The sequence below is a fragment of the Cupriavidus sp. BIS7 genome, assembly GCF_000292345.1.
Classification (GTDB): domain Bacteria; phylum Pseudomonadota; class Gammaproteobacteria; order Burkholderiales; family Burkholderiaceae; genus Cupriavidus.
On sequence record NZ_ALOU01000032.1, the window covers coordinates 1 to 57,671 of the forward strand.

Genomic DNA, 57,671 nt, shown 5'->3' on the forward strand with positions numbered 1-57,671 from the left:
TTCATATAAGGGGAGCAAACAAGTGGTTGCCTAGACTGTCCCCGCCTTGTCCAGCCACTTCCTGAGCTGATCCGTTACCGCCGTGCTGGAAAACGAGCAGCTATCCTGCGCAAACACGGCCGACATCTCCATCCTGCGCAGCAACTCTTCCATCGCCTGACCGAACACCGGCGGCAGCGTCAGCGAAGACGCCGAAGCACGCCACTGCCCGATCAGGTCCCCCACCGGCAGGTTACCCGCCACGTGAGCATCCAGCGCCGACCGCATGGCGGCCAGCGTATCCTGATTGGCGCTCATGAACGCGCCCTCCTTTCCTTGTAAAGTTCGCGGAACGTGCGGCCGCTCGGCGCCGGCATGTCACGCGTATCGGTCCAGCCTTTGCCAGCCATCGGCAGGCTGGCGATCAGTTTGCTATGCCCGCCCATGCGTGCCAGCATGCGCGCGCCCATGCGCGTGACGAACGCGTACAGATCGGGGCGACGAGCGACGAAGCCCCAGACCTGCAGCGCCACCCGCTCCTGCCATGGACGCAGGCCCCGCTCCATCTGCTTTTCGCGCAGCTTGCGCAACAGATCGGACAGCGGAATCGACGCCGGGCAGACGCGGTTGCATTCGCCGCAAAGCGTGGCCGCCTGCGGGAGATCAACCGCGTTGGCCAAGCCGACGTAGCTGGGCGTCAGCACGCTCCCCATCGGACCGGGATACACCCAGCCGTACGCATGCCCGCCGATCTTCTGGTACACAGGGCAGTGGTTCATGCAGGCGCCGCAGCGGATGCAGCGCAGCATTTCCTGGAACTCGCCGCCTATCAGTCCGCTGCGGCCGCCGTCGACGAGCACGAAGTACATGTGCTCAGGTCCATCACGCTCGCCCTCGGCACGCGGCCCGGTCAGCAGCGAGAAATAGTTCGAGATCGCCTGGCCCGTTGCCGAACGCGGCAGCAACCGCATTACGGTGGCCAGGTCTTCCAGCGTCGGCAGAACCTTCTCGATGCCCGTCACGGCCACATGCACGCGCGGCATGATCGTGCACATGCCTTCGTTGCCTTCGTTGGTGACGACAGCCACCGATCCGGTCTCGGCGATGATGAAATTGCCGCCCGTCACGCCCATGTCGGCAGACAGGAACTCCGGGCGCAGCACCTCGCGCGCCTCGCGCGTCATCTCGGGGATGTCCGTCAGGCGCGGCTTGTTGTGGACCTTGGCGAACAGGTCGGCAATCTCGTCCTTGTCCTTGTGGATCACCGGCGCAATGATGTGCGACGGCGGCTCGGCATCGTTGATCTGCAGGATGTACTCGCCGAGGTCGGTCTCGATGCTCTGCACGCCCATCTCGCCAAGCACCTGGTTCAGGCGCATTTCCTCGGTCACCATCGACTTGCTCTTGATGACCTTCTTCACGCCGTGCTTCTGCGCGATCTCGGCCACGAGCCGCGCCGCGTCGGCGGTGGATTCGGCAAACAGCACCGTGGCGCCGCGCTTGGTCGCGTTCTCCTCGAAGGTGGCCAGCCAGACGTCGAGATTCTCGAGCGCACGGTTGCGGCGCTCCTTCAGCGCGGCGCGCGTGGCATCGAAATCGATGTCGCGGATCGCATCGGCACGCGCGGTGACGAACTTGGTCGAGAGCTTCTTGAGGTTCTGCTGCAGGCGCTGGTCGGCAAGCTTCTGCCCGGCGCGCGCCTTGAATTCCATGCTGTGGACTTGCATCGTGGGGGCTCGCAAGCAGGTGGTCAGGCGTCGCCGGCCAGCACCTGCGCGATATGCAGCACGCGAGTCTGCGTATCGCCCGAGCGGCGCAAGCGGCCTTCGATATTGAGGATGCAGCCGAGGTCGCCAAGTACCACGGCATCGGCACCGGTGTTCCTGATATTGGCGCACTTCTCATCGACAATCGCCGTGGAAATGTTGCCGTACTTGACAGAGAACGTGCCGCCAAACCCGCAGCACGCCTCGCAATCCTTCATCTCGGACAACGTGACTCCCGGCAGCTTGCCGAGCAACGCGCGCGGCTGCTGCTTGACACCGAGTTCGCGCAGGCCGGAGCAGGAGTCGTGATAGGTAACGTGGCCGGCAAAAGTGGAATCGAGCTTGTCGATCTTTGCCACGTTGACGAGGAAATCGGTCAGCTCGAACACGCGCTCGCGCAGCCGCTCGTAGCGGCCATGAAGCTCGGGGTCGTCGCGCAGCAGGTCCTGGTAGTGGTGACGGATCATGCCGCCGCATGAGCCGGAAGGCACCACCACGTAGTCGAACATTTCGAACTCGCGCAGGAATTTCTCGGCCAGGTCGCGCGACACCGTGCGCTCTCCGGAGTTGTACGCAGGCTGGCCGCAGCAGGTCTGCGCTTCGGGCACCATCACCTCGTAGCCAGCCGATTCCAGAAGCTTCAGCACGGAGAACCCGATCTCCGGACGCATGAGGTCCACCAGACAGGTGGCGAACAGTCCGATTCGCATCGCTTCCCCTTTTTCCAGACCCAGAACCCTCGCAATTATGCCCCTTCGCCTCGCCGCTGCGGGCATTGGACGCCGCAATCTCTTCAGCACGGTGCCCAAAACGGCTCATGGAGCATGTGCGGTCATCGCGCAACGCATTCGAGCGTATTCACTAACATCGCATTTCACCAGTTGAAATTTTCACGATGTGAGATAGAATCAGGCGAACGCTTAATTTGCCGCACGGCACAATTTTTCTCCATGGCAGAAGCAGACAAGTCACCCGGCAAGACCTCGATCCAGGTGATCGAACGCATGATGACGCTGCTGGACGCATTGGCCCAGCACGCAGATCCCGTCAGCCTGAAAGAGCTTTCGCAGGCCACGAGCCTGCATCCGTCCACCGCCCACCGGATTCTCAACGACATGGTGGCGTGCCGCTTTGTCGACCGTTCCGATCCTGGCAGCTATCGGCTTGGCATGCGCCTGCTCGAACTGGGCAACCTGGTCAAGGCGCGCCTGTCGGTGCGTGACGCGGCGCTGGCGCCGATGCGTGCCCTGCACCGCGTCACCGGGCAGACCGTGAACCTGTCGGTACGTCAGGGCGACGAGATCGTCTATATCGAGCGCGCCTACAGCGAGCGGTCGGGCATGCAGGTGGTGCGCGCCATCGGCGGCCGCGCCCCGTTGCACCTGACCTCGGTCGGCAAGCTGTTCCTGGCGGCGGACGAGTCCGCGCGTGTGCGCAACTACGCCACGCGTACCGGGCTGGCCGGCCATACGCGCACGTCGATCACGGAGATCGCCAAGCTCGAACGTGAACTGACCTGGGTGCGCGCCAACGGCTATGCGCGCGACAACGAGGAACTGGAGCTTGGCGTGCGCTGTATTGCGGCCGGCATCTATGACGACTCACGGCGGCTCGTCGCGGGGCTTTCGCTGTCAGCCCCTGCGGATCGGTTGCAGGATAGCTGGCTGCAGAACCTCAAGGACACCGCGCTGCAGATCTCGCGCGGCATGGGCTACGTGCCCGAGCCTACTGCCTGACCAGACCATCCAGGCAAAAAAAGAACGCGCCGCGGGCGACTAACCCGACGGCGCGTTTTCCATGCGCAACGGCACTGCTCAGGTGCCGTGCGACTGCTGCGAGACCAGGATCGCCGTGGGCGAGTTAGGGCCCTGAGTAAGATTTGGTGTCGACGGGAAAGGGCGCGGTTGCGCCTGTGTCGCCGGTTGATGTTCAAGCCAGTTACGCATACGGGTGGCATCGGCAAAGCGGGACAGCTTGCCAACCGAATCCAGGAACACCATCACCACGTTGCGGTCGTTCACACGCGTCTGCATGACCAGGCACTGGCCGGCTTCGGAGATATAGCCGGTCTTCTGCAGACCGATATCCCAGCTGCCGCCGCGCACCAGGCGGTTGGTGCTGACATAGTGCATCGGACGTCCCAGCACGGTCACTTCATGCTCGGGCTGCGTCGAGAATTCGCGGATGGTCGGATTGCGATAGGCGGCATTGACCAGGCGAGCCAGGTCCATCGCGCTCGACACGTTGCTGCTGGACAAGCCGTTCGAATCGACAAAGTGGCTGTCGTTCATGCCCAGTTCGCGTGCCTTGCGGTTCATCGCGCCGACAAAGGCGGGCAGACCGCCCGGATAGTTGCGGCCCAGCGCCGAGGCGGCGCGGTTTTCGGACGACATCAGCGCCAGCAACAGCATTTCCTGGCGCGGAAGCTGCGCGCCGAAGCGCAGGCGCGAGCCGGTGTGCTTTTCGGTATCGCGATCTTCCTCGGTCACCGTCAGCATTTCATCCATTGGCAGGTGCGCATCCATCACCACCAACGCCGTCATCAGCTTGGTGATCGATGCGATCGGCAGCACGGCCGTCGGGTTCTTCTGGAACAGCACCTCATTGGTGGCCTGATCCATCACCAGCGCTACCGACGAGCGCAGCGCAAGTGCATCCTCGGTTTCGCGCAGGCCCATCGATTCGCCCAGCGATGGCTTGGCCGGCACGAACGCCGCACGCACAGGCGCGGCGCGGCTGGCTACCACGGTGCGCTTGCCGTTGCGAACGACAATCACCTTGCGTGAAGAAGCCTCCACCTTCTCGGATGCAACCTTTTTGGTTGCTTTAGTGGATTTTGCCTGCTTTTTCGACGACGTTTTCGTCGCAGTCGACGTCGTCGCTGCGTACGAGGCCGGCGCGGCCAGCAGGGTTACCGATACGAGCGCCGAAGTGGCGATCGCGGTCAATTGGGGAAGGCCGAAGAGTCGGAACATAAAGGTCTCGGTCCGGAACATGGTCTGCACAGCGCGGCTGCGGAATGGCGCTAGTTTAGGAAATTAAGAAATTGTTAGCAAGATTAATGACTTACGGGCGCTCTTTAAAGTTTGATTGGCAAACATTTCCGCATTACGGTAAAAGCGCCTGTTGCGTCATATTCTCGTCACACCAGAAACAACATTTGGACGGCGACTGTGCTACCAGCGTGACTCCGACAACACCGCGAGCCGTCTCACTACAAATTCGTCTCAACATCCATATCGGCCGACAAAGTCAAATCTTCACGACCTCAAGGACAACTCAGGAAAGAAAACGCGCGAACTCGCTAACCGGTTCACGTTCCGTCGTCAATTGATTGGCCGTGGCATCCGGATCGGCATAGCCGAGCGACATGCCGCACACCACCATCTCCTCCTCCGTCAGGCGCAAATGCTCGGCGATGACCCTATGGAATTGAGTGAATGCCGCCTGAGGGCAAGTGTCCAGCCCTCTTGCGCGTGCGGCCACCATGATGCTTTGCAGGAACATGCCGTAGTCGAGCCAACTGCCCTGCTCCATGATCCGGTCGATCGTGAAGATCATGCCCACGGGTGCATCGAAGAAGCGGAAGTTGCGTGAGTGCTGCTCATGCATGCGTGCCTTGTCCTCGCGGCTGATCTGCAGCAGCGAGTAAAGGTCCCAGCCCACCTTGCGGCGACGTGCCAGATACGGATTGGCCCACTCGCGCGGATAGTACGGATACTCTTCGCGATACTTCAGATCGCGCTCGGGGTCGTCGTAGGCGGCCAGCACCTCGGCGCACAGCCGCGTCTTGGCGTCGCCGGACAGCACATACACCTTCCACGGCTGCGTATTGGTGCCGGAAGGCGCACGGCTGGCCACCGCCAGAATTTCCTCTACGGTTTCTCGCGATACCGGGGTATCCAGGAATGCGCGAATCGAACGGCGCGTGGTAATGGCGCGATCGACGATCGCAGCGTCACCGGGGGTCGACATGCTCTACGGTCTCCTTGTTCTTTCTCACTTATCCGACTGACCAACCACCAACGCCTCCAGCGCATCACGCAACGGCTGCGGCAGCGGCGCCGGGCGCCGCGTCTCGCGGTCGACGTACACGTGCACGAAGTGCCCCTGTGCCGCCGCCACATCCTCATCGTTGCGAAACAGCCCTACCTCGTAACGCACGCTGGAATTGCCGAGCCTGGCCACGCGCAGGCCGGCCACGACCGTATCGGGAAAGCTCAGCGACGAGAAGTAGTTGCATTGGGTCTCGATCACCAGCCCGATCGTCGCGCCCGCCTCGATATCCAGCACGCCAGCCCGGATCAGGTACGTGTTAACGACGGTATCAAAATAACTGTAGTAGACAACGTTGTTGACGTGGCCATAGACATCGTTATCCATCCAACGCGTCGTGATGGATTGAAAGTGCGCATACGCACTACGGCGATCGGGTTCGGGCTTCATCGTTATCGGATCAGGAACAGCTCGGACAATCGGCGCAGGCGGGGTACGCACAAGCTCGGTATGAGCGCACGGGCCGCCACAAGGTTCCGGGAAATTGCCAATTCTTGATTGGTTATTGGCGATTGGCTCATGACGTGCACACGCCAGCGGCGGCAAGCTGCTCGTGATACCGCGCGGCCAGCGCAACGGTCTGCGTGTGTACCGCCACGGTGTCTTCGATCTGGTTGCCATAGCCACCCGCCATCGCCACCGCGATCGGCAGCCCGCGCGTGCGCGCCGCCTCGAACACCATCGAGTCGCGCCGGGCAAGGCCCGCCATCGTGAGCTTCAGCCGGCCCAGGCGATCGCCCTCGTGCGGGTCGGCGCCGGCCAGGTAGATCAGCAGGTCGGGGGCGAAGCGCGCGAAAAGCGTGTCGAGCGCCGTAGCCAGTGCAGCCGCATAGGCATCGTCGTCGCAGCCGTCTGGCAGCCCCACATCGAGATCACTGGCCTCCTTGCGGAACGGGTAGTTCTTCTCGCCATGGAGCGACAACGTGAAAACCGTCGGATCGTCGCGCAGGATCGATGCGGTGCCGTTGCCCTGATGGACGTCGAGGTCGATCACCGCCACGCGGCGCACGCTTCCGTCACGCTGCAGCCGGCGTGCCGCGATGGCCGCATCGTTGAACACGCAGAATCCGCCGCCTTTGTCCGCGTAGGCGTGATGGGTGCCACCCGCCAGATTCACGGCAACCCCCTGCTCCAGCGCCGCCCTGCACGCGGCGATCGTCGCGCCGGCAGAGCGCCTTGAGCGCTCCACCATTTCATGTGACCAGGGAAAGCCGATCTCGCGCTGGCGGGTCGCGTCGAGCTGGCCGGCCGAGACTTCGGCGATATAGGCGGCCGTGTGGGCCAGCGCCAGGGTGTCGTCATCGGCACGAGGCGCCTCGTGCAGCGTCAGCCCACGCACATCGCGCATCACGGCGTCACGCAGCATGCTGTACTTGCACATCGGAAAACGATGGCCAGGCGGCAGCGGAAGGACGAAGTGATCGGCGTAGAAGGCAAGCATCGGGGCGGGTTACGAATCGGGAAGTGCTGAAATAGCATCATTCTCCGACCGGGCAGTCAGCGATGGTAGCACCCCGGTCCCGCCCCGGCACCCCCATCGTTGAAAGGTGCGTGAATCAGCCGGATTTCTCGCGTTGCATCAAGCCGCCGGATCAGGACAAACCCTTACTCCATGCGGCATAGGTCGACTCGCCTGCTCTTTCCGGCCGGGATTTCAAACATTTATTTGTGCGACGCACAAAATCCGCTTGACACCAATCGTTGTTCTCTTAAAATTGGAATTGTTGCGGCGCACCAAAGGTTTTTAGCAGCGCCACGATACAAGACACATCGCTCGGGCTAGCCAGGACATCAAAGTCATGGCTCTGACATCTGGGCGGCTTATTTTCCCTTTTGCTTGACCTTGAAGTTCACCACTGGAGACCAGCAATGATCCTGACCCCGGAACAAGTTGCAGCCGCGCAAAAAGCCAACCTCGAAACCCTGTTTGGCCTGACCTCGAAGGCTTTCGAAGGCGTCGAGAAGCTCGTTGAGCTGAACCTGCAAGTGGTCAAGGCGACGTTCGCCGAGAACGTCGACAGCGCAAAGAAGGCCCTGTCCGCCAAGGACGCCCAGGAACTGATGGCCATTCAGGCCTCCCTGGTGCAGCCGGTTGCCGAAAAGACCCTTGCCTACACCCGTCACCTGTACGAAATCGCTTCGGAAACGCAAAGCGAATTCACGAAGGTGGCTGAAGCCCAACTGGCCGAAGGCACGAAGAACGTGCAAGCCCTGGTCGAAAACTTCGCCAAGAACGCTCCGGCTGGTTCGGAGTCGACCGTGGCGATCGTGAAGTCGGCGATCTCGGCTGCCAACAACGCCTACGAGTCGGTTCAGAAGGCGACGAAGCAAGCCGTGGAAATGGCTGAGACCAACTTCCAGGCCGCTGCCACCGCCGCGACCAAGGCTGCTCAGCAAGCCAGCGCCTCGGCCCGCACCGCTGCCAAGAAGTCGACCGCTGCTGCCTAAGCAACGGTAGTAATACCAGCGTACCGGCTTCGGCCGGTCCGTTGGCCAAGCGCCCCGCCACCCGGGACGTTTCGCCAACGGCGGCGATTTCCCGATCGCCTCGTACCGATGTCTCCTCGGTACCCGATTCCAAAAGGTATCGTTCAAGCCCGGCCCCTGCATACAGGGGCCGGGCTTTTTTTCGCGCTGTTTGCCTCCCCGCTCCCACACACGATGCCGGAGAGCCAAACAAAAAAAACCCGCCAGATTCTGGCGGGTTCTTCTCACTGCGGGTTCAGCAATCAGCGCTTGCGCGGCGGCGGAACGTCCGTGCAGACACCTTCATAGATCTCGGCAGCCATGCCGATCGACTCGCCGAGCGTGGGGTGCGGGTGGATCGTCTTGCCGATATCCACGGCATCGGCGCCCATCTCTACCGCCAGGCAGATCTCGCTGATCAGGTCGCCCGCATGGGTGCCGACGATGCCGCCGCCGATGATGCGGTGGGTTTCCTCATCGAAGATCAGTTTCGTGAAGCCCTCGTCACGGCCGTTCGCAATTGCGCGGCCCGAGGCTGCCCACGGGAATACGCCCTTGCTGTACTTGATGCCTTCCGCCTTGCACTGGTCTTCGGTCACGCCGGCCCAGGCCACTTCCGGATCGGTGAACGCTACCGACGGAATCTGCTTGGCATCGAAGTAAGCCTTCTCGCCGTGCGCGGCTTCGGCCGCCACGTGCGCCTCATGGACGGCCTTGTGGGCAAGCATCGGCTGGCCGACGATATCGCCGATCGCGAAGATATGCGGCACGTTGGTACGCAACTGCTTGTCGACGTTGATAAAGCCGCGCTCGGTCACAGCCACGCCGGCCTTCTCGGCGCCAATCTTCTTACCGTTCGGCGAACGGCCGACCGACACCAGCACAGCGTCGTAGCGCACGGGCTCCGCCGGCGCGGCCTCGCCTTCGAACTTCACGTAGATGCCGTCCGGCTTGGCTTCCACACCCACGGTCTTGGTCTTCAGCATCACATTGTCAAAGCGATGCTTGTTCATCTTGTCCCAGACCTTGACCAGGTCGCGGTCGGCGCCTTGCATCAGGCCGTCGAGCATTTCCACCACGTCGATACGCGCGCCGAGCGTGCTGTACACAGTGGCCATTTCCAGGCCAATAATGCCGCCGCCGACCACGAGCATCTTGTTCGGGATGTCGCGCAGTTCCAGCGCACCGGTCGAATCGAAGATACGCGGGTCTTCGGGGATGAACGGCAGCTTCACGGCCTGGCTGCCGGCCGCGATGATCGCCTTTTCAAAGCGGATCACGGTCTTCTTGCCGTTAGTGGCCTTGCCGTCGCCTTCCGTTTCCTGCACTTCCAGGTGATGCGGGTCCAGGAACGTGCCGACGCCGCGCACCACCTGCACCTTGCGGGCCTTCGCCATGCCAGCCAGGCCACCGGTCAGCTTGCCGACCACACTTTCCTTGTAGTGGCGCAGGCCATCCAGATCGATCTTGGCTTCGCCGAAAAGGATGCCGTGCGCGGCCAGCGCCTTGGCTTCGTCGATCACGGCTGCGTTGTGCAGCAGCGCCTTCGACGGAATGCAGCCGACATTCAGGCACACGCCGCCGAGCGTGCCGTAGCGCTCCACCAGCACGGTGTTCATGCCGAGGTCGGCCGAACGGAACGCCGCCGAGTAGCCGCCAGGGCCTGCGCCCAGCACAAGCATTTCGCACTGGATATCGGCGCCGCCGGCATGCGTGGCGGCAGCCGGAGCTGCCACCGGAGCCGATGCAGGCGCTGCGGGCGCTGCAGCAGCCTTCGGCGCCGCAGCAGGAGCCGGTGCGGCCGCCGCTGCGCCAGCTTCGACCGTGCAGATCAGCGTGCCCTTGGCCACCTTGTCACCAACCTTGACCTTCACGTCGACAACCTTGCCGGCAGCCGACGACGGTACTTCCATGCTGGCCTTGTCGGACTCCAGCACGATCAGCGACTGCTCTTCCTCGACCGTGTCGCCAGCCTTGACCAGCACTTCGATCACTTCCACCGCGTCGAAATCGCCGATATCCGGCACCTTGACTTCGATCACACTCATGCTTTTCCTCCTGGGATGCGCGCCCTGCCCGCCTCGGGCTCAGGCCGCGCCGTCGTTGTTGGTTGCCACCTGCAGCCGTACGGTATGCACGTCGATCGGTCCTGCCGAACTCTTGTCGAACTCGATGCCTGCGTCCACGCCGATCCGCGCGATCGCCCCGGCATCGAGGTCAGGGCGGTCATAGACCGAGTGCATGGCGCCGAGCGCGTAGTTGCGGCCCGAGCCGATGCCCCAGAAACGATCGAACGAAAACACCTCGCGGTACGAATAGACGCCAAAGATGCCGCCCGCATTGGCAATCAGGCAGACGATCTGCGATGACTCATAGGGGTCGTCCTCGTCTTCCTTGGTGTTGATGAAGTACTCGTTCTTGAGTCTTTCATGCACCTTGAGGAAGGTCCGGAACACGTCGTCGCGGGTATGCAGGCGGCAATCCTCGCCCATCCCCGCCAGCAGACTGCGCATGACCGGGAAATGCGCTGTGGTGCCCGCCAGGCCGACAAAGCTGTCGCCCACGGGAATCACCTTCTGGTTGCGCTCATAGGCACGCGAAAGCCGCGTGTCGCCGAACGTCACCAGCGCATCGGCCGCGATCGCCACCTCGTCACCTTTCCTGACGACAACGCAGGTAGTCATGGCATACCTCTACTTGTCACCCTGCAGTTCGCACACCGGCAAAGCCGGTGTGCGTTGCGGTTGCTTCAAGATGAAGCAAAGCGGTTCTGGCTAGGCGCGCGGCCGCAGACAGTACAAGTGGTACGGCAAGGCCGCGCAACGACGCCAGAATCATCTTTAAGCGACCGCTTACAGCAGAATGCGGCGGAAATCCGCCAGAAGCGCCGCGAAGTACGTGTTGAAGCGCGCGGCCTCGGCGCCGTCGATCACACGGTGATCCCACGACAGCGACAGCGGCAGCGTCAGGCGCGGGGCGAACTGCTTGCCGTCCCACACCGGCTTCATGTACGACTTGCACACGCCCATGATGGCAACTTCCGGCGCGTTGATGATCGGCGTGAAGTACGTGCCGCCGATGCCGCCCAGCGACGAGATCGAGAAGCAGCCGCCCTGCATCTGGTCCGGCTTGAGCTTGCCGTCGCGTGCCAGCTTGGCCAGCTCGCCCATTTCCTGGCTGATCTGGAACACGCCCTTCTTGTCGGCGTCCTTGATTACCGGGACCACCAGGCCGTTCGGGGTGTCGGCCGCGAAACCGATGTTGAAGTACTTCTTCAGCACCAGGTTGTCGCCGTCCAGCGAGGCATTGAAGTTCGGGAACTTCTTGAGCGCCGCCACGGTGGCCTTGATCATGAATGCGAGCATCGTGACCTTGATGCCGGCCTTCTCGTTTTCCTTGTTCAGCTGCACGCGGAATGCCTCGAGGTCGGTGATATCCGCTTCGTCGCAGTTCGTGACGTGCGGGATCATGACCCAGTTGCGGTGCAGGTTGGCACCCGAGATCTTCTTGATGCGCGACAGCGGCTTCGACTCCACCTCGCCAAAGCGCGTGAAATCGACCTTCGGCCAAGGCAGCAGGTCCAGGCCCACACCAGTGCCGGCAGCGGCAGCCGGTGCGGACGGCGCGGCGGTCTGGCCGCTCATGACGCCCTTGACGTAGTTCTGCACGTCTTCCTGCGTGATGCGGCCCTTGGGACCGGTGCCGGGCACGCGCGCCACGTCGACGCCCAGTTCGCGCGCGAACTTGCGCACCGACGGGCTTGCGTGGGCGGCCTTGCCGGACACGCCCTGGACTGCCGGTGCGGCAGCCGGAGCGGCGACGGGGGCCGGGGCGGCAGCTACAGGAGCCGGCGCTGCGGCAGCGGTCGCCGGAGCGGCCGGAGCCGCAGCCGGAGCCGCCACCGCAGCGGCAGCACCACCAGCAGCTTCCAGGATCAGGATCAGCGTGCCTTCGGCCACGTTGTCACCGACCTTGACCTTGATTTCCTTGACGGTACCGGCCTGCGGCGACGGCACGTCCATGGTGGCCTTGTCGGATTCCAGCGTGACCAGCGCGTCTTCGGCGTTGATCTGGTCGCCCACCTTCACGTGGATTTCGATGACGGGCACGGCGTCGTAGTCGCCGATGTCCGGCACCTTGACCTCGACCGTGCCACCACCGGCGGGGGCCGCAGCCGGGGCAGCCGGAGCGGGTGCCGGGGCTGCCGGCGCGGGTGCGGCGGCGGCCGGGGGCGGGGCAGCGGCTGCGGCCGGAGCGGGCGCGGCAGCAGCAGCGCCAGCGGGCTCGAGCATTACCAGCACCGAGCCTTCGGAAACGTTGTCGCCCACCTTGATGCGGACTTCCTTGACCGTGCCGGCCTGCGGCGACGGCACGTCCATGGTGGCCTTGTCGGATTCCAGCGTCACCAGCGCGTCTTCCGCGTTGATAGTGTCGCCCGGCTTCACGTGCACTTCGATGACGGGAACGGCGTCGTAGTCGCCGATATCCGGCACCTTGATTTCAATCGCTTGACTCATTCAGTGTCTCTCCTGGGCAGCCGGCACCTGGTCAGATACGACAATCGCGACAAACGCAATCGGCGAGGTTACTCTCGCCGCACGCATCTGTCACGCTGCCGCGCATCACCGTCGCCGCGGGGCGCCGCCGGACCAGCCGGGGGCGCCCCGCGGCGCGGCGGGTGCCGCACTGCGGGGGTTCAGTCGTGCAAGTCCGGGGGTCAGACCGACATCGGGTTCGGCTTGTTCGGGTCGAGGTTGTACTTCTTGATGGCTTCAGCCACCTTCTCGCGACCGATCGCACCTTCGTCGGCCAGCGCCTTCAGTGCAGCCAGCGTGACCCAGTGACGGTCCACTTCGAAGAAGTGGCGCAGCTTCTCGCGGGTATCCGAGCGGCCGAAACCGTCGGTGCCCAGCACCACGTAGCGGCGCGGCACGAACGGACGGATCTGTTCGGCGAACGCGCGAATGTAGTCGGTGGAGGCAATGACCGGACCACGCACGCCCTTGAGCTTCTGCGCGACGAACGATTCGCGCGGCGCCTCGGTCGGGTGCAGCAGGTTGTGCCGGTCGGCCTCGTGGCCTTCGCGGGCCAGCTCGGTAAAGCTCGGGCAGCTCCACAGGTCCGACTCCACGCCCCAGTCCTTCTTGAGCAGGTCGGCGGCGGCGATCACCTCGCGGAAGATCGTGCCCGAACCGAGCAGCTGCACGCGCGGTGCGTTGCTGTTCTCAACGCCCTTGCGGAACTGGTACATGCCCTTGATGATGTCCGACGCCGAGCCGGCCGGCATTTCCGGATGCTCGTAGTTCTCGTTCATCACCGTCAGGTAGTAGTACACGTCTTCCTGTTCGACGTACATGCGGCGCAGACCGTCCTGCATGATCACGGCCAGCTCGAACTGGAACGTCGGATCGTACGAAATGCAGTTCGGGATCGTGGCGTGGAACACGTGCGAGTGGCCGTCCTCGTGCTGCAGGCCTTCGCCGTTCAGCGTCGTGCGGCCGGCCGTGCCGCCCAGCAGGAAGCCGCGCGAACGCATGTCGGCAGCGGCCCAGCACAGGTCGCCGATACGCTGGATGCCGAACATCGAGTAGTAGATGTAGAACGGGATCATCTGCACGCCGTGCGTCGAGTACGACGTGGCGGCGGCGATCCAGTCGCACATGGCGCCGGCTTCGTTGATGCCTTCCTGCAGCACCTGACCCGTCTGCGATTCCTTGTAGAACATCAGCTGGTCATGGTCTTCCGGCACGTACTTCTGGCCTTCCTGGTTCCAGATGCCTACCTGGCGGAACAGGCCTTCCATGCCGAACGTGCGCGACTCGTCCGGGACGATGGGCACCACATGCTTGCCGACCTGCTTGTCCTTGAGCAGCGTGTTCAGGATACGCACGAAGGCCATCGTGGTGGACACTTCGCGGCCTTCGCCGGTGGCCTTGAGCAGTGCGTCGAACGCCGACAGCTCGGGCACCTTCAGCGCCTCGGCCTTCATGCGGCGGGCCGGCAGGTAGCCGCCCAGGTCCATGCGTGCCTTGCGCATGTACTCCAGTTCCTTCGAACCTTCCGGAAACGTCAGGTACGGGACTTCCTCGAGCTTGTCGTCCGGCACCGGGATGTTGAACTGGTCACGGAACGCGCGGATCGCGTCCACCGGCATCTTCTTCTGCTGGTGGGCCACGTTCATGGCCTGGCCGGCATCGCCCATGCCATAGCCCTTGATGGTCTTGGCCAGGATCAGCGTCGGCTGGCCCTTGTGGTCGCTGGCCGCCTTGTAGGCCGCGTAGACCTTGTGCGGATCATGACCGCCACGGTTCAGGCGCCAGATGTCGTCGTCGGACCAGTCGGCCACCATGGCCTTCAGTTCCGGCGTGTTGAAGAAGTGTTCGCGCACGTAGGCGCCGTCCTTGGACTTGAACGTCTGGTACTCGCCGTCCACGCACTCCATCATGCGCTTCATCAGCAGGCCCTTGGCGTCGCGTTGCAGCAGCTGGTCCCAGCGGCTGCCCCACACCACCTTGATCACGTTCCAGCCCGAACCGCGGAATTCCGATTCCAGTTCCTGGATGATCTTGCCGTTGCCGCGCACCGGACCGTCCAGGCGCTGCAGGTTGCAGTTGATCACGAAGACCAGGTTGTCCAGACGTTCGCGGCCGGCCATGCCGATCGCACCGAGCGATTCCGGCTCGTCGGTCTCGCCGTCGCCCAGGAAGGCCCAGACCTTGCGGCCCTCGGTGTTGACCAGGCCGCGGCTCTGCAGGTACTTCATGAAGCGGGCCTGATAGATCGCCATGATCGGGCCCAGGCCCATCGAGACGGTCGGGAACTGCCAGAAGTCCGGCATCAGCCACGGGTGCGGGTACGACGAAATGCCCTTGCCATCCACTTCCTGGCGGAAGTTGTCGAGCTGTTCAGGGGTCAGGCGGCCCAGCAGGAACGCGCGCGAATACACGCCCGGCGCCGAGTGGCCCTGCACGAAGACGAGGTCGCCGCCGCTCTGCTCGGACGGCGCGCGCCAGAAGTGGTTGTAGCCGACGTCATAGAGCGTGGCCGCCGAAGCGAACGACGAGATGTGGCCGCCGACGTTGGTGTGCTTGTTGGCGCGCAGCACCATGGCCATGGCATTCCAGCGCGTGTACGAGCGGATGCGGTGCTCGATGTCCTGGTCGCCCGGAATGCGAGCCTGCTGCTCCACCGGAATGGTGTTGATGTACGGCGTTTCGGCGTGGAACGGCTGGGTGACGCCGTTCACGCGGGCGTATTCGATCTGCTTATCGATCAGGAACGCGGCGCGCTCGGCGCCTTCCGCGTTGAGGACGCCCTGCAGGGCATCCAGCCATTCATGCGTTTCCTGGGGATCTGCGTCGTTGGCGCTGCTTGCGCCGAGGATCTGCTCTGGTACAGCGGACATGACTGTCTCCTGGTGAATTCCTGCCCGGCGCCCATGCCCATACGGTAGACGGGACTCCAACGGCCGGACTGACGATTTTTGACGTCGCGGCGAAGCGCCGAGTCTTGCCCTGGCATCGGTAGTGGCCAGAGCCGGATCCTCCCAGGGGCCATGTCTCGCGCATCGCCCGGATCCTGTACTCGGCAAGCGCATGGCGCCCGCCCGCATTGTTCGGTCGAAGCGATTCTATGGAAGCACAGCAACCGATGACAAGCGAAATTTTCAGATTACGAAGTCATTTCTCATAATGCGGAATATTGCCGCAGTGCATCAGAAATCTCCCGCCACGCCCCTAAAGGGCCCCGCGCCCGTGCCGAAAATCCTTTGTCGTCTAGGCGCTTTCCCCAAGCGACGCACCGCAATAAAGCCGATACACTGGTCGGTCAGCCGTCAATCCCTATGCAGTTTCTCGAACGAATCCTATCTGGCCTACGTACGGCCATTCTGCCGCCGAACCCCGCCGGCGCCGTGAACGATCCCCCCCATGGCGTGGCCGCCGGCGCGGCGCATGCCGTCCACGAAGATCCGCATAACGACCATCAAGGCGAGGCCCATGTGAGCCCCGATGGCGTGGGCGGAGGCGTTCCGCTGCCCGCCGCCCCGCGACGTCTCTGGCTCATGCGCTGGCGCAATCTCGTCGCCACCAGTTGGTTCATGTTCATCCCGCTCGTGGCCATTGTCCTGTTCACGGTGGCGATGGGCGTCATCCTGTGGTCGCTGCACGAAACCGAACGCCAGCAGCAGCGCGACGCGCTGTACCGGGATGCCGCCTGGGCGCAGCAGCGCGTACGGCTGTCACTGCTCAGCAATCAGGACCAGCTTGCCTCGCTGGCGCGCGATATCGCCGCAGCCCAGTTGGACCAGGGCGCCTACCGGACTGCCGCCCAGGAAATCCTGCGCGAAAACCCCGAGATCGTCTTCATTAACTGGCTGGACGCCACGCGGCGCGGCCGCTGGTCGCTGCCGTCGACGTCGGAATTCGCCCCCCGCCTGCGTGAATCGGCCGACCAGCCGCTTGAACCCGAGGTACTGGACACATTCGACGCCGCGCGCGAAACCCAGCGCGTGGTCTATTCGCGCCCGCTCACCAATGACCGCGGCGACAGCTTCATGCTGATGGAAGTGCCGATCGTGCGGGACAACGAGTTCCTGGGCACACTGGGTGCGCTGTATTCGATCAACGGCATCCTGACCCACCTGTTGCCGCCCGAACTGACCGAGCGCTATCGTTTTTCGCTGATAGACAAGAACAACCTGACCCGCGCCAGCACCTCGGTGCGCCCGGTGCCGGGGAATGCGTTGTCCTACGAAGTGCTGCTGGACCCGCCCGGCCACTCGCTGTCGCTGCGCGCGGATGCCTACCCGCCGCCATCGAACCTGCCCAACAATATGCTGCTGTGGCTGGTGGTGGGGCTTTCCTGCTTCCTGCTGTGGAGCCTGTGGAGCATGTGGCGCCACACGAGCCGCCGATCCGAGGCGCAGCGCGCGCTGCTGGCCGAGACCTCATTCCGCCGCGCGATGGAAAACTCGATGCTGATCGGGCTGCGGGCGCTGGACCTGAACGGCCGCATCACCTACGTGAACCCGGCGTTCTGCCGCATGACGGGATGGGCGGAGACCGAACTGCTGGGCCGCGTGCCGCCGTTCCCCTACTGGCCGCCCAACGACCAGCAGGAGATGCAGAAGCAGATCGATCTGACACTGCAGGGTAAGTCGCCGCCCACCGGCTATGAAATGCGCGTGATGCGCCGCGACGGCAGCAGCTTCTTCGCGCGCATGTATGTCTCGCCGCTGGTGGACAGCCGTGGCCGCCATACGGGCTGGATGAGCTCGATGACGGACATCACCGAGCCGAAGCGCGCGCGCGAGGAGCTAGCCGCCGCGCATGACCGCTTCACCACGGTGCTGGAAAGTCTCGACGCGGCCGTGTCGGTGCTGGCCACGGACAAGGCCGAACTGCTGTTCGCCAATCGCTATTACCGGCAGTTGTTCGGCTGGGAAGCCGAAGGCCACCTGAAACTGGCTGGCGACGAGGTGGACAAGGAGCAGATGTCGAGCGACAACACCGACTTCGTCGATGCCTACGCCGGCCTGCCCGCGTCCGAACTGATGCCGTACGCGTCCGATGCGCGCGAAGTGTTCGTGCCGGACATGCAGAAATGGTTCGAAGTGCGCCGCCGCTACATCCAGTGGGTGGACGGCCATCTCGCGCAGATGCAAATCGCCACCGACATCACGGTGCGCAAGGCCGCCGAGGAAATGGCGCGCCAGCACGAGGAACGGCTGCAGTTCACGAGCCGCCTGACCACGATGGGCGAAATGGCGTCGTCGCTGGCGCACGAACTGAACCAGCCGCTGGCGGCCATCAACAATTACTGCATGGGCGCCGTGGCGCGCCTGCACTCGGGCCGCAGCACCCCGGAAGACCTGATTCCCGTGCTGGAGAAGACCTCGGCGCAGGCCGTGCGCGCGGGCACGATCATCAGCCGCATCCGCGGTTTCGTGAAACGCAGCCAGCCGCAGCGGCGCGAGGCCGCGCTGCACGATATCGTTGCCGACGCCGTGGGCCTGGCCGACCTGGAGGCCACGCGCCGCCGCGTGACCATCCTGACCCGCCTGCCAGCCCCACCGCTGATGCTCTTCGTGGACCCGGTGCTGATCGAACAGGTGCTGGTCAACCTGCTCAAGAACGCCGTGGAAGCGATGGCTGGCCTGCCGGCCCTGCGCGCCGCGGGCGTGGTGCGCCTGCATGCCCGCGTGGAGAATGCCGAGTTCGGCCAGATCGTCTGCATCGACGTGATCGACCAGGGCCCGGGCGTGGACGAAGCCACCAAGGAGCGCCTGTTCGAACCGTTCTTCAGCACGAAATCGGACGGCATGGGCATGGGCCTGAATATCTGCCGCTCGATCATCGAATCCCACCAGGGACGTCTCTGGGTGGAAAACAATGTGGACGGTATCGGTTGTACGTTTAAAATCACGCTGCCGCTGCAGCCAGCGCTACCCGAACAGTAACGGGGGCGCCCTCGGGCGAAACGGACAACCCTCTGCCGCGGGGCATCGGGAGGTCGTCCGGGTCGTTTGCCTGGGGGTGTCGCGCACTGCCGCTGGCGGTTACACTTCGTTGCAAACGACTTTGCCCCAGGAGACTTCATGACCGCAACGCCCAGCCCCACGCCTCATCGTGGCGAGACCGTATTCATCGTCGATGACGATGAAGCCATGCGTGACTCGCTGACCTGGCTGCTCGAGGGCAACGGCTACCAGGTGCGCAGCTTCAACAGCGCCGAGCAGTTCCTGTCCGCGTACGACGCCAGCCAGGTTTCGTGCCTGATCCTTGACGTGCGCATGCCCGGCATGAGCGGCCCGGAGTTGCAGGAGCGCATGATCGCCGAGAACATCGACATCCCCATCGTCTTCATCACCGGCCATGGCGACGTGCCGATGGCGGTTTCGACGATGAAGCGCGGTGCGATCGACTTCATCGAGAAGCCATTCGACGAATCCGAGCTGCGTGCACTGGTGGAACGGATGCTGCAGAAGGCCCGCACCGATCATTCGGCCGCGCGCGAGCAGCGTGCCGCCAAGGACCTGCTGAGCAAGCTGACCACGCGCGAACAGCAGGTGCTCGAGCGCATCGTGGCTGGCCGCCTGAACAAGCAGATCGCCGATGACCTGGGCATTTCCATCAAGACCGTGGAGGCGCACCGCGCCAACATCATGGAAAAGCTCAACGTCAACACCGTGGCGGACCTGCTGCGCCTGGCGCTCTCGCGCAACAGCTGACCGGCCGACCTGCCGACCAGACCTGCCCGACGGGCTTCGCGGCCAGCCGCGAAGCCCTTCCCGCCTGTTTCCCTCTATTTCCCCTATTTCCCCTATTTCCCCTTCAGATATTCCTCGTCGGTGAACGTCAGCACCCATTGCGGGCGATAGACGACGAAAATCGCCACCAGCATCCCCGTCAGGAACGCCTCGCCAAATGCGATGATCACGGCACCGGTCAGGCCGTCGCCGATCGTCAGCCCGGCATGGGGCAGCCCCATATGGAATTGCCACAGCGTGCGCAGGCCACCGGCAACGATTGCCGCCACCAGCGCGGCAAAGTACCCGTGCCCGAGGATGAAGATGAATGGGTGGCGCGGCAGCCGGCGCCGCATCAGGGCTTGCAGCCCGGCCGTCACCAGCCCCGGCACCACGGCCATCCAGATATAGCGCGGCGCCAGCGATATCCAGGCAATATCCTGCCAGCCCTGCCCCGACAGGTAGGCCAGACCCAGCAGCGACACCAGGTTAACCACGGCCAGCGTCAGCATCGCCAGCGACAGCCCGAACATCGTGACGGCCAGCGAGGCACCCATCAGTTGGACAACAACCCCGCTTCCCACCGTGGCGCGCGCCGACCAGAGCAGCGTCAGGAATACGAGCGAGCCAAGCCATGCGTGCTGCAGCGGCTCCTGCCGCAACAGCCGCCAAGGCCGCTGCGACACCACCCAGGCAAGCATCCCCACCGAGAGTGTCGGAAGCGGCCAGGTGGCCAGCAGGGCCCGAATTGAAGAATCGTCGATGTGCATCGGCGGATGCTAGCAGCCCTGGCCCGGTCCGGGCTTGTATCCGATCAAGCCGATCCTGACGGCGGTCAACACCCTTATAATCCGGGTTTTGCACGCGGCGCCGCACCCCGCACCCGGCGCCTGCTCTCCGTTTCCGAAGCCTCTCCAGTCACCTACCCCCATGTCCGCTCACCTGATCGACGGTAACGCCCTTGCCAAACAAATCCGCGCCGAGGCCGCCCAGCGCGCCGCCCGCCTGACCGCCGCCGGCCATCAGCCGGGCCTGGCCGTGGTGCTCGTGGGCGAGGACCCCGCCAGCCAGGTCTACGTGCGCAACAAGGTCAAGGCCTGCGAGGACAACGGCTTCCATTCGTCGCTGAACCGCTACCCGGCGGACCTCTCCGAGGCCGACCTGCTGGCCCGCATCGACGAACTGAACCGCGATTCGAAGATCCACGGCATCCTGGTCCAGCTTCCGCTGCCGAAGCATATCGACAGCCACAAGGTGCTGGAAGCCATCGCGCCGGAAAAGGACGTGGACGGCTTCCATGTGGCCAATGCCGGCGCGCTGATGACTGGCGCCCCGCTGTTCCGCCCGTGCACGCCGTACGGCTGCATGAAGATGCTTGAGTCGATCCAGTACCCGCTGCGCGGCGCACGCGCCGTGGTGGTTGGCGCCTCGAACATCGTCGGCAAGCCGATGGCCATGATGCTGCTGCAGGCCGGCGCAACCGTGACGATCTGCAACAGCAAGACGCGCGACCTGGCCGCTCACACGCGCGACGCCGACGTAATCGTGGCCGCCGTGGGCCGCCGCAACATCATCACGCCGGACATGGTCAAGCGCGGTGCCGTGGTCATTGACGTTGGCATGAACCGCGACGACGCCGGCAAGCTGTGCGGCGATGTGGACTTTGCCGGCGTACGCGAGGTAGCCGGCCATATCACGCCGGTACCGGGCGGCGTGGGCCCGATGACGATCACGATGCTGCTGATCAACACGCTGGAAGCCGCGGAGCGCGAAGCCGGCATCGCCTGAGCGATGGGTCAATCGCGCCAATAGGAAAGTCGTACTGGATATTTGGGCGCAGAGGCCTCATCTTGCACCTGTAATGCCGCATTCAGGCAGCCAACCGGAATTTGCCACCATGACCGATACCACCGACCGCGCCAACAACCCGCTGCTTGACTTTGCCGACCTGCCGCGTTTTGCGGAGATCCGGCCCGAGCACATCGGACCGGCGCTGGATGTGCTGCTTGCCGAGGCACAGGCCGCCGTCGCAATCGCCGAGAATCCGGCCACGCCTGCCACCTGGGCCAGTGCCGTCGAGGCGCTGGAGACCGCCACCGAGCCGCTCGGCCGCGCCTGGGGCGTGGTTGGCCACCTGAGCGCGGTATCCGACACTCCCGAATTGCGCAAGGCTCACGCCGACAACCTGCCGCGCATGACCGAGTTCTGGTCGTCGGTGGGCCAGAGCCTGGCCCTTTACGAGAAATACAAGGCCGTTGCTGCGAGCACCGAGTTCGCCGGGCTGTCGCCGGCGCGCAAGCAACTGCTTGAAAACGAACTGCGCGGTTTCCGCCTGGGCGGCGCCGAGCTGCCCGAGGACCAGAAACCGCGTTTCGCCGAAATCCAGGAGCAGCAGGCGCAACTGTCCAAGGCGTTCTCCGATCACGTGCTGGACGCCACCAACGGCTACGCGCTGTATATGGAGGACGAAGCCCGCCTGTCCGGCATCCCCGCCGACGCACTGGAAGCGGCCGCGCTGGCCGCGCAGAAGGATGAAAAGGCCGGCTGGAAGTTCACGCTGCACTTCCCTTCGTATTTCCCGGTGCTGCAGTACGCGGACGACCGCGCGCTGCGCCAGACCATGTACGAGGCCAGCGTCACGCGCGCCTCGGAACTCGGCGCGCAGTATGGCAACGGCCAGGCGGACTGGGACAACACGGCCAATATGCGCGAGCAGCTGACGCTGCGCCGGGAAGAGGCGCACATGCTCGGCTACAACAACTACGGCGAGGTGTCGCTGGTGCCGAAGATGGCCGAGTCGCCCGCCGAAGTGCTCAAGTTCCTCGACGAACTCGCCGTCAAGGCGCGTCCGTTCGCCGAGCGCGACTGGGCCGAACTGCGCGAGTTTGCCGCGGCCGAGCTGGGCCTGGAAAAGATCGAGCCATGGGATGTGGCCTATGCATCGGAGAAACTGCGCCAGAAGCGCTATTCGTTCTCCGACGACGAGGTCAAGCAGTACTTCCAGGAACCGAAGGTGCTTGAAGGACTGTTCGGCGTGGCCGAGAAGCTGTTCTCGGTCAAGATCCAGCCGGACACGACGCAGACCTGGCACAAGGACGTGCGCTTCTTCCGCGTGGTGTCGCCGCAAGGCGCCCTGCTCGCCCAGTTCTATATCGACCTGTACGCGCGGGAAGGCAAGCGCGGCGGCGCTTGGATGGACGATGCGCGCGGCCGCAAGGAACGCAGCAATGCCACCGTGCAGACGCCGGTGGCCTACCTGACCTGCAACTTCACCGCGCCGGTTGGCGACAAGCCCGCGCTGTTCACGCACGACGAAGTCATCACGCTGTTCCACGAATTCGGCCACGGCCTGCACCACATGCTGACCCAGGTGGGCGACCTTGGCGTGTCCGGCATCAACGGCGTGGAATGGGATGCCGTGGAACTGCCGTCGCAGTTCATGGAGAACTTCTGCTGGGAGTACGAGGTCCTGTCGACGATGACGGCGCACGTGGACACCGCCGCCCCGCTGCCGCGCGTGCTGTTCGACCGCATGCTGGCCGCGAAGAACTTCCAGAACGGCATGATGACGCTGCGCCAGATCGTGTTCTCGTCGTTCGACATGCACCTGCACACCGACTTTGACCCGCAGGGGGCGGTGTCGGTGCTGGACCTGTCGCGCCAGGTCAACGACACCCGGCACGTGGTACCGCAATCGCCGCTGTCGCGCTGGCCGAACACGTTCAGCCACATCTTCGCGGGCGGCTACGCGGCGGGCTACTACAGCTACAAATGGGCCGAAGTGCTGTCCGCCGATGTCTATGCCGCATTCGAGGAAGCGGCGCAGCTTTCGGGCAGCGTGCTCGATGCCGCCACTGGCGAGCGCTATCGCCGCGAGATCCTGTCTGTGGGCGGCAGCCGCCCGGCGATGGAATCGTTCGTGGCGTTCCGCGGCCGCGCGCCCCGGATCGATGCGCTGCTCAGGCATGGCGGCATGACCGAGACGGCAACGGCAGCCTGACCACCCTGCGCTCCCCAACCAGGCGCCCTGAGCATGAACATTCCTTCCCCGATCCGTAAGGAATGTCCGCCGGGCGCCTGCGTCTGCAACCGGGAAGTGCTGCTGGCGGATCCGCACGCCGACCTGCGCATCCTGCGGCTCACGCAGCAGGAGGAAAAGAAGCTGGTCGACCGGCTCGAGACCATCGCCACACTCGACGAGCTTGAGCGGATGCAGGCAAGGATGCACGAACTGCTCGGCATCGTGATCACGATCACGCCGAGCGACAACGTGGTGCGCACTACACGCGGCTTCCGTATCGAACTGGCCGATCAGCCGGGACTGTGCCGCAAGACCAGGCTGGCGATACCGGCCGCCATCCGGCGCAGCATGGAAGCCCACCCGGAGATCGCCTATGCGATCCTCGACCGGCGCGACCTGCTTGGCGGCATGGGTGCCGTCGAAGACGCGCCCGATGGCAACGACAATCCACAAAACAACCAGATATGAGAATCGCGAGCTGGAACGTCAATTCCCTCAAAGTCCGCCTGCCGCAGGTGCTGCAATGGCTTGGCGCGCAGGATGCCGCAGGCACGCCGATCGATGCGCTATGCCTGCAGGAACTGAAGCTGCCCGACGACAAGTACCCGCTGGCGGAACTCGAAGCGGCCGGCTTCCACAGCATCTTCACCGGCCAGAAGACCTATAACGGCGTGGCAATCGTGGCCCGTGACACGGCCATGCCCGTGCCGACCGATGTGGTGCGCAACATTCCCGGCTACGAGGATGCGCAGCAGCGCGTGATCGCGGGCACCTATGGCGATGTGCGCCTGATCAGCGCGTACTTCCCGAACGGTCAGGCTCTCGACTCGGACAAGTTCGTCTACAAGCTTGACTGGCTCAAGGCCATGACCGACTGGCTGCGTGCCGAGATGGTCCGCTATCCGAAGCTGGCACTGCTGGGCGACTTCAACATCGCGCCGGAAGACCGCGACGTCCATGATCCGGCCAAATGGGAGGGCCAGAACCTGGTCTCGCCGCAGGAGCGCGATGCCTTCAAGGCACTGATCGAACTGGGCCTGGTCGATTCATTCCGCATGTTCGAACAGCCCGACAAGATGTTCTCGTGGTGGGATTACCGCATGATGGGTTTCCGCCGCAACGCGGGGCTGCGCATCGACCATATCCTGCTGTCTGCCGGGCTGGCACAGCAGTGCGCGGCATGCGCCATCGACAAGGAACCGCGCCGCTGGGAGCAGCCGTCCGACCACACGCCGGTCGTGGCGACGCTGAACCTCGGCTGAGCCGACGTGCAGCGTCCTTGCGCCGGGCGGGCAGCCGAAACCGTGGCGACGGTGAAGCGTTCGCCACAAGCCAATGAGCCAGGCACGGCAAACCCTGCCTGAATGGCATTCCAGACAACCAGACTAAGAAAGAAATACGGAGATCAGTAGGGATGAAAGCGCGCCGGCCGGTCTGCAGTTGAACGCGGCCGAAGCCGGCGGCGGAGGGTACTGCCGCCGACGTCAGACCGGCGCCACGTGCGCGCGCTTTACCACGATCGGCTGGGGCACGCCCTGCTCGATCAGCACCACGGCCGCGCGTTCGATCGTTTCACGACCGGCGCGGAAAGCCTCTTCGAGCGACAGCACCTGATCGGCGCTGAAGCCTTCCCACAGTGCTTCGCGTGTCACTACACACGTCACTTGCTCACCATCGACAATCGCGTGGAACAGCAAACCCTCGTTGTTGATGTCGTAGCGATCTTGCTCCTGGAATTTGATTTCCATCATCACAGCCCTCCATATGCAAGTGGAAAAAGGATCCTAACATGGCTTTGTGCAAATCGTTCGTGATCCCCTGCGTGAAGCTACGAGAATGCGATCTTTCTGAATGACCGCCATGCCGCACCGACAGTTCCAGCCGTCAGTTAACTCGCACAACGAGCCTGGCTGGCGCTCGTGTCAGCGCGATGTGCGAATGGATTGAAAGACGCTACGCGAAAGATTTGACAAAGCCGAAAATGCTGCTAGAATCTCGGTCTTCGTCGGGGCGTTAGCTCAGTTGGTAGAGCAGCGGACTCTTAATCCGTAGGTCGAGTGTTCGAGTCACTCACGCCCCACCAGACACAAAAAAGGCCGGAAGCAGCAATGCTTCCGGCCTTTTCCTTTTGGGCTATTTGGTTCTTTGGCTTTTTGCCACTCTTTCGTGAGCGTTCGATGGTGAGCGTTCGATGCGATCCACGCACCAAACGCTCATGAAGCCTCAGTCAGATTGTCAGACGCCCGCTGCCTGTGCACGCTCGAACAGCGTGCGCGCCAGACGCCGGTGATCGGAGAGCACGTTCGGCAGATCCGCCGTCAGCAGACGCCCTTCGCGAATCACCACACGGCCGTTGATGATGCTTGTCGACACATTGCCGGGCGTGCAGAACACCAATGCCGCAACAGGATCGTGCCCCGCCCCGGCATAGCCGACTCCGGACATGTCGAACGCGACGATATCGGCCGACATGCCCGGCGCCAGCGCGCCAATGTCATCACGATTGAGCACGCGTGCACCACCGAGCGTTGCAATCTCCAGCGCCTCACGCGCGCTCATCGCCGCAGGACCGTAGCCCACACGTTGCAGCAGCATCGCCTGCCGCGCTTCGCCAAGCATATGCGCGCCGTCGTTCGAAGCACTGCCGTCGACACCCAGTCCCACCGGCACGCCCGCGTCTCGCATGTGGCGGATCGGCGCAATGCCCGATGCCAGCCGCATGTTCGAGCACGGGCAATGGGCCACGCCCGTACCGGTGCGCGCGAATAGCGCCACACCTTCATCGTCGAGCTTGACGCAGTGCGCGTGCCAGACGTCGTGGCCGACCCAGCCAAGATCCTCGGCGTACTGCGCGGGGGTCATGCCGAACTTCTCGCGCGAATAGGCGATGTCGTTGTCGTTTTCCGCAAGGTGCGTGTGGAGCGACACGCCATAGTGGCGCGCCATCGTTGCCGATTCCCGCATCAGGTCGCGCGACACCGAGAACGGCGAGCACGGCGCCAGCACCACGCGCAGCATCGCGTGGCGCGATGCATCGTGATACTGCTCGACCAGCCGCTGGCTATCGCGCAGGATCGCCGCCTCGGTCTCGACAACGACATCGGGCGGCAGCCCTCCCTGGCTGCGGCCAACGCTCATCGAGCCGCGCGCCGCATGAAAGCGCATGCCAATCTGCCGCGCGGCGTCGATCGAATCGTCCAGGCGCGAGCCGTTCGGATACAGGTACAGATGGTCGCTCGTGGTTGTGCAGCCCGACAGCATCAGCTCGGCCATCGCGGTCTGCGTCGACACGCGGATCATCTCCGGCGTCAGGTGCGACCAGAGCATGTAGAGATTGGTCAGCCAACCGAACAACTCGGCATCCTGCGCGGCCGGTACGGCGCGCGTCAGGCTCTGGTACATGTGGTGGTGGGTATTGACCAGGCCGGGCATGACCACGTGCCCGCGCATGTCGACCACCTCGGCCCGCCCCTCGTCGGCCAGGCGGCGGTACTGTTCGGGCAACTCGGCCGTGGGCCCCACCCATTCGACGGCCGGGCCATTGGCGACAAGCGCGCCGTCGGGAATCTCGCGCCGCTGCGCGTCCATGGTGACCAGTACGTCGGCGCGCTGAAGGATCAGGGTCATGCTAGGGGTGTGCGTGGGTTGTGAACATTGCGCAGTCTACGCAACGCCACCGCACCCCCAAAGCGCAGAATTTCGCGTTCGGTGTCCACAAATTGTGGACACAAGGCCGATTACCGGAACAGCCCGGCCAGCACGGACGCGATACGATCGGCCATCAGTTCGGCCGCCGGGCTCAACGGTGCGCGAGCGCGAGCGACCAGCCGAAGCGCCTGCTGGCGCAGATCGCTATCGCGCAGCGGCACAAACACCACCGAACCGCGCGCACGCTCCTCCATGACATCGAGCGGATTGAGCAACGCTACCCCGGCGCCCGCCGCCGCCAGCCGCTGGATCAGCACGACCGAGGTCGACTCCACGGCGGCAGCCACTTCCAGCGACTGCCGCGCGAAGGCGTCGTCGATCAACGCGCGGATCGACAGCGACGGCGCCGGAAGGATCAGCGGGTAACCGGCACACTCCGCCAGCCGCGCCGAAGGCTGTGTCGCCAGCGGATGCCCCGGCGCCACCACCGCGCCGATCGACCAGTCACGGCTTGCCACCACACGGAATGCCGCAACCTCGGGCAGGTCATAGCCGAGGCCGAGATCGGCATCGCCCTGCTCCACCGCCGCCACGATGCCATCGACCGGCAGGTCCGCCACCCGCACGACGATGCCCGGATGGTGCTGGCGGAAATCGTGCACCAGTGACGGCAGCAGCGATCCAGCCAGGCCCGACGTCGTCGCTACCGTGACCATTCCGCGCCGCGCGCCCTTGACTTCGGCCACCCGCGCACGCAATGCCTCGTGCTCGCGCAGCGTCTGCCGGACATGGGCGAGCACCATTTCGCCAAGTGGCGTCAGATGCAGCCGCTTGTTGATGCGATCGAACAGCGGCGCGCCCAGCTCCGCTTCGAGCTCAAGGATCTGCCGGTTGATGGCAGTGGGCGCCACGTGCAGATGCTCGGCAGCGCGCCGGATCGAGCCACGTCGCACAACTTCATCCAGATAGCGCAGAACACGGGCATGCATGGCCGATGTAAACCGTGGAAGGTGGGCGCATTGTAAGCGCCACATCGCACATCGACGAAAAATATGGATGAAAGGGCTTGCGCAGTATTCGGTACCTTGCTAAAATCTTTTTCTTCGTTGGGGCGTTAGCTCAGTTGGTAGAGCAGCGGACTCTTAATCCGTAGGTCGAGTGTTCGAGTCACTCACGCCCCACCAGCGAATTCAAAAAGGCCGAAAGCAGCAATGCTTTCGGCCTTTTGCTTTTCGCATTCCCGACACCGCCCATCCAGTACCGTGTCTCGCGTGCGTCCGTGCATCCGCGGGTTGCGGGTTCTCCCTGATATCCCACCCCGTCCTTTCACGGTTGAATGCCCGTTGGCGCACAGCCCGGAACGAAGTTCCGCATTGCGGAACATAACAAGCAATACCTGGAGGCATCTCTTGAAAGCAGTCCTGAATGCAGGCGCGGCAGCCGCCCTCGCCATCCTCGGCCTGACGCAGACCGGCGTCGCTCACGCACAGTCCTACCCGGCCAAGCCGATCCGTCTGATCGTACCGTTTGCGGCAGGCGGCACCACTGATATCGTTGGCCGCGCCGTATCCGATGCACTTGGCCGTGAACTGGGCCAGCCGGTGGTGGTGGAAAACCGTGGCGGCGGCGGCGGCGCGATTGGCGCCGACGCGCTGGCCAAGGCCGCACCTGACGGGTATACGCTCGGCATTGCCACCGTCAGCACGATGGCCACGAACCCGGCCACCAACCCGAAGAACCCGTACGACCCGCTCAAGGACTTCTCGCCGATCACGAACCTCGTGAACGTGCCGAACGTGCTGACCGTGAATCCGAAGGTGCCGGCAAAGAACCTGAAGGAGTTCATCGCGCTGGTCAAATCGAATCCGGGCAAGTACAGCTACGCATCGGCCGGCAAGGGCAGCATCTCGCACCTGGACGGCGAGCTGTTCAAGTACATGACCAAGACCGACATGGTCCACATTCCGTATCGCGGATCGGGCCCGGCACTGAATGACACGCTGGCCGGACAGGTCAATGCGCAGTTCGACAACCTGCCGTCGTCGATGCCGTTCATCCAGAGCGAAAAGCTGCGTGCGCTGGCCGTTGCCGCGCCCAAGCGCGTGGAAGGCCTGCCCAACGTGCCGACCTTCGCCGAGGAAGGCATGAAGGACATGAACAACATGGCCTGGTACGGGCTGGTTGCCCCGGCGGGCACGCCGGCGGCTATCGTCACCCGCGTGCACGACGCTGCGGTCAAGGCGCTGCAGGACCCGAATGTGAAGAAACGTCTGCATGACGCCGGCGCCTATCCGGATGGCAACACGCCGCAGCAGTACTCGGCGCAGATCAAGCGCGAACTGGAACTGCGCAAGAAGATCGCCGTGGACCAGAACATCACGCTGGAATAAGGAAAGGCGGGCACGAGACAGCCAGTTGGCGTGGCTGTCTCGGCGCCTGAACATTGTTACTACAAGTTTCACTAGGCGACCCGCCGCGATCCCCGGTACAGTTCACAGCACAGGAAGCCATATTTTTCCATATTCGCCGGGCTATCAGCCTGGCAGTTACCTGCGAGGATGAAGATGCTGCTGAAGAAGACCGTACCGACGCTGATTGTTGCCGCCATGGCGGCCCTGGGCACCATGCAACTGGCCCACGCACAGAAAAACTACACGGAGGGTGGCGATCTCTACGGTGGCGCTCACACCAAGGACAAGACCAAGCAGAACGCTGCCAAATCCGGCAAGTTCGACCCATATAGCGACGGCGCCAAGAAGTCGACCAAGTCCGAGCTTGCGCCGAGCAAGAAGGCTGACCCGTACACCGACGGCGCGAAGACTGGCAAGTTCGATACGTACACGGACGGCGCCAAGTCTGGCAAGTTCGATACGTACACCGACGGCGCCAAGAAAGAGTAACGCCACAGGCTGCTCTGGCCGCTCTGGCTGCTCCAGGCACATGGCCCCCGCTTCCAGGCGGGGGCCATTTTTTTGTCCGGGCTTACGTCACACCCGATGCGGCAAGCGGCGCCTGCTGCCCCTCATCCATAAGAATGACTAGGACATACCCGACATTTGCCCAACCTGTCACACCAATGTCTTTACATAGCTGCTAGTGTTCGGCCTACCAAGTTTTGCCAGCAGTACCAAGGCGTGACCTGCCCACTTTGAGAGGCAGGCACCCAAGCCGCCCGGGCCGGCCAATGCACCGGCCCAGACTGCGCCAGGCGGCACCCTGATATGGGAGACCTGAGCTAATGCAGCCCAAATCACTCGAAATCCACGAACCTGTAGTACTCGCGCTTATCGGAGCCGTAACGGCATGGCAAGGCGCGCTTGAACAGACCCTGAGCGTATCGGGGCTGACCTATCCCAAATGGCTGCTGTTGCGGGCAATCCGCCACGGAGAATTCACGCGTGGCCGACCGTGCGAGACCGCCATCTTCCTGGATGTCCCACAGAGCGAACGATTGCTGCGCGAACTTGCCGACGATGGCTGGCTCGACTTCGCCGTCGACGGCGCACCATGCATCGCACCGGCCGCCGGTACGCGGCTCAAGCGCGCAGCGCAGGCAATCAAGGCACTGCATTCGGTGTCGGCAGGCCAGTTCGGCACGTCTGAGCGCGCTGCGCTGAGCGGCCTGCTGCATCGCATGACGGCCACGCTGCAGGACCATACCGCGCGGCACAGCCGCCATGCTGCGTGGGAGCAGAACGAACTGTCGATGGTGGTGCCTGACGAAATCCGCCGCGTTGCGCAACAGGCCATCGCTGCCTGACCTGCCCGAGCGGCCCGAGCGGCCGCCGCCCGCCCCATGACGCCCCGCCTTTCGCGGGGCGTTTTCATTTGTCACCCGGGCACGGGAAATCTTTCCTACAGTGTGAGCATGCACCGGCACACCGCCGAGGAGACGCCATGCCCCCGGAAAACGAAGAAAAGGTTGCGCAGTTGCTGGAGGATCTGGTCGCTTTCGCACGTGAGCGGCTGCCCGCCGCGACGTTCGGGATCGTCGAGCCGCTGCTGCGCCACTACTATGATCTGGCCGATGCAGAGGACCTGCTCGCGCGCAATGTGGCCGATCTCTACGGCGCCGCGATGGCGCACTGGCAGACCGCCCAGAAATTCGTGCCGGGCACCGCGCGATTGCGCGTCTACAACCCGAACCTTGAAGAACACGGCTGGCATTCGGACCACACGATCATCGAGATCGTCAACGACGACATGCCTTTCCTGGTCGATTCGGTGACCATGGAAATCAACCGCCACGGGCTGACGCTGCATTCCGCCCTCCACCCGATATTCCGCATCTGCCGCGAGGCGGGCGGTGGCATCGAGAGCATCGGCCTTGGCGGCAGCGAAGCTGCCACCGGCAACTGCCGGCTCGAATCGTTCATCCATTTCGAAGTTGACCGGACCGGCGACGCGACACAGCTCGAATCGCTGCGCAACAGCATCGCGCGCATCCTTGGCGACGTGCGCGCCGCCGTGGAGGACTGGCCGCGCATGAAGCAGATCGCGCAGGACACCATCGGCAACATGTCCGGCGGGCCCGACGCGGCCACGCCGGAATCGGTGGAAGCACGCGCGTTCCTGGAATGGATGATGGACGACCATTTCACGTTCCTGGGCCATCGCGACTACGAACTGATCACGCGTGACGGCCAGTATCTTCTGCGCGGCGTGCAGGGTTCCGGTGCGGGCATCCTGCGCGAAGCGCTGCGCGACCCCGGCGCGGACGATGTCACGTTGCTGCCGGCCGCTGCCCGCAACATCATAGAAGGTGCATGGCCGATCTTCCTGACCAAGGCCAACTCGCGCTCCACAGTGCACCGGCCCGGGTATCTCGATTACGTCGGCGTCAAGCTTCTGGACGCCAATGGCAAGCTGTTCGGCGAACGCCGCTTCGTGGGCCTGTACACGTCGACGGCCTATATGGTCAGCACCAGCGAGATCCCGCTGGTGCGGCGCAAGTGCGCGAATATCCTGTCGCGCGCCGGCTTCCTGACCAAGGGCCACCTCTACAAGTCGCTCGTCACGATCCTTGAGCAGTACCCGCGCGACGACATGTTCCAGGCGGAGGAAGACGAACTGTCCGAGATCACGCTTGGCATCCTGCGGCTGCAGGAACACCAGCGCACGCGGCTCTTCGTCCGGCGCGACCGCTTCGACCGCTTTATCTCGTGCCTGGTGTTCGTACCGCGCGACAAGTACAACACCGACCTGCGCCAGCGCATCCAGAAACTGTTGATGCAGACCTTCAACGGCACGGGCTGCGAGTTCACGCCGCTGCTGTCCGAATCACCGCTGGCGCGCATCCAGATCACGGTGCGCGGCCATCCCGGCGCGATGCCCGAGGTCGATACGCGCGAACTGGAGGAACGGATCGTGCAGGCCACGCGCCGCTGGCAGGACGATCTGGCCGCCGCGCTGCACGATAGCCGCGGCGAAGAGGATGGCAACCGCCTGCTGCGCCGCTATGGCGATTCGTTCCCGGCCGGCTACCGCGAGGACTACGCACCGCGCATCGCCGTGCGCGATATCGAGCTGATGGAACACGCGCGCCAGCATCCGCATGGACTGGCCATGAACCTGTATCGCCCGATCGAATCCGCACCGGGCGCGTTCCGCTTCAAGGTGTTCCGTGCCGGCGAGCCGATCGCGCTGTCGGCAAGCCTGCCGATGCTCGAACACCTCGGCGTGCGTGTCGACGAGGAGCGTCCTTACCTGATCGAGCCCGATGCCGGCGACCCCGTCTGGATTCACGATTTCGGCCTGGAGATCGCCACCGACCAGGACAGCCAGCCGTTCGACGTGGAGATCGAGCGCGCCAAGCCGCTGTTCGAGGACGCGTTCGGACGCGCATGGAATGGCGAGATCGAGAACGACGACTTCAACCGGCTGGTGCTGCGCGCAGGCCTGGCTGCCCGCGACGTGACGATCCTGCGCGCCTACGCCAAGTATCTGCGCCAGGTCGGGTCCACGTTCAGCAATGCTTATATCGAGCGGGCGCTGACCGCAAACCCGGGCATCGCGGCCATGCTCGTGTCGCTGTTCGTCACGCGCTTCGACCCCGCCATTGCCAGCAGCGCCACGCCGGACGACGCGCGCAGCAAGAAGCTGCTGGCCGATATCGAGGCCGCGCTCGACAAGGTGCCCAATCTCGACGAGGACCGCATCCTGCGGCTGTTCCTCAACGTGATCAGCGCCACGGTGCGCACCAACTATTTCCATCGCGGCGCGGACGGCATGCCGCGGCCGTATGTCTCGTTCAAGTTCAACCCGGCGCTGGTCCAGGGCCTGCCCGAACCACGCCCGATGTTCGAAATCTGGGTCTACTCCCCGCGCGTGGAAGGCGTGCATCTGCGCGGCGGCCGCGTTGCGCGTGGCGGCCTGCGCTGGTCGGACCGGCGCGAGGATTTCCGTACCGAGGTGCTGGGCCTGATGAAGGCGCAGATGGTCAAGAACACGGTCATCGTGCCGGTGGGCTCCAAAGGCGGCTTCGTCGTCAAGCGCCCGCCCCCGGCCACCGATCGCGATGCGTTCCTGGCCGAAGGCGTGGCCTGCTACCAGACCTTCCTGCGTGGCCTGCTGGACCTGACCGACAACCTCGTCTCGGGCAAGCTGGTGCCGCCGCCCGAAGTGGTGCGCCATGACGATTCAGACCCGTACCTGGTGGTGGCGGCCGACAAGGGCACGGCTACGTTCTCCGACTACGCGAACGCGATCTCACGCGAGTATGGCTTCTGGCTCGACGATGCATTTGCCTCGGGCGGATCGGTGGGCTACGACCACAAGAAGATGGGCATCACCGCGCGCGGCGCGTGGGAAAGCGTCAAGCGGCACTTCCGCGAGATGGGCACGGACATCCAGACCACTCCGTTCACGGTGGTTGGTGTCGGCGACATGTCCGGCGACGTGTTCGGCAACGGCATGCTGCTGTCGCCCCACATCAAGCTTGTGGCCGCCTTCGACCATCGCCACATCTTCCTGGACCCCGACCCCGACTGCTCCAGGAGCCTGGCCGAACGCGCACGCCTGTTCGAACTGCCGCGGTCAAGCTGGGCCGACTATGACGCAACGCTGATTTCGGCAGGCGGCGGCATCTATCCGCGCACGGCCAAGACCATCGCGCTGTCGCCACAGGTGCAGGCCGTGCTCGGCATCACGGCGGCATCGCTGCCCCCGGCCGAGCTGATCCATGCCATCCTGCTTGCGCCCGTTGACCTGCTCTACAACGGCGGTATCGGCACCTATGTGAAGGCCAGCACCGAAACCCACCTGCAGGCCGGCGATCGCACCAACGATCCGGTGCGCGTCAACGGCAACGAACTGCGCTGCAAGGTGGTGGGCGAAGGCGGCAACCTGGGCTTTACGCAGCTTGGGCGGATCGAGTTCGCGCGCAACGGCGGCCGCATCAATACCGATGCGATCGACAACTCGGCCGGTGTCGACTGCTCCGATCACGAGGTCAACATCAAGATCCTGCTTGGCATCGTGGTGGCCGACGGCGAGATGACCGAGAAGCAGCGCAACAAGCTGCTGGCCGAGATGACCGACGAAGTGGGTCTGCTGGTGCTGCAGGACAACTACTACCAGACCCAGGCGCTTTCGGTGGCCGGCCGCGTGGCACCCGCGCTGGTCGACGCCGAGGCGCGGCTGATCCGCTGGCTGGAGCGCGCGGGCCGGCTCAATCGGCCGCTGGAATTCCTGCCCGCGGAAGAGGATATCGCCGAGCGCAAGGCACTTGGTGCCGGATTGACGTCGCCCGAACGCGCAGTGCTGCTGGCGTACAGCAAGATGTGGCTCTATGACGAGTTGCTGGCGTCCGATCTCCCCGAGGACGCGCTCGTTGCAGGTCTGCTGGCCGACTACTTCCCGAAGCCGCTGCGCCAGCGCTACGCCGAGGCAATGCAGCGCCACCCGCTGCGGCGCGAAATCCTGGCTACGCACCTGACAAACATGCTGGTGAATCGCATCGGCGCCACGTTCGTCCATCATCAGATGGAGGAAACCGACGCACGGCCCGCCGACATCGTGCGCGCCTGCCTGCTGGCCCGCGATGTGTTCGGGCTGACCGGTCTCTGGGAACGCATCGACGCGATCGACAACCGCGTCGACGACGCCGTGCAGGCACGCATGTTCGGCGATCTGGGGCGGCTGCTGGAACGGGCCACGCTCTGGTTCGTCCGCTACCTGCGCGGTGGCGGCACGGTGGAACCCGGGGCCGCGCGCTTCGTGGAAGCCGCGCAATGGCTCACGCCGCAGTTGCCTACGCTGTTGCCGCCGGAGCCGTCACAGGCCCTGGCCGAGCGCGCACTCGCACTGACCGAGGCAGGTGTGGACGAAGACCTGGCGCTGCGCGTGGCAGCCAGCGATATCGCCGCGGCCGCGCTGGACATTGCCGAAGTATCCGGGTCATGCGGCCGCAGCCTTGGCGCGGTGGCAGGGGTCTACTTCGCGCTCGATACGGAACTGAACTTTGGCTGGCTGCGCGAACGTGCGCTGTCGTTGCCCGCCGACACGCATTGGGACCTGCTGGCGCGCACGACCACGCTCGAAGACCTTGGCCGGCTCAAGCGTGCGTTGACAACCAGCGTGCTGGGGCAGTCCTTCAATGGAGAGGACGCACAGGCGTTGATCGAAGGCTGGCGTGCCAGCCGCACGCCGGCACTGGACCGCTACGCGCAGATGCTGGCCGACCAGCGCGCATCGGGAGTCTCCGGCGCCGGGGCATTGTCGATGCTGTCGGTGGCGGTCAGGGAGATCGGCCTGCTTGACCGTGCATGAACGCGCATGACCGCGCGTAGGCGGGCTGGGGCAGGCCGGGGCGCCAATGGCGCCCCGTTCAGGCGCGGTGGCCTTCCTCGTCGATGACATCGTCATCGTCCATGTCGCGCAGCGGCGGCGGATCGTCGTCATCGTCGGCAAGGTCGTCGGTGCCGTCGCCGCGCGCGCGAAACTCGATGCCAAGCCGCAGGAACAGGTCGAATGCGTCGGCCAGCATATGCTTCTGACGCGGCAACAGACTCGCGTAAGGCATGTCGTAGATCGACTGATGCGTGCCGCGCGCACCCTTGAGTCCGCGATCGCGAGCGATGTCGGACAGCAGGGCCGCAAAGCCCGACAGGTCCTGTGCCGCCAGCGCGGTATTGAGCACGCGCGCGATCACTTGCGGCGAAGCACCCGCCCAGCCAATGATTTCGGCATTGGAAGCGGAATCGTGGGATAGGTCGCTGATGTCCATCTCCGCCTTAACGGCCCCAAGCCCGCTGGCTTGAGCCATATTCGCTATCGCGTATTGCGGAGACCCTCTCGCGCAAGGGCATCAGCCGCGTCGGCGCTGTGCGCCGCGTGACTTGCCGGCCCCCGCCTTGTCATTCCCTGCCTTGCCTGCTCCCGCCTTGTCTGCTCCCGCCTTGTCATTGCCGGCCTTGCCAACGCCGGCCTGCTCGCGGCTGACCTGCTTGTACGTAATCGCGCCACCGCGCCCCTTGCTGGCCTGCAGATAGTTGCGCGCGCCGCAGAGCGGGCAGCGGAATATCGGGCCCTGCCCTTCATTGTGAATTTCCACTTCGTCGGGCGCCCAGCGCGCGCCGCAGGGCTGGTTTTGGCAAACAAACATCTTGAACTCCGGATAATGCGGCGCATCGTAACACGCTGGTCCGCAGCGCCACGTGGCGGCGGCCGCGCATACAGCCCCCCACGTCGGCGGGATACCGTCACGGGTAAGGCTCGGGGGCCCAGGTCAGCTAGCCATTGTTCTGCACCCAGTGGCGCGCCCACGCGCCAGCGGCCATGCGGGCCTCGGCGGCTGTGGGATAGGTTGCCGGCGGCCCGCCCGCTTCCTGCACCACGGCGCCCGCCTCCCAGATATCGCACCATGCCTTGTAGCGCTCACGGCCCAGCGCCTGCCAGAACAGGTGCACCACGAAGCCGCGGTACTCGAACATGTCCGACCCGCTGTCTGGCGACGCTGACATCAGCGCCACCACGCGCGGGTCCTGCCCGATGTCTGAGCCGGCACTGGACTCGTCGCCGGTGCGCAGTGCACGCCGGGCGCCGAGCGCTGCACAAAAGCCGGCAGCCAGCGCGCCGACCAGCAATCCGGCCGCGAACCAGCAACTTCTGCCCGTGAACTGTAGATCACGTCGCACTGTCGAGTCCTCCGTCAACGACCCGCTCCGATAATAGAGAGACGCGCCGGGAGATCGGAGGTTCGTTGCGTTTCAGGTTATACCAAAGCGACGTAGAAGCCAGCGCACCACGCCGAGCTACGCCGCCGCACCAACGCCGGTGCGTGCTGGCGTGTTCATCGCACGACTGCCGAGTCTGCCTGCGCTGCCTGGCGCTTCGCGCGGCTCGCGGCGGGCAACAGGAACGTGAGCATCGTGCCTGCCTGCCCCACCGGGCCGTCCACCAGCCGCACCTGACTGCCGTTCAACTGCAGCATGCGCTGCACGATCAGCAGCCCCAGCCCGCCGCCCCGGTGCGCCCCGCCCGACGGGAACGGCCGCTGGAACAGCGATTCACGCAAGGCTGGCGGTATGCCGGGGCCCGTGTCGCTGACCGTGACCGCCACGCTGCCGTTCTGGCTGGCCAGATCGACCTCCACCGTCCCGCCCGCCGGCGTATGGCGGATCGCGTTATCGAGCAGATTGGTCAGCACACGCTCGATCATGCCGAGATCGGCGGTCACCGCAGGCAGCGCCGGCGGCACCCCTGCACGCAACTGGAGATGCTTGGCCTCCGCAGGCAATGCAAATTTCTCGAGCACGTCCTGCGTCAGGTCGACGATCGAAAACTCCTCGGGTATCGCCTGCACCATGCCGTGCTCCAGCCGCGCGAGTTCGAACAGCGACTGCGCAAGCCCGCCCACCTTGGCGCTCTGCGCCAGCGCGATGGCCAGGTAGCGCTGGCGCTCCTCAACGGTGAGCTTGTCGGCCTTCAGCGAAAGCGTTTCCAGATAGCCATGCAGCGACGTCAGCGGCGTGCGCAAGTCGTGCGAGATATTGGCCACCATCTCGCGCCGCTCCTGATCCTGCTGCTTGAGTGCGCGCCATTGCGTCTCGATACGATTGGCCATCTGGCGAAACGCCGTCTGCAGCGCGGCAATCTCGTCCCGCTGCATCGGCTCCGCCGCCCTGCCGGCCGGATCGGCACCGGGATCGCCGGAATCGAATTGCCGGATCTCCAGCGTCAGCCGCCGCAGCGGGCGCGTGATCAGGCCGAAAGCCACCAGACCCGCCACCAGCCCCAGCGCTGCCACCAGCGCCATCGACCATAGCGTGGTCCGCATCACCGCATCGCGCGATGCCTGTGCGGCAAGCCTGTCGTGCGCCTCGCCCTGCAGCACCACGTAGATGTAGCCGCCACGCCGCAATGGCGCGGCACTGAAGACCTTGCGGGCAGTGGCGCTGCGAGGATCGTCGCCAAGAATCGGCAGTGCGCCACCGTCGATCAGCTTCTTCACCGGCGCCAGGTCGACGTGGTCACGCACGAGGTGCCCGGCCGGCGCGTCGTGGCCGCGTATGCGGCCCTGATCGTCGAGCAGATAGACCTCGACACTAGGGTTCACGACCATCAGCTGGCCGAAAAGCTGGCGCAGCGCCTGCGGTTCGATCGCGCTCTGGTCCTCCAGCAGTGCATTGCGTGCGATATAGGCGGCGAGTCCGCGCGAGATGTCCTGCACCACCTCTTTCTCGTGCATCGCATTCGCGCGCACCTGCAGCCATGCCGATGCTCCGCAGCAGGCCAGCAGCAGCGCGGCGAAAACGGCGGACAGCCGCTGGGTCAGCGAGAGGTTCACGATGACTCTCCTCCGTCCTGCGCGGCATCGGCCTGCGGGTCGGCCACGAAGCGATAGCCACGCCGCCACACGGTCAGGATGCGCTTCGGCTGCGCCGGATCGGTCTCGATCTTGGTGCGCAGCCGGTTGATATGGGTGTTCACGGTGTGCTCGTAGCCCTCGTGCTGATAGCCCCAGACCGCGTTGAGCAGGTCCATGCGCGAGAACACCTTGTCCGGATGCCGCGCGAAGAAGTACAGCAGATCGAACTCTCGCGGCGTCAGGTCCAGCCGCTTGCCGTCGACGGTGGCCTCGCGCGCAAGCGGGTCGATAGCCAGGCCAGCCAGCTCCAGGCTGCCCGCATCGGCACGCACATCGCGCGCCATGGCCTCCACGCGGCGCAGCAGCGCCTTGACGCGCGCCACCAGTTCCAGCACCGAGAACGGTTTGGCCAGGTAGTCGTCGGCACCGAGTTCCAGCCCCAGGATGCGATGCACTTCGCTCGAACGGGCGCTGGTGATGATGATCGGCGTGTAACGCGTCATCGCGCGTGCGCGGCGGCAGATCTCAAGGCCATCGACGCCGGGCAGCATCAGGTCCAGCACCAGCGCATCCCAGCCCCCCTGCTCGAGCAGGCGCAGCCCCTCCGCGCCATCCGCGCTGTGTACGACTTCATAGCGCTCGTCGCGCAGATGCATGGCCAGGACGTTGGCGATGCCGACGTCGTCCTCGACGAGCAGGATGCGTTTGGCGTGTTCCATGTTGCTGTGTGGGCCCCGGGCTCTGAACTGGCTCTATTGTGCAGAAATCCGCCCCGCCAGTTATCACGAATTGTTTAAGGTTTGGCGAGGACTTCGCCATGGGTCGTTGCCTACCATGCGATCACCCATTCCAAGTATGGAGTCCACAATGCGCATCACCAGACGCTTTTTGTTGTCGGGCGGCACGATGACCGCCGCGGTCGCCGCCATCGGCGGCTGGCGGCTGCTGGCCGGCAACCCCGCCAGTGCTGCCGGCGCGGGCGACGCGCCGAAGGCGCCCGAAACCTTCGCGGTCACGCTGAGCGACGCGGAATGGCGCCGCAAGCTGACGCCAGCCCAGTACGCGGTACTGCGCCAGGAAGCCACCGAACGGCCGTTCAGCAGCCCGCTCAATGACGAGCATCACAAGGGCGTCTTTGCGTGCGCTGGCTGCCAGCAGGACCTGTTCTCGTCGTCCACCAAGTTCGACAGCGGCACCGGCTGGCCAAGCTTCTGGGCGCCGCTGCCCAACGCCGTGGGCACCACCGACGACTACACGTTCGGCATGCGGCGCACGGCCGTGCATTGCCACCGCTGCGGCGGCCATCTGGGCCATGTGTTCGACGACGGCCCGAAGCCCACCGGCCTGCGCTACTGCATGAACGGCGTGGCCATGACCTTCCGCCCCGCATCCGCCTGACCAATAGCGACCAAAAAGCACCAAGAGGACAACGTGCCATGCTGCTACTGATTCTTTCCTACCTGGGCGGTGCGCTCACGATCCTGAGCCCCTGCATCCTGCCCGTGCTGCCGTTTGTCTTTGCACGCGCAGACCAGCCGTTCGTACGTAGCGGCCTGCCGCTGCTGGCCGGCATGGGGCTCACGTTCGCAGGCGTCGCCACGCTGGCCGCGGTTGGCGGCGGCTGGGTAGCACAGGCCAACGAATACGGGCGATGGCTGGCCATTGCGCTGCTGGCCGTGTTCGGCCTGACGCTGCTGCTGCCAAGCCTTGCCGAACGGCTCACACAGCCGCTGGTCAACGCGGGCAGCCGGCTGACGAACTTCGCGCAGGCGGACGGCCGTCCCGCCAGCCCCGCTTCATCGTTCCTGCTCGGCATCGCCACGGGGCTGCTGTGGGCGCCGTGCGCCGGACCGATCCTCGGCCTCGTACTGACCGGCGCCGCGCTGCAGGGCGCCAGCATCGGCACCACGCTGTTGCTGCTGGCCTATGCCGCAGGCGCCGCCACGTCGCTGGCGGTGGCGCTGTTGATCGGTGGCCGTGTCTTCGCGGCCATGAAGCGTTCGCTCGGTGCTGGTGAATGGATTCGCCGTGGCATCGGCGCAGCCATGCTGCTGGGCGTCGGCGCGATCGCGCTCGGACTCGATACCGGCATCCTCACGCGTATTTCGACGGTTGCCACGGGTGGACTGGAACAGCGACTGGTCGACAAGCTCGGCCATAAGGACCAAGGCGGCGGTGCGATGATGGCGGCCGCCGGCAAGCCCGCCAGCATATCCGCCACAGAGCGTGGCGCCACGATGATGCGCGCCGTGGACCGCCAGGCCGCGTTGCCGGTGGAAGGCAAGTTCCCTGGCCTGAACGGCGCCGTGGAGTGGCTCAACTCGCCGCCGCTAACCGCCGAGGCGCTGCGCGGCAAGGTGGTGCTGGTCGATTTCTGGACCTACTCGTGCATCAACTGCCTGCGCACGTTGCCTTATGTGAAGGCATGGGCCGACAAGTACCGTGACCAGGGCCTGGTCGTCATCGGCGTGCACGCGCCAGAGTTCGCGTTCGAGCGCAATATCGACAACGTCCGCAAGGCCACCAAGGACCTTGGCGTGACTTATCCGGTTGCCATCGACAACAACTACGCAATCTGGCGCGCGTTCAACAACAACTACTGGCCCGCGCACTACTTCATCGATGCCCAGGGACGCGTGCGCTTCCACCATTTCGGCGAAGGCGAGTATGAGAAATCCGAAGCCGTGATCCGGCAACTGCTGGCCGAGGCCGGACACACCGACGTGACGAAGGTGGCAATGACCGCTGACCATACGATGCAGGGCGTGGAAATGCCGGCCGACAACGGCGCGTTGCAGTCACCGGAAACCTACGTCGGCTATGCGCGCGCCGAGAACTTCGCGTCGCCCGGCGGCGCCAGGCAGGATCAGCCGAAGGACTATGCATCGCCGGCCCACCCCGCACTGAACGAATGGGGCCTTGCAGGCAACTGGAAGATCGGAGAGGAAAACGCAACGCTGGAGCGCGCGAACGGCAGCATCGTTTACCGCTTCCACGCGCGCGACCTGCACCTTGTGCTGGGCCCCGGCGCCGACGGCAAACCGGTGCGCTTCCGCGTGACCATCGACGGCCGAGCACCGGGCGCATCGCACGGCACCGACGTGTCCGACGATGGCAGCGGCACGGTCACCGGGCAGCGCCTGTATCAGCTCGTACGCCAGCGCGGCGACATTGCCGACCGCACGTTCTCGATCGAATTCCTGGACCCCGGCGTGCAAGCCTATGCATTTACCTTCGGCTGATCTACCGGCTGATCTACTGGCTGATCCAATTTTCCAGCAAGGAAACCGACCATGAAAGCCATCACCACACTGCAACGCTGGACGCGCCCCGCCGCGTTCAGGCTAGCGGGCCTGGCCCTGCTCTCGGCCGTGGCCGCCACGTGGCACATGCCCGCGATATCGTCGGAGGCGGCCGTGAAGATCCCCGCTCCCGCGATCGACGAAAAGCCCGGCACCAGCCACAGCGAAACCGCCGTGTTTGCAGGCGGCTGCTTCTGGGGCGTACAGGGCGTGTTTCAACATGTCCGCGGCGTTACGCGCGCAACGTCCGGTTACGCGGGCGGCTCGGCAACCACCGCGCAATACGAGATGGTGGGCACCGGCATGACGGGCCACGCCGAATCGGTCGAGGTCCGCTACGACCCCACGCAGGTCAGCTACGGCAAGCTGCTGCAGATCTTCTTCTCTGTGGCGCATGACCCGACACAGCTCAATTACCAGGGCCCTGACCACGGCACGCAGTATCGCTCCGCCATCTTCCCGCTCACGCCGGAACAGAAATCGATCGCCGATGCCTATATCGCACAACTGGGCAACGCGCGCGCGTGGCAGTCGCCGATCGTCACGCGGGTGGAACCGTACAAGGGCTTCTACGCGGCAGAGAACTACCACCAGGACTTCCTGGTGAAGAATCCCAACTACCCGTACATCGTCATCAATGACCTGCCCAAGATCGGCAACCTGAAGAAGATGTTCCCGGACGTGTATCGGAATGATCCGGTCCTGGTAACGAAAGGAAGTTGATTGCGCGAAGTTGATTCCACGCAATCAAGTCCGCCCCCTGCTTCGCCAACGCAACGCCTGGTCTGCGCCGGAACCTGCGCAACCAGGCTTGCCATCATCGCCACATCCTCTCCCTGCGTCCGCACGATTTTCGCGCGCACCATTCTTCGCACCATTCGCTCTATTCAGTTCTCCCATCGCCCGATACTGCCAGTGACGTTATTCACCCAGTCACTAGATTTCCTGCACGCCTTCTCTACACTCGCCAGCATCACATTCGTAAATGCGCTTCGCGCAATACGTAGCGATGCGAGCGAGCGTTTGTCTCGCGCACGACCACGGCATTCAGCCGATGGATTCTTCCGGTGCAGTCAATGCAATCGCAGGAGAACGAACAGTGTCGCAGGAAAATCAACGAAACGTCGTAGCGGATTCGAACGAACCCATTGGCATTGCAAAGCGCGTGGCAATGGTCATGCCGGTGCAGATTCTGGCCATTTCCATGGCCTCTGCGCAAACAGTGATTCCCGGCGGCACCGATATCGGCGGATTCCTGATTGGCAGCACCGCTGGCGTACCGAACTGGTCAGCCACAAGCTATGCCTTCCAGCTCGGCGGCAATACCACGTGGAACACTTCCACCAACTTCAATAACGCTGGACAAACCGAGTTGCAGATCGATGGCCAGGGCAGCACGGTCACACGCAGCATCGGTGGCGTTTTCAATCTCAACGGCTTGACGAGAGATGGCACGTCCATAACGCTTTCGAACCTGACGTTTGGACAAACGGCCAATTCCCTCTTCGGCATCTTTACCGACCTCGGCGGTACACACACGACCTCCATCGGCCTGTACAACGTGACGTTCAGCGGCCTGGCCGGCGCATACGGAAACGTGTTCTACATGAGCGGCACCACGGGCCGGACCGAGATGGTCGTCACGGCGGGGACCGGGGCCAACGGCGCCACGTTCCAGAACAATACGTCGACCGGCGATGGCGGCGGCGTGATCTCGCTGTACGGCGGCACCATGACCTTCAATGGCGACTACACGTTCGACTCGAACACCACCACGAACTACGGTGGCGCCATTGCGATGTACCAGAACACTGGCGTACTGACGTTCAACGGCAACACGACATTCCGAAACAACCGCGCCACCACCTACTTCGGCGGTGCAATCGATGTATGGGGCGGCGCTTCCACGCTGACCTTCAACGGTCCCGCGAGCTTCACGGGCAACTACGTCGTCAGCAGCGCCACCGGTGCGGGCAATCCGCGCGGCGGCGCCATCAATATCGGCTACACCAGCCCGGGAAGCGGCGCATCAATCGTGCGCTTCAACAACACGGCCATCTTCGATGGCAACTACGTCGTTTCCACCGGCACCGGCGGCTCGGCGTATGGCGGCGCACTCAGCGCCTACGGGAACGGCAACACCTACAACTACCAGTACATTTTTACCGCGCCCGCGCTGTTCCAGAACAACTATGTCCTGAAGGCCGGCGGTGGCGGTGGCACGGCAAATGGCGGTGCCATCTACTACGATGCGTCGGGCGCCACACTGAGTTTCATCTCCGGGACCCTGTTCCGGAACAATGCGGCGTCTTCCAATGGCGGAGCCATCTACCTGCAATCGGGAACGATCAACCTGGTTGCCTCAACGGGCAACATCCGTTTCCAGGGCAATCGGCAAGGCGTTCAGTTCGACGCCAGTTATCGGCCGCTGGCCGGCACCGGCACACCCAATGCCATATACCTGGGGACGTCCGGCGCGCTCAACCTGATTGCCGGCAGCGGGCAGACGATCGATTTCTTCGACCCCATTGCTTCGGCCGCAGGCTCCCTTGTCACCGTCACGAAGAGTGGCGATGGCAGCGTTGTGTTCCATGGCGATAACGGCGCCACCGGACTCTACAGTTCCGACGTAAGGGCCAACACCACGGTTACGGCCGGCACGTTCGCACTGGACAGCGGCGCCAGCTATGGAGCAAGTGGAACGGGCACCTTCACGCTCGGTGCCGCCACGCTGCGCGGTGGCGAGGGATCGATATTGAGCGCGGGAACATTGAATCTCGGCGGTGCCAGTACGATCGGCATCTCCGGCGGCCTGTTCACCATCGCCAGCGGCAGCTTCAACACACAGGACGGCACGCAGATCGTCGGCAACGGCACCCTGGCCACCACTGCAGGCATCACGCTTACCGGCACCACGCACGTCATCGTGGACAACGGCAGCGCACTGACCATCACCGCACCGCTCAGCGGCACTGGCGGCTTCGACCTTGCCGGCGGCACGCTCACGTTGTCGGGTGCCGGCAGCAGCTATGGCGGCGCCACGGCCATCGGTTCCGGATCGACGCTGGTCACCGCCGCCGCAAATACGCTGAATAACAGCAGCAGCGTGACCGTGGACGGATCGCTGGACATGAGCCAGTACAACTACGCGCAGCAGGCGGCCAACCTGTCGGGCAGCGGATCGATCGCGCTGGGCACCGCCACGTTGACGGCCAACAACACCGCCGATTCAACATTCGCGGGCAGCATTGCCGGCACTGGTGCGCTGGTCAAGACCGGCACCGGGGCGCTGACGCTGAGCAACGCCAGTACCTTCAGCGGCGGCACCACGGTTTCCAGCGGCACGTTGATCGGAAACAGCATGTCGTCGTTCGGCACGGGCGGCATTGTCAACAACGGCACGCTGCGCCTGGATTTTGCCAATGACGAGACAATCACCAGCCTGACGGGCACGGGTGCATTGATCAAGAACGGTAATGGCAGGCTCAGTTCCAGTACCAATGTGACGCAGAGCGATGTATCGATCAACGGCGGCGAGCTATACCTGGACAACACGGCCGTCTTGACGGCAGCCAGCTATACGACAGCCAGCGGCGCCACCACCACGGTGACAGACGAATCACAGTTGAGGGTGACCAACGCGCTCACCCAGGCCACGGGGTCGACACTCAACTTTATCCTCGGCGACCCGTCCATCACCGCTGGCAGTGCCAGCCTCAGCGGCACGCTGAACGTACTGGGAATCTCACCACGCGTTCCGCGCACCGCGACGGCGCTGACGGGTTCCGCATTCACCGTGATGCAAACCACCGGCGGCATCACCGGCGATTTCGCCCAGGTCGGCTTCGGCAGCACGGTCACCGATTTCGACTATCTGCAGCTTGCCGGCGCAAGAAGCGCGAACGGACTCGACTACAACATTTCATTGGCACTTTCGTGGAACAGTGGCACCACGGTCGGCCACGGCACGTTCACCCTGGCCAATGCCACCGACAGCTTCAATGCGGATGTGGTCCTGGCCGATCAGCAAGCGTCCGCCACCGGCTGGAACGGCCGCGACCTGACCAAGAACGGCGCCGGAACGCTGACGCTGTCCGAGCAGAACACGTACACGGGTGCGACCACCGTCAATGCGGGCACGCTTTCGATGGGCGCTGCCAATGCCATCGCCAACAGCACGGCGGTCAACATCGTCAGCGGCGCCACGCTGGCGCTCAACGACTTCAGCCAGACAGTCAACAACATCACCGGCGCCGGCACCGTCAACCTCGGCACGGCCGCGGCCACCGCGATGACCGCCAGCAACAGCACCGACACGACGTTCTCGGGCACCATCACTGGCGCTGGCAACCTCGTCAAGACAGGAACCGGTTCGCTGACGCTTTCCGGCACCAATACCTACACGGGCGGCACCACAATCTCCGACGGCACGCTGATTGGCTACGACATCGGCGCATTCGGCACCGGCGCCATCGCCAACAACGCCACGCTGCAACTCGACTTTGCCAGCGACAACACCGTCAACAACGCCCTGTCCGGCACCGGGAGCCTGATCAAGAACGGCGCCGGCACCGCCACGCTGACCACGCCGGGTACCCAGGGCGATGTCCAGCTTACGGCTGGCGCGTTGCGCTTCAGCCAGACCGGCACCTTCAACGCCGCCAGCTACACCGCGTCCGACGGCACCACCACCAGCGTCGACGGCGACGCGCAACTCGCCGTGACCGGCGCCTTCAGCAAATCGGCCAATGCCACGCTCAATGTCGCGCTCAACGCCAATGAGCCTGTCATCACCGCCGATAGCGCCACCATCGCCGGGACCCTGAACATCACCGGTTTCTCGGCATCGGTACCCAACACCGCCAGCGCGCTGATCGACACCCGTTTCAGCATCCTGCGCACCACCAGCGGCATCACCGGCGACTTCAGCGCCGTGAATCTCAGCGGCAGCGCCAGCGCCGTCGACTACATCCTCGTCGGCGCGCAGAAGTCCGCCAACAACCTCGAGTACATCGCGGGCTTCGGCCTCACCTGGCGCGCCGGAACGACTCGCAGCAACGGCATATTCACGCTGGCCAACGCCACCGACAGCTTCAACGCGGATGTGGTCCTGGCCGATCAGCAGGCGTCCGCCACCGGCTGGAACGGCCGCGACCTGACCAAGAACGGCGCCGGAACGCTAACGCTGTCAGCACAGAACACGTACACCGGTGCGACCACCGTCAATGCGGGCACGCTTTCGATGGGCGCCGTCAACGCCATCGCCAACAGCACATCGGTCAATATCGGCAGCGGCGCCACGCTGGCGCTCAACGACTTCAGCCAGACGGTCAACAACCTCACTGGCGCCGGCACCGTCAACCTCGGCACGGCCGCGGCCACCGCGATGACCGCCAGCAACAGCACCGACACGACGTTCTCGGGCACGATCGCTGGCGCTGGCAACCTCGTCAAGACAGGAACCGGTTCGCTGACGCTTTCCGGCACCAATACCTACACGGGCGGCACCACAATCTCCGACGGCACGCTGATTGGCTACGACATCGGCGCATTCGGCACCGGCGCCATCGCCAACAACGCCACGCTGCAACTCGAGTTTGCCAGCGACAACACCGTCAACAACGCCCTGTCCGGCACCGGGAGCCTGATCAAGAACGGCGCCGGTACCATCACGCTGACCAGCGGCGGTACCCAGGGGGATGTTTCGCTCAACGCCGGCGGCATTCGCCTCGCGGGAAGCACAACACTCGGCGCCGCCAACTACACGGCTGGTGCCAACACGTTGACAACAGTTGGGGATAGCGCCCAGCTCAACGTAAGCGGTACATACTCGCAGGCTACCGATGCCAGGCTCCAGCTTATCCTGGGCAACCCCTATGTCGCGGCAGGCAATGCCAGTATCGACGGCGCGCTGGAGATCATCGGCTTCGCACCGAACACGCCCCAAAGCGCCAGCGCGCTGACTTCGACGCAATTCACGGTGTTGCACACCACGGGTGGCATCACCGGAGATTTCTCGAGCATCTCCTTCAGCGGCCTGGTCAGTCAGCTCGACTTCCTGCTGCCCACCGGTGAGCGAAGTGCCGACAACCTGGACTACAACATCGGGCTTGGACTCACCTGGCGCGCTGGCACAACGCTCGGCAACGGCATATTCACGCTGGCCAATGCCGCCTCCAACTTCGACATGGATGTAGTCCTGGCCGATGAGCAGGCATCCGCGACCGGCTGGAACGGCCGCGACCTGACCAAGAACGGCGCGGGAACGCTGACGCTGTCAGCACAGAACACATACACGGGCGCGACCACCGTCAATGCGGGCACGCTTTCGATGGGCGCTGTCAACGCCATCGCCAACAGCACATCGGTCAATATCGGCAGCGGCGCCACGCTGGCGCTCAACGACTTCAGCCAGACGGTCAACAACCTCACTGGCGCCGGCACCGTCAACCTCGGCACGGCCGCAGCCACCGCGATGACGGCCAGCAACAGCACCGACACGGCGTTCTCGGGCACCATCACTGGCGCCGGCAACCTCGTCAAGACAGGAACCAGTTCGCTGACGCTTTCCGGTGCCAATACCTACGCGGGCGGCACCACCATCACTGGCGGCACGCTGATCGGCACACAGGGTGCAGCGTTCGGCACTGGCACCATCGCCAATAATGCCGCGCTGCAACTCGACTTTGCCAGCGACAGCACCGTTGCCAATGTGCTCTCCGGTACAGGCCAACTCACCAAGACAGGCGCCGGCACGGCCACGCTGACCACGCCGGGCACCCAGGGCAATATCCTGCTCACAGCCGGTGGATTGCGCTTCAGCCAGACCGGCGCCTTCAACGCCGCCAGCTACACCGCGTCCGACGGCACCACCACCAGCATCGATGGCAACGCACAACTGGTCACGACCGGCGCCTTCAGCAAATCGGCCAATGCCACGCTCAATGTCGCGCTCAGCGCCAACGAGCCTGTCATCGCCGCCGGTAGCGCCACCATTGCCGGCACCCTGAACATCACCGGCTTCTCGGCATCGGTACCCAACATCGCCAGCGCGCTGATCAACACCCGTTTCAGCATCCTGCGCACCACCGGCGGCATCACCGGCGACTTCAGCGCCGTGAACCTCAGCGGCAGCGCCAGCGCCGTCGACTACATCCTCGTCGGCGCGCAGAAGTCCGCCAACAACCTCGAGTACATCGCGGGCTTCGGCCTCACCTGGCGCGCCGGAACGACTCGCGGCAACGGCACGTTCACGCTGGCCAATGCCACCGACAGCTTCGACATGGATGTAGTCCTGGCCGATCAGCAGGCATCCGCCACCGGCTGGAACGGCCGCGACCTGACCAAGAACGGCGCCGGAACACTGACGCTGTCAGCACAGAACACGTACACGGGCGCGACCACCGTCAATGCGGGCACGCTTTCGATGGGCGCTGCCAATGCCATCGCCAACAGCACATCGGTCAATATCGGCAGCGGCGCCACGCTGGCGCTCAACGACCTCAACCAGACGGTCAACAACCTCACTGGCGCCGGCACCGTCAACCTCGGCACGGCCGCAGCCACCGCGATGACCGCCAGCAACAGCACCGACACGACGTTCTCGGGCACCATCACTGGCGCCGGCGCACTGGTCAAGGCCGGAAACGGCGCGCTACGGCTGGCGGGAGCCAACCACTACACGGGCGGCACCACGGTCTCCGGCGGCACGCTCATTGGAACAAGTGAAAGCTTTGGTCCGGCGGATGTGCTCAACAACGCCACACTCGTGATCGACCAGCCGACGGCTGCCACCATGGCGCAGGCGATCAACGGAACGGGATCTCTCGTAAAGACCGGCGCCGGCATGCTCAACCTGACAGGCAACAGCAACTTGTCAGGCCCCACGACGCTGGCCGGCGGGCGCCTCGCGGTCAACGGCTTTCTCGGCAATTCCACGCTGAGCCTTGCCGCGGGCACGTGGCTCCAGGGCAACGGCACGGTCGGAAGTTTGCATAACGACGGCGGCACAGTCGCGCCGGGTAATTCAATCGGCACGCTCCATGTCAATGGCAACTACACGCAGGGCGCCGGCGCAGGCTACATCGCGGAGATAGATCCGACCACCAGCGCGACAGGCGACAGCATCCAGGTGAACGGGACGGCCACCCTGGCGCCCGGCGCCACACTGACACCGACCCGTACCGCGCTGCGCGGATTTTCACTGAATGCCGCGTACCTGATACTGAGTACCACGGGCGGCGTGAACGGCAAGTTCACATTGACTGACGACGGGCACGGGTCATTCTATTTGCTGCAGGATGAGTACGACGGCAACAACGTCTATCTGAAAACGCGGCAGTACCGCACCTTCGCATCCGCGGCGCAGACGCCAAACCAGATCGCCACCGCGAACGGCCTTCAATCCCTGCCCGGCAGCAGCATCTTGCGCGACGCCGTGGGCCGCCTCAACTCGGACGACGAGGCCCGCGCCGCATTCGATATGTTGTCAGGGGAAATCCATGCATCGCTCAAGTCGACCTTGCTGACGGATACGCGCTACCTGCGCGACTCCGCGATCGATCGACTACGGCGAAGCCAATGCCTGCCGGGGACCAGTGAAGCCGTTGGCACCATGCCGGACGTGCAGACGCAGCGTCCGTCCACCGCGCGCTGCGAGGCGCCCAGCGATGGCTTCCAGGTATGGGCCCGCACGTTCGGTACCCATGACAGCATCAGTACCGATGGCAACGCCGCAAAGATGACCCAGAACCTGTTCGGCTTCCTGGCCGGTGCGGATTCAGAGGTAGCGCCAGGCTGGCGCGCCGGCGCGCTGGCCGGCTACAGCCACGGCCGACTGAATGTCAATGATCGCAACTCGAACGCGCAAACCGACAACTTCCATCTCGGCGCGTATGGCGGCACAAGTTTCGGCAATATCGGCGCCCGGGTTGGCGCTTCCGCAAGCTGGCACAGTATCGACACCGAACGCACGCCAACCTTCACGGACTTCCGCGACAAGCTGGAAAGCCAGTATTCCGCGCGCACGTTGCAGGCGTTCACCGACGTCGGCTACCGCTTCGCACTGGACAACCTTGCCCTGGAGCCATTCGCCAATGCTGCGTTCGCCAACCTGCACGGGAACGGCTTCAATGAAGGCGGAAGCCCGGCAGCCCTGTCCGCCGGGAGCAGCAACGACAACCTGACATTCACCACGCTGGGTATCCGCAGCGCCGCATCGCTGGAAACCATCACGGGGACGAAGATGACGTTCTCGATGATGGCAGGCTGGCAGCACACATTCGGCAGTGATTTTCCGCTGCAAACCATGCGCTTTGCGGGGGGTGACCCGTTCACCGTCGCCGGCGTCCCCATCGCACGCAACGCAGCACTCGTCGAGGCCGGCGTCAGCCTGCAGGTCGGCGCCAACACTTCTGTGGGGCTGAGCTACAGCGGCCGCTATGGTGGCGGCGCATCAAGCGAGACAATCCAGGGAATGTTCAGCATGCGATTCTGAAACCCGAAACAGGAGGAACGCCGCGCTCATCCGAGCAACCGGACGGCCGCGGTCACAATCCATCCCACGGCCAGGCAAGCCGCAATCCATCCACATCCGATCAGCAAAACGTCTCGCCAGGTCATCAGCAACACAGCCGCAAGACAATGCATGCTCTCGCGGCCTTCTTGAGTTCATGATTGGCTCAAGGTAGACGATCTCGGTCGCAGAACAATGTCCGAGATGTAAAGATTTCTTGCAATGGCCACCCCGGGGAGCCTTGGCAATCGGGCTGTCGGGCTGTCGGGCTGTCGGGCGTCGGCATGACCGTTCGCGCGTGACCGGCCGCAAACAGCAGATTACAAATGACGGATTACAAATGACAAAAGGCCCGGACGGCAAAACCGTCCGGGCCTTTCTATTTCTGGTCGGGGCGAGAGGATTTGAACCTCCGACCACCTGCACCCCATGCAGGTACGCTACCAGGCTGCGCTACGCCCCGAAGAAGCGAGAGTATATCACCGTCGATTCGGCGATGGCTAGTGGTTCCCAGCCAATTTATTGGTGCCGTGCAATCTCTTTCAGTTGCGCCAGCAGGTGCTGCACTTCGACCAGATCGTTACGCAATGCCTTCAGATCGATCGAGAGTATCGGTTCCTCCGCTGCCTCCACATGCACTTCGTCAGGCTCGGCAGCCGGCGCCATGCCGCCACCATGATGGCGCCCTTCGTCGAGCCGATTGCGCGCGCCGTTGATGGTGAAGCCCTGCTCGTACAGCAGTTCGCGAATCCTGCGAATCAGCAGTACTTCGTGATGCTGGTAGTAACGGCGATTGCCGCGGCGCTTCACGGGCTTGAGCTGCGTGAACTCCTGCTCCCAGTACCGCAATACGTGCGGCTTGACGGCGCAGAGTTCGCTGACCTCACCGATGGTGAAGTAGCGTTTCGCGGGAATCGGCGGCAGCGCAACGCGCTCGCTGGATTTTTCCGTCATGCGTTGGGAAGTCTGGCGTCAGGCCGTAGGCAAGACACGGTTGGGCGCAATGTGCGCGCGGCATTGCAGGATACAGACTGCAATCGCCGCGGGCAATCCTGCCAGGCGCGCTACGTGGTCCGGGTGTGTGGCTGCCGCGACGATTCGCCGAGGCGGCGCGGGGGTCCGCGTGCCTCAGGCTTCCAGGCCGGCCCGCTCCTCCACCAGCGCCTTGAGCTTCTGGCTGGCGTGGAACGTCACCACGCGGCGCGCGGTGATTGGAATGATTTCGCCGGTCTTGGGGTTGCGGCCAGGCCGTTGCGCCTTGTCGCGCAACTGGAAGTTGCCGAAGCCGGACAGCTTGACGCTGTCGCCGCGCTCCAAGGCTTCGCGAATCACGTCGAAGAACGCTTCGACCATGTCTTTAGATTCGCGCTTGTTCAGGCCAACCTGATCGAACAGCATCTCTGCGAGTTCGGCCTTGGTCAGGGTAGGCACCTCGGTCGCGCGGGCTTCCGGCGATGCGTCGTCGAGGGAGGCAGCGTGCCGGTCGCTCACCTCGCCCAGGTCTGCAGCATTCATGGAAATCGCGTCTCGATCGTTCATCCTTGATCGCTCTGTTAATCCATCTGGCGATCCGCCCGGGAGCTGTGCCCGGGCTCTCCAACTGGAAGTGGACTGCGTGATATCGTTAGGCGCGCAGGCGGGCTTCGAAGCCTGCCGTCAGCGCATCGATCATGCAGCGCACCGCACTGTCGACTGTCTCGTCCTGGAGGGTCGACCCAGTATCTTGCAACGTTACACGGAACGCAAGGCTTTTCTCATCGGCGCCAATCGAGGCCGATGCAGCCTTGGGGCGGAACTCGTCGAACAGCACCAGGCTCTGGACGAAATGGCCGAAGCTGGCCTTGTCCAGCGCCGCGCGCATCGCGTCGAGCATGTCCTGCGCACGCACGGCCTGCTTGACGACGACCGCAAGGTCGCGCACCGCTGCCGGGAACTTCGAAATTTCCGTGTACACCGGCAGCCCCGTGTCGCGCAGTGCGTCAAGCTCCAGCTCGAACACCACCGGCGCCTGCACCAGCTCGTATTCCTGAAGCCAGCGCGGGTGCAGCTCACCCACGACGCCTACGGGCTTGCCATCGACGATCACGCGCGCCGCGCGCCCCGGGTGCAGCGCAGAATGCGCCACCGGTTCGAAGCGCGCCGTGCGCGGATGGAACAGTGCTTCCACGTCGCCCTTGATGTCGAAGAAATCGACCGGACGCGTGGCCACGCCCCACTGCTCCTCGAATGCCGGGCCATAGGCAATGCCGGCGGCCATCATCGGCTGGTGGTATCCGGCAACCGTCAGGCCGCCGTCAGCCACCTTCGGATCGCGATGGAACACGCGGCCCACTTCGAACAAACGCACGCGCGAGGCCTTGCGGTTGAGGTTGTAGCGAACCTTGTCGACCAGACCGCCGATCATCGTGGACCGCATCACGGCCAGTTGGCTCGCAATCGGGTTCAGCAGGCGGATCGGGTTGTTGTTGTCCGCGAAATCGCGCTCCCACTTCTCTTCCACAAAGGCGAAGTTGATCACCTCGTTGAAGTCGCGCGCGGCCAGCGCATGGCGGACCACGTGCTGCGAGCGGCGGCCTTCATTGGTCGGGCGCATTTCGTTCTCGGCGATCGGCGGACGTGCCTCGATGCGCTCGAAGCCGTAGATGCGCGCGACTTCCTCGATCAGGTCTTCCTCGATCTCGATATCGAAGCGATAGCTCGGCGGCGTGACTTCGAACACCTCGCCGTCGGCGCCTTGCGTGCGCGTGAACGGCAGGTTCAGGCGCTGGAAGACATCGGCGATTTCCGCCGACGAAAGCTCGATGCCCAATACACGCTCGGCACGCGCCACGCGCAGCTTCACCGGCTGACGTTGCGGCAGGTTGACGACGTGGTCATCCACCGGACCGGCCTGGCCACCGCAAATCTGCAGGATCAGTGCCGTAATGCGTTCGATGTGTTCGACCGTGGTGGCATAGTCCACGCCACGCTCGAAACGATGCGCGGCATCGGTCGAGAAGTTGTAGCGGCGGGCGCGGCCCTGAATGGCGTTGGGCCACCAGAACGCGGCTTCCAGGTAGATGTTGGTGGTATCGAGCGAAACGGCGGTGCTGTCGCCGCCCATGATGCCGGCCAGACTCTCTATCTCCTTGTCATCGGCGATCACGCCCACCTGCTCGTCCACATCCACGGTATTGCCGTTCAGCAGCTTGAGCTGCTCGCCCTTGCGGCCCCAGCGCACATCGAGCCCGCCGTGGATCTTGTCCAGATCGAACACATGTGACGGGCGGCCCAGTTCGAGCATCACGTAGTTGGAGATATCAACCAGCGCGGAGATGCTGCGCTGGCCCGAGCGCTCGAGACGCTGGACCATCCAAGCCGGCGTGGCGGCATGGGCGTTGACGCCGCGGATGATACGGCCCGAGAAGCGGCCGCACAGGTCCGGCGCGGAAACCTTGACCGGCAGCTTGTCCTGGATCGTCACGGCCACGGGAGACATATCGGGCAGCGTCAGGGCCGCGCCAGTCAGCGCCGACACTTCGCGCGCCACGCCGTGGATCGACAGGCAGTCGGCCTTGTTCGGCGTCAGCTTGATCGTGAAGACCTGGTCGTCGAGGTCGAGGTACTGGCGGATGTCCTGCCCCACCGGCGCATCGTCCGGCAGGATCAGCAGGCCGCCGTGGTCCTCGGACAGCTTCAGCTCACGGGCCGAGCACAACATGCCGAAGCTCTCGACGCCGCGCAGCTTGCCGATCTTGATTTCAAACGGATTGCCACCTGCCTCGGCCGGCGGCAGCACGGCGCCCACGAGAGCGCACGGCACCACGATGCCAGGCTGCACGTTGGGCGCGCCGCAGACGATCTGCAGCGTTTCCCCGGTGCCGGCATCCACCTGGCACACGTTCAGGCGATCGGCATTGGGATGGCGTTCGGTAGCCAGCACGCGGGCCACCACGATCTTCGTGAACGGCGGCGCAACCGGGCCCACCTCTTCCACTTCGAGCCCGGCCATGGTCAGGCTGTGCGACAGCGCGTCGGTGGAGATCTTTTCAGGATTGGCGAACGTGCGAAGCCAGGATTCCGAGAATTGCATGGCGCTTCTGATCCGGTAGGTATTCTGTGTTGTCTGGGACGATGAACTGCAGTGCTATCGCAATGGCGGCGTCAGGCGAACTGGCGCAGGAAGCGCACATCGCCTTCGAAGAACAGCCGCAGGTCGTTGATGCCATAGCGCAGCATCGTCAGGCGCTCAAGGCCGGAGCCGAACGCAAAGCCGATATAGCGCTCGGGATCGAGGCCCATGTTGCGCAGCACGTTGGGGTGCACCTGGCCCGAGCCGGAGATCTCCAGCCACTTGCCGCTGCCGAACGCCATGTCGATTTCCGCGGACGGCTCGGTGAACGGGAAGTACGACGGGCGGAAGCGCACCTGGATGTCGTCGCGCTCGAAAAACTTGCGCAGGAAGTCGGTATAGACACCCTTGAGATCGGCAAAGCTCACGTTGTCGCCAATCCACAGGCCTTCCACCTGGTTGAACATCGGCGAGTGCGTGGCATCGCTGTCCACGCGATACGTGCGGCCCGGGCAGATCACCTTGATCGGCGGCATCGGCTTGCCAGCGTACTTCTCCACGTGCATGCGGGCGTAGCGCACCTGCATCGGGCTGGTATGGGTACGCAGCAGCAGGAGCTTGTCGTCGCTGTCGCGGCCGTCCACGTAGAACGTATCCTGCATCGAACGCGCCGGGTGATTGTCCGGATTGTTCAGCGCAGTGAAGTTCATCCAGTCGGTTTCGATCTCGGGGCCGTCAGCCACATCGAAACCGATCGAGCCGAAGATCTGCTCGACGCGCTCCCACGTGCGCATCACCGGATGCACGCTGCCACGCGCAACAGCGCGGCCGGGCAGCGTTACGTCGATGGCTTCGGCGGCCAGGCGCGCGTTCATCAGCGCATCGGCAAGCGCCTGACGGCGAGCCTGCAGTGCCGATTCGACCTGCTGCTTGACCTGGTTGATACGCGCGCCTTCGGTCTTGCGCGCTTCGGCGTCCAGCTTGCCGAGGCCCTTGAGCAGTTCGGTCAGCGCGCCGGTCTTGCCCAGGAAGCGGGCCTTTTCGTTTTCCAGCGTGGCGTTGTCGTTGGCGGCGGCGAAAGCGGCCTGTGCGTCGGCGACGATTTGATCCAGATCCAGGGACATGGCGGGGAAACGTGAAGGGTTGGCGCTACGCGCGTCATGCGCGAGCGGGGTATCTATTTCGGATGCCGTTTCCAATCCATCTGGTCGACACGGCATTCGAAATAAAAACGGGGCTCGGTGAGGAGCCCCGTTTCAGCAGACCTTTCGGTCGGTGCTTGCCCGGAAGCGCTTTACGCGCTTCCGCAGCCGGCATCAGGCAACGGTGGCTTTCACCTGGTTGACGATGGCGGCAAAGGCAGGCTTGTCATGGATAGCCATGTCCGACAGCACCTTGCGGTCCAGTTCAATCGAAGCCTTCTTCAGGCCGTTCATGAACACGCTGTAGGTCATGCCATGCTCACGCGTAGCAGCGTTGATACGTGCAATCCAGAGGGCGCGGAACACGCGCTTCTTGTTGCGACGATCGCGGTAGGCGTACTGGCCAGCACGCATGACCGCCTGCTTGGCGATGCGATAGACATTATTGCGACGGCCGCGGTAACCCTTGGCAGCGTCGATGACCTTCTTGTGACGGGCACGTGCAGTAACCCCACGCTTGACTCGAGGCATATAAAACTCCTTTCGTTATCGTTGAGGGTTATGCGTAAGGCATCATTGCGCGAACGGACTTCAGGTTCGTCTCATGGACGTCCTGGGTGCCGCGCAGTTGACGCTTGTTCTTGGTGGTCTTCTTGGTCAGGATGTGAC

42 protein-coding genes and 3 tRNA genes (1 of these 45 running past the window's edge) are annotated in these 57,671 nt (G+C 64.1%); 18 read left to right on the plus strand and 27 right to left on the minus strand.

The features are described 5' to 3' along the window. Window positions 1-30: 30 nt before the first annotated feature. The 3 genes from B552_RS0111845 to B552_RS0111855 are packed head-to-tail and all read right to left on the minus strand — an operon-like array spanning window position 31 to window position 2,455. Window positions 31-297 carry a hypothetical protein gene (locus B552_RS0111845; protein WP_019449237.1) on the minus strand — a complete coding sequence of 89 codons (267 nt, stop codon included), beginning with the start codon at window positions 295-297 and terminating at the stop codon, window positions 31-33. After that, window positions 294-1,706, minus strand: a complete 1,413-nt coding sequence (locus tag B552_RS0111850) for a LutB/LldF family L-lactate oxidation iron-sulfur protein (RefSeq protein WP_019449238.1) — start codon at window positions 1,704-1,706, stop codon at window positions 294-296. The genes B552_RS0111845 and B552_RS0111850 overlap by 4 nt, the downstream gene beginning before the upstream one ends. A 23-nt stretch (window positions 1,707-1,729) precedes the next feature. Beyond that, the gene (locus tag B552_RS0111855) at window positions 1,730-2,455 is read right to left on the minus strand and encodes a (Fe-S)-binding protein (RefSeq protein WP_019449239.1); all 726 of its coding nucleotides are present in this window, start codon (window positions 2,453-2,455) and stop codon (window positions 1,730-1,732) included. A 240-nt stretch (window positions 2,456-2,695) separates the two neighbouring features. Here B552_RS0111855 and B552_RS0111860 point away from each other — a divergent pair, with 240 nt between their 5' ends. Continuing rightward, window positions 2,696-3,481 carry an IclR family transcriptional regulator gene (locus B552_RS0111860; RefSeq protein WP_019449240.1) on the plus strand — a complete coding sequence of 262 codons (786 nt, stop codon included), beginning with the start codon at window positions 2,696-2,698 and terminating at the stop codon, window positions 3,479-3,481. Between the two features lie 78 nt (window positions 3,482-3,559). Here B552_RS0111860 and pbpG read toward each other — a convergent pair whose 3' ends face one another. The 4 genes from pbpG to B552_RS0111880 form a co-directional block, all read right to left on the minus strand. Next, window positions 3,560-4,741, minus strand: coding sequence for a D-alanyl-D-alanine endopeptidase (gene pbpG / locus B552_RS0111865; RefSeq protein WP_035879754.1), 1,182 nt, complete (start codon window positions 4,739-4,741; stop codon window positions 3,560-3,562). Window positions 4,742-5,024: 283 nt separating this feature from the next. Then, the gene (locus B552_RS0111870; protein ID WP_019449242.1) at window positions 5,025-5,720 is read right to left on the minus strand and encodes a nitroreductase; all 696 of its coding nucleotides are present in this window, start codon (window positions 5,718-5,720) and stop codon (window positions 5,025-5,027) included. A gap of 24 nt (window positions 5,721-5,744) precedes the next feature. Continuing rightward, window positions 5,745-6,191, minus strand: coding sequence for a thioesterase family protein (locus B552_RS0111875; RefSeq protein ID WP_019449243.1), 447 nt, complete (start codon window positions 6,189-6,191; stop codon window positions 5,745-5,747). A 127-nt stretch (window positions 6,192-6,318) separates the two neighbouring features. Next, window positions 6,319-7,242 (minus strand): histone deacetylase, encoded by a 924-nt coding sequence (locus tag B552_RS0111880; protein WP_019449244.1) that lies wholly within the window; start codon window positions 7,240-7,242, stop codon window positions 6,319-6,321. A 428-nt stretch (window positions 7,243-7,670) separates the two neighbouring features. Between B552_RS0111880 and phaP1 the strand changes: the two genes are divergently transcribed. Beyond that, window positions 7,671-8,249, plus strand: a complete 579-nt coding sequence (phaP1, locus tag B552_RS0111885; protein WP_019449245.1) for a TIGR01841 family phasin PhaP1 — start codon at window positions 7,671-7,673, stop codon at window positions 8,247-8,249. Window positions 8,250-8,530: 281 nt separating this feature from the next. Here the strand turns inward: phaP1 and lpdA are convergent, their stop codons facing one another. The 4 genes from lpdA to aceE form a co-directional block, all read right to left on the minus strand. Continuing rightward, complete coding sequence (lpdA, locus tag B552_RS0111890) at window positions 8,531-10,315, minus strand: dihydrolipoyl dehydrogenase (RefSeq protein ID WP_019449246.1); 1,785 nt, start codon at window positions 10,313-10,315, stop codon at window positions 8,531-8,533. Window positions 10,316-10,354: 39 nt separating this feature from the next. After that, window positions 10,355-10,951: an MFS transporter gene (locus B552_RS0111895; protein WP_026035578.1), complete on the minus strand. Its 597-nt coding sequence runs from the start codon at window positions 10,949-10,951 to the stop codon at window positions 10,355-10,357. A gap of 168 nt (window positions 10,952-11,119) precedes the next feature. Then, window positions 11,120-12,784 (minus strand): dihydrolipoyllysine-residue acetyltransferase, encoded by a 1,665-nt coding sequence (aceF, locus tag B552_RS0111900; RefSeq protein WP_019449248.1) that lies wholly within the window; start codon window positions 12,782-12,784, stop codon window positions 11,120-11,122. 200 nt (window positions 12,785-12,984) lie between these two features. After that, window positions 12,985-15,672, minus strand: coding sequence for a pyruvate dehydrogenase (acetyl-transferring), homodimeric type (aceE, locus tag B552_RS0111905; protein ID WP_019449249.1), 2,688 nt, complete (start codon window positions 15,670-15,672; stop codon window positions 12,985-12,987). Between the two features lie 438 nt (window positions 15,673-16,110). On the opposite strand from aceE, the gene B552_RS0111910 reads away from it, so the two are divergent. Together B552_RS0111910 and B552_RS0111915 are read left to right on the plus strand one after the other, a co-directional pair. Further along, window positions 16,111-18,726 (plus strand): PAS domain S-box protein, encoded by a 2,616-nt coding sequence (locus B552_RS0111910; RefSeq protein ID WP_019449250.1) that lies wholly within the window; start codon window positions 16,111-16,113, stop codon window positions 18,724-18,726. Between the two features lie 138 nt (window positions 18,727-18,864). Beyond that, on the plus strand, window positions 18,865-19,497 hold the full coding sequence (locus B552_RS0111915; RefSeq protein WP_019449251.1) for a response regulator transcription factor: 633 nt from the start codon (window positions 18,865-18,867) through the stop codon (window positions 19,495-19,497). Between the two features lie 92 nt (window positions 19,498-19,589). Here the strand turns inward: B552_RS0111915 and B552_RS0111920 are convergent, their stop codons facing one another. After that, window positions 19,590-20,285, minus strand: coding sequence for an energy-coupling factor ABC transporter permease (locus B552_RS0111920; RefSeq protein ID WP_019449252.1), 696 nt, complete (start codon window positions 20,283-20,285; stop codon window positions 19,590-19,592). A gap of 160 nt (window positions 20,286-20,445) precedes the next feature. Between B552_RS0111920 and folD the strand changes: the two genes are divergently transcribed. The 4 genes from folD to xth all read left to right on the plus strand — a co-directional run bounded on the left by folD (window position 20,446) and on the right by xth (window position 24,798). Next, window positions 20,446-21,303 (plus strand): bifunctional methylenetetrahydrofolate dehydrogenase/methenyltetrahydrofolate cyclohydrolase FolD, encoded by an 858-nt coding sequence (gene folD / locus B552_RS0111925; protein ID WP_019449253.1) that lies wholly within the window; start codon window positions 20,446-20,448, stop codon window positions 21,301-21,303. A gap of 109 nt (window positions 21,304-21,412) precedes the next feature. Then, window positions 21,413-23,515 carry a M3 family metallopeptidase gene (locus tag B552_RS0111930; RefSeq protein WP_026035579.1) on the plus strand — a complete coding sequence of 701 codons (2,103 nt, stop codon included), beginning with the start codon at window positions 21,413-21,415 and terminating at the stop codon, window positions 23,513-23,515. A 33-nt stretch (window positions 23,516-23,548) separates the two neighbouring features. Beyond that, window positions 23,549-24,004, plus strand: a complete 456-nt coding sequence (locus tag B552_RS0111935) for a hypothetical protein (RefSeq protein ID WP_019449255.1) — start codon at window positions 23,549-23,551, stop codon at window positions 24,002-24,004. Beyond that, window positions 24,001-24,798, plus strand: coding sequence for an exodeoxyribonuclease III (xth, locus tag B552_RS0111940; protein ID WP_019449256.1), 798 nt, complete (start codon window positions 24,001-24,003; stop codon window positions 24,796-24,798). Before B552_RS0111935 ends, xth begins: the two co-directional genes overlap by 4 nt. 222 nt (window positions 24,799-25,020) lie before the next feature. On the opposite strand, the gene B552_RS0111945 is transcribed toward xth, so the two are convergent. Next, on the minus strand, window positions 25,021-25,284 hold the full coding sequence (locus B552_RS0111945) for a DUF1488 domain-containing protein (RefSeq protein WP_026035580.1): 264 nt from the start codon (window positions 25,282-25,284) through the stop codon (window positions 25,021-25,023). Window positions 25,285-25,543: 259 nt separating this feature from the next. Here B552_RS0111945 and B552_RS0111950 point away from each other — a divergent pair. Then, window positions 25,544-25,619 (plus strand) — tRNA-Lys (locus tag B552_RS0111950). 152 nt (window positions 25,620-25,771) lie between these two features. Here the strand turns inward: B552_RS0111950 and B552_RS0111955 are convergent. Together B552_RS0111955 and B552_RS0111960 are read right to left on the minus strand one after the other, a co-directional pair. Next, entirely contained in the window at window positions 25,772-27,163 is a 1,392-nt protein-coding gene (locus B552_RS0111955) for an 8-oxoguanine deaminase (protein WP_019449258.1), read from the minus strand. 110 nt (window positions 27,164-27,273) lie between these two features. Next, the gene (locus B552_RS0111960; RefSeq protein WP_019449259.1) at window positions 27,274-28,173 is read right to left on the minus strand and encodes a LysR family transcriptional regulator; all 900 of its coding nucleotides are present in this window, start codon (window positions 28,171-28,173) and stop codon (window positions 27,274-27,276) included. A gap of 119 nt (window positions 28,174-28,292) precedes the next feature. On the opposite strand from B552_RS0111960, the gene B552_RS0111965 reads away from it, so the two are divergent. The 5 genes from B552_RS0111965 to B552_RS0111985 all read left to right on the plus strand — a co-directional run bounded on the left by B552_RS0111965 (window position 28,293) and on the right by B552_RS0111985 (window position 35,953). Continuing rightward, window positions 28,293-28,368: transfer RNA gene (locus tag B552_RS0111965), tRNA-Lys, on the plus strand. Between the two features lie 225 nt (window positions 28,369-28,593). Further along, entirely contained in the window at window positions 28,594-29,574 is a 981-nt protein-coding gene (locus tag B552_RS0111970) for a tripartite tricarboxylate transporter substrate binding protein BugE (protein ID WP_019449260.1), read from the plus strand. A gap of 177 nt (window positions 29,575-29,751) precedes the next feature. Beyond that, window positions 29,752-30,084, plus strand: coding sequence for a hypothetical protein (locus tag B552_RS0111975; RefSeq protein ID WP_026035581.1), 333 nt, complete (start codon window positions 29,752-29,754; stop codon window positions 30,082-30,084). Window positions 30,085-30,422: 338 nt separating this feature from the next. Then, window positions 30,423-30,944 (plus strand): hypothetical protein, encoded by a 522-nt coding sequence (locus B552_RS0111980; RefSeq protein WP_019449262.1) that lies wholly within the window; start codon window positions 30,423-30,425, stop codon window positions 30,942-30,944. Window positions 30,945-31,081: 137 nt separating this feature from the next. Beyond that, window positions 31,082-35,953, plus strand: a complete 4,872-nt coding sequence (locus tag B552_RS0111985; protein WP_019449263.1) for an NAD-glutamate dehydrogenase — start codon at window positions 31,082-31,084, stop codon at window positions 35,951-35,953. Window positions 35,954-36,011: 58 nt separating this feature from the next. Here B552_RS0111985 and B552_RS0111990 read toward each other — a convergent pair whose 3' ends face one another. From B552_RS0111990 to B552_RS0112010, 5 genes are all read right to left on the minus strand, one after another. Beyond that, window positions 36,012-36,410, minus strand: coding sequence for a hypothetical protein (locus B552_RS0111990; protein ID WP_019449264.1), 399 nt, complete (start codon window positions 36,408-36,410; stop codon window positions 36,012-36,014). Between the two features lie 81 nt (window positions 36,411-36,491). Beyond that, window positions 36,492-36,788 (minus strand): hypothetical protein, encoded by a 297-nt coding sequence (locus tag B552_RS27450; RefSeq protein ID WP_019449265.1) that lies wholly within the window; start codon window positions 36,786-36,788, stop codon window positions 36,492-36,494. A gap of 127 nt (window positions 36,789-36,915) precedes the next feature. Continuing rightward, window positions 36,916-37,320 carry a hypothetical protein gene (locus B552_RS0112000; RefSeq protein ID WP_026035582.1) on the minus strand — a complete coding sequence of 135 codons (405 nt, stop codon included), beginning with the start codon at window positions 37,318-37,320 and terminating at the stop codon, window positions 36,916-36,918. A gap of 155 nt (window positions 37,321-37,475) precedes the next feature. Beyond that, on the minus strand, window positions 37,476-38,972 hold the full coding sequence (locus B552_RS0112005) for a HAMP domain-containing sensor histidine kinase (RefSeq protein WP_019449267.1): 1,497 nt from the start codon (window positions 38,970-38,972) through the stop codon (window positions 37,476-37,478). Then, complete coding sequence (locus B552_RS0112010; protein WP_019449268.1) at window positions 38,969-39,712, minus strand: response regulator transcription factor; 744 nt, start codon at window positions 39,710-39,712, stop codon at window positions 38,969-38,971. The genes B552_RS0112005 and B552_RS0112010 overlap by 4 nt, the downstream gene beginning before the upstream one ends. Window positions 39,713-39,860: 148 nt before the next feature. Between B552_RS0112010 and msrB the strand changes: the two genes are divergently transcribed. From msrB to B552_RS0112030, 4 genes are all read left to right on the plus strand, one after another. Continuing rightward, on the plus strand, window positions 39,861-40,391 hold the full coding sequence (gene msrB / locus B552_RS0112015; RefSeq protein WP_019449269.1) for a peptide-methionine (R)-S-oxide reductase MsrB: 531 nt from the start codon (window positions 39,861-39,863) through the stop codon (window positions 40,389-40,391). 38 nt (window positions 40,392-40,429) lie between these two features. Next, entirely contained in the window at window positions 40,430-42,235 is a 1,806-nt protein-coding gene (locus B552_RS0112020; RefSeq protein WP_019449270.1) for a cytochrome c biogenesis protein DipZ, read from the plus strand. A gap of 51 nt (window positions 42,236-42,286) precedes the next feature. Continuing rightward, the gene (gene msrA / locus B552_RS0112025) at window positions 42,287-43,018 is read left to right on the plus strand and encodes a peptide-methionine (S)-S-oxide reductase MsrA (RefSeq protein ID WP_019449271.1); all 732 of its coding nucleotides are present in this window, start codon (window positions 42,287-42,289) and stop codon (window positions 43,016-43,018) included. 376 nt (window positions 43,019-43,394) lie between these two features. Continuing rightward, window positions 43,395-51,791, plus strand: a complete 8,397-nt coding sequence (locus tag B552_RS0112030) for an autotransporter-associated beta strand repeat-containing protein (protein ID WP_019449272.1) — start codon at window positions 43,395-43,397, stop codon at window positions 51,789-51,791. A 404-nt stretch (window positions 51,792-52,195) separates the two neighbouring features. Here the strand turns inward: B552_RS0112030 and B552_RS0112035 are convergent. From B552_RS0112035 to rpmI, 7 genes are all read right to left on the minus strand, one after another. Beyond that, window positions 52,196-52,272 (minus strand) — tRNA-Pro (locus B552_RS0112035). 56 nt (window positions 52,273-52,328) lie between these two features. Further along, window positions 52,329-52,763, minus strand: a complete 435-nt coding sequence (locus B552_RS0112040) for a MerR family transcriptional regulator (RefSeq protein ID WP_019449273.1) — start codon at window positions 52,761-52,763, stop codon at window positions 52,329-52,331. Window positions 52,764-52,937: 174 nt separating this feature from the next. After that, window positions 52,938-53,348 carry an integration host factor subunit alpha gene (locus B552_RS0112045; RefSeq protein WP_026035583.1) on the minus strand — a complete coding sequence of 137 codons (411 nt, stop codon included), beginning with the start codon at window positions 53,346-53,348 and terminating at the stop codon, window positions 52,938-52,940. Window positions 53,349-53,433: 85 nt separating this feature from the next. Beyond that, on the minus strand, window positions 53,434-55,881 hold the full coding sequence (pheT, locus tag B552_RS0112050) for a phenylalanine--tRNA ligase subunit beta (protein WP_019449275.1): 2,448 nt from the start codon (window positions 55,879-55,881) through the stop codon (window positions 53,434-53,436). Window positions 55,882-55,952: 71 nt separating this feature from the next. Next, window positions 55,953-56,978, minus strand: coding sequence for a phenylalanine--tRNA ligase subunit alpha (pheS, locus tag B552_RS0112055; RefSeq protein ID WP_193352182.1), 1,026 nt, complete (start codon window positions 56,976-56,978; stop codon window positions 55,953-55,955). 198 nt (window positions 56,979-57,176) lie between these two features. After that, entirely contained in the window at window positions 57,177-57,533 is a 357-nt protein-coding gene (gene rplT, locus B552_RS0112060; RefSeq protein WP_008650487.1) for a 50S ribosomal protein L20, read from the minus strand. 28 nt (window positions 57,534-57,561) lie between these two features. Next, window positions 57,562-57,671 carry the 3' portion of a 50S ribosomal protein L35 gene (rpmI, locus tag B552_RS0112065; protein ID WP_006575466.1) on the minus strand. 88 nt of this gene lie beyond the right edge of the window, so the window shows 110 of its 198 coding nt (coding positions 89-198); its start codon lies off the right edge, out of view — the gene reads right to left on this strand; it ends in the stop codon at window positions 57,562-57,564.

Excerpts from the sequence above, each read along its gene's own strand:
- B552_RS0111845 (WP_019449237.1), bottom strand. The coding sequence starts at position 297 with ATGAGCGCCAATCAGGATACGCTGGCCGCCATGCGGTCGGCGCTGGAT.
- B552_RS0111850 (WP_019449238.1), bottom strand. The coding sequence starts at position 1,706 with ATGCAAGTCCACAGCATGGAATTCAAGGCGCGCGCCGGGCAGAAGCTT.
- B552_RS0111855 (WP_019449239.1), bottom strand. The coding sequence starts at position 2,455 with ATGCGAATCGGACTGTTCGCCACCTGTCTGGTGGACCTCATGCGTCCG.
- B552_RS0111860 (WP_019449240.1), top strand. The coding sequence starts at position 2,696 with ATGGCAGAAGCAGACAAGTCACCCGGCAAGACCTCGATCCAGGTGATC.
- pbpG (WP_035879754.1), bottom strand. The coding sequence starts at position 4,741 with ATGTTCCGGACCGAGACCTTTATGTTCCGACTCTTCGGCCTTCCCCAA.
- B552_RS0111870 (WP_019449242.1), bottom strand. The coding sequence starts at position 5,720 with ATGTCGACCCCCGGTGACGCTGCGATCGTCGATCGCGCCATTACCACG.
- B552_RS0111875 (WP_019449243.1), bottom strand. The coding sequence starts at position 6,191 with ATGAAGCCCGAACCCGATCGCCGTAGTGCGTATGCGCACTTTCAATCC.
- B552_RS0111880 (WP_019449244.1), bottom strand. The coding sequence starts at position 7,242 with ATGCTTGCCTTCTACGCCGATCACTTCGTCCTTCCGCTGCCGCCTGGC.
- phaP1 (WP_019449245.1), top strand. The coding sequence starts at position 7,671 with ATGATCCTGACCCCGGAACAAGTTGCAGCCGCGCAAAAAGCCAACCTC.
- lpdA (WP_019449246.1), bottom strand. The coding sequence starts at position 10,315 with ATGAGTGTGATCGAAGTCAAGGTGCCGGATATCGGCGATTTCGACGCG.
- B552_RS0111895 (WP_026035578.1), bottom strand. The coding sequence starts at position 10,951 with ATGACTACCTGCGTTGTCGTCAGGAAAGGTGACGAGGTGGCGATCGCG.
- aceF (WP_019449248.1), bottom strand. The coding sequence starts at position 12,784 with ATGAGTCAAGCGATTGAAATCAAGGTGCCGGATATCGGCGACTACGAC.
- aceE (WP_019449249.1), bottom strand. The coding sequence starts at position 15,672 with ATGTCCGCTGTACCAGAGCAGATCCTCGGCGCAAGCAGCGCCAACGAC.
- B552_RS0111910 (WP_019449250.1), top strand. The coding sequence starts at position 16,111 with ATGCAGTTTCTCGAACGAATCCTATCTGGCCTACGTACGGCCATTCTG.
- B552_RS0111915 (WP_019449251.1), top strand. The coding sequence starts at position 18,865 with ATGACCGCAACGCCCAGCCCCACGCCTCATCGTGGCGAGACCGTATTC.
- B552_RS0111920 (WP_019449252.1), bottom strand. The coding sequence starts at position 20,285 with ATGCACATCGACGATTCTTCAATTCGGGCCCTGCTGGCCACCTGGCCG.
- folD (WP_019449253.1), top strand. The coding sequence starts at position 20,446 with ATGTCCGCTCACCTGATCGACGGTAACGCCCTTGCCAAACAAATCCGC.
- B552_RS0111930 (WP_026035579.1), top strand. The coding sequence starts at position 21,413 with ATGACCGATACCACCGACCGCGCCAACAACCCGCTGCTTGACTTTGCC.
- B552_RS0111935 (WP_019449255.1), top strand. The coding sequence starts at position 23,549 with ATGAACATTCCTTCCCCGATCCGTAAGGAATGTCCGCCGGGCGCCTGC.
- xth (WP_019449256.1), top strand. The coding sequence starts at position 24,001 with ATGAGAATCGCGAGCTGGAACGTCAATTCCCTCAAAGTCCGCCTGCCG.
- B552_RS0111945 (WP_026035580.1), bottom strand. The coding sequence starts at position 25,284 with ATGGAAATCAAATTCCAGGAGCAAGATCGCTACGACATCAACAACGAG.
- B552_RS0111955 (WP_019449258.1), bottom strand. The coding sequence starts at position 27,163 with ATGACCCTGATCCTTCAGCGCGCCGACGTACTGGTCACCATGGACGCG.
- B552_RS0111960 (WP_019449259.1), bottom strand. The coding sequence starts at position 28,173 with ATGCATGCCCGTGTTCTGCGCTATCTGGATGAAGTTGTGCGACGTGGC.
- B552_RS0111980 (WP_019449262.1), top strand. The coding sequence starts at position 30,423 with ATGCAGCCCAAATCACTCGAAATCCACGAACCTGTAGTACTCGCGCTT.
- B552_RS0111985 (WP_019449263.1), top strand. The coding sequence starts at position 31,082 with ATGCCCCCGGAAAACGAAGAAAAGGTTGCGCAGTTGCTGGAGGATCTG.
- B552_RS0111990 (WP_019449264.1), bottom strand. The coding sequence starts at position 36,410 with ATGGACATCAGCGACCTATCCCACGATTCCGCTTCCAATGCCGAAATC.
- B552_RS27450 (WP_019449265.1), bottom strand. The coding sequence starts at position 36,788 with ATGTTTGTTTGCCAAAACCAGCCCTGCGGCGCGCGCTGGGCGCCCGAC.
- B552_RS0112010 (WP_019449268.1), bottom strand. The coding sequence starts at position 39,712 with ATGGAACACGCCAAACGCATCCTGCTCGTCGAGGACGACGTCGGCATC.
- msrB (WP_019449269.1), top strand. The coding sequence starts at position 39,861 with ATGCGCATCACCAGACGCTTTTTGTTGTCGGGCGGCACGATGACCGCC.
- B552_RS0112020 (WP_019449270.1), top strand. The coding sequence starts at position 40,430 with ATGCTGCTACTGATTCTTTCCTACCTGGGCGGTGCGCTCACGATCCTG.
- msrA (WP_019449271.1), top strand. The coding sequence starts at position 42,287 with ATGAAAGCCATCACCACACTGCAACGCTGGACGCGCCCCGCCGCGTTC.
- B552_RS0112040 (WP_019449273.1), bottom strand. The coding sequence starts at position 52,763 with ATGACGGAAAAATCCAGCGAGCGCGTTGCGCTGCCGCCGATTCCCGCG.
- B552_RS0112045 (WP_026035583.1), bottom strand. The coding sequence starts at position 53,348 with ATGAACGATCGAGACGCGATTTCCATGAATGCTGCAGACCTGGGCGAG.
- pheT (WP_019449275.1), bottom strand. The coding sequence starts at position 55,881 with ATGCAATTCTCGGAATCCTGGCTTCGCACGTTCGCCAATCCTGAAAAG.
- rplT (WP_008650487.1), bottom strand. The coding sequence starts at position 57,533 with ATGCCTCGAGTCAAGCGTGGGGTTACTGCACGTGCCCGTCACAAGAAG.